Origin of the sequence: Alkalimonas amylolytica (assembly GCF_900107845.1) — a bacterium.
Taxonomy (GTDB): Bacteria; Pseudomonadota; Gammaproteobacteria; order Enterobacterales; family Alteromonadaceae; genus Alkalimonas; species Alkalimonas amylolytica.
In genome coordinates, this window is sequence record NZ_FNRM01000001.1 from 732,121 (window position 1) to 776,426 (window position 44,306).

Consider the following 44,306-nt stretch of genomic DNA (forward strand, 5'->3'; position numbering starts at 1 on the left):
CCAATAGAAAAGGCTTTGCCATTATTTGCTATTAACAAACCGACTTCAGTCAGCTCAATAACCACTTTACCGCTGACCTTTTCGGCTTTAGCCTGATCAGCAGCATTTTGCAGTAGTTCTAATATCTCGCGCCCTTCATAATCGCGGCTGGTTGCAAGTTCTCCACGATAATTGCTGATCAAATTTGACGGTTTTGCTAAATAAGATTTCTTCGTTTTTTGCTCTTCCGCCCTTAATACCTTAAACCACTGCTCGCTAGTAATTGGGATTATCGAATCGTCCATGTTCACACTTATTCCTGCTGGTTTTAAAGGGCATAATGGCGGCAAACGCCGCCATTACAGATCTCAATTATGCAAACTAATAGGAAAGATTTAAGCGCAGCTTAAACCTCGTCCTCCTCAACCAAGGCCTCTTCAACACTTTTAAACTCTTCAAGTGCAGCGGTAAGCAACTCAACAATCTCACTGGCAATAATGGCTGGTGGCTGCAGGTTGTCGCTGTCTTCCAATGACTCATCTTTTAGCCAGGAAATATCCAGGTTGGTTTTATCTCTGCTAATGATTTCATCGTAACTAAACTCGCGCCAGCGACCATCAGGGCTTGGGCCACCATCTTCTTCGCGCAGGTTCTCTTGCCAGTTTGACACACGCTTTTTTTTATCTTCGGCACAATATAACGCCACAAATTCATCAAAGTCAGCACGGGTTAATTTGTTCGCTTTTAGCGTTTTATGCACGTTAGTACGGTAGTCATAAACCCAGACGCTCTTGGTCCAGGGCTCTTTTGAAGCAGGCATAGCGTCAAAAAACAGTACATTTGCCTTTACCCCCTGAGCATAGAAAATACCGGTAGGTAAACGCAAAATAGTGTGTAAATTGAACTGGTTTAACAGTACTTTGCGGATGGTTTCCCCTGTACCACCTTCAAACAATACGTTATCAGGCAACACAACCGCCGCCTTGCCAGTGCCGACCCGCAACATATTGCCGATGTGCTGTACAAAGTTTAATTGCTTGTTCGAGGTATCCGCCCAGAAGTCAGAGCGCTCGTAAGTTAGTTTTTCTTTTTCTAACTTCCCTGATTTTTCGCTGATTACCGTAATAGAGCTTTTCTTGCCAAACGGCGGGTTGGCCAGAACCATATCGACTTTATTATCACCAACCTCTTTTGCTAGAGCGTCTGAAGTCGAAATTGGGCATTCATCGGTACCAATACCATGCAGGTACAGGTTCATTGCGCAAAGGCGCGCCACCGAATCAGAAATATCATTACCCCGAAAAGCTTCCTCTTTTAAAAAGCGCGCTTCTTTTTTTGATAACGGGCGGGCTGTGTTTTTTACAATATAGTCATGCGCAACGGTTAGAAAGCCACCAGTGCCACATGCAGGATCGGCAATGATCTGCATTGGCTGTGGCTGCATAACATCGACAATAGCTTCGATAATTGGGCGCGGCGTAAAATACTGGCCAGCACCTTTTTTCTCACTTTCAGCGCCTTTTTGCAACAAGCCTTCGTATATGGCGCCTTTTACATCAATACTAAGCGTTGACCATGATTCTTTATTGATCATGTCAATCAACCGCTCAAGCTTAGCGGGGTCTTGGATTTTATTTTGTGCTTTTCGGAAAATAGTACCAAGGGTGCCTTTTTGACCGCCCAGCATTTCAAGCGTTTTGCGGTATTCGGTTTCCAGCTCTGCGCCATCGAGCTTAATAAGCAGCTTCCAGCGCTCTGTAGCTAAGCTCTCTGCTTCTTGACCGCCAGTAGCACGCTCCGCAGCCATTTTAAGGAAAATAAGGTAAGTCAGCTGCTCGACATAATCACCATAACCTACGCCTTCATCACGAAGCACGTGGGCATAGTTCCAAACACGGTTTACAATTTCTGTTGTACTAATATTATTCATTTAGGGTCTCTAGTTTACTGCCTCAAGTAATCCTTTTTCTTTAATTACTTGAGTACAAGCTGCAGTGAACGGTTGATGTTCATTAATATAGCTAACCAATTCGTCAGATAACTGGTCACATAGTGTTTGATCTCTATTTGGTGAACTTTCGGCTGCAAGCAGCTTGTCGCACAGAACACCTACCTCATCCATCAAATCTTTCCGTTGGTAATTCCATGTTCCTTCATCCAGATGATAAAACGCTATTGATTGAACAGCTCTTTCGTTCTTCCACGGATCTTGCTGCACAGCATAAGTCGCAAGTGGCTTACCGTCGTTAGTATCAAAACAAATTAATTTACAATCACCAATAACTGTTGGATCGAGAAGAACAGGATTCTCATTCCGCTCACTCGCCTCGTCGACAGCTCTAACATCGCTGTCTTTAAGAGGAAAATATGCGCCTTTTCCGACAATTTGACCTGTCAGATAATCAGTGATTCGAACGTTGCATGTAGGGTGTGATAGACGGAAATTAGTCCAATCGAAAGCCCGCCACCAGTAACCCGAATGCAGAGCTCCGTTAAGACCGTGTGGTTTTTTCTTTGGCCTGTAGTGTTCCACGTGCCCTTGTTGAACCTGTAGCTCCGACTCAGAATACCAACATTTTAAGTTACCCAACTGCCATAAAGCTGGTTTTAGCGCTGACCAGCGAGTACCGTTGGCATCAATGAAATCGCTACGTTGATCAGGTGGTAATGCAGTAATTTGCGCTTTTGCCGAATCAATGTCTGTTAAATCGGCCAATCTACGCAGCTGACGTTTATCTATGTATCTCAAACGCCCTCCTTTTTTCTCGACAACCGTCTAGCGATATCAAAAGATATACGCTTTCTAACCTGCCAAGAAACATGGTCTGGAGTTGCATTTGCTATTGCCGGAAACTGTTTCTGAGCTTCAGTCATCGCGCGGATATATTCTAGATAAAGAGGATCACGTGCTGCGTGAGAAAAATCTAACTTCCCAAGAATTGTGTTTAATTGATCAAGTCGCTGTCTGTCTTCGTCGGTTTTATCTTCTTTCAAACCCAACTCACGTTTTTCATCGAGCAACTTCAAAGTATCTCTATCCAATGTCGAGCGTAACTTAAAGAAATCACTGGTCAGGATCGCCTGGAAGCCCATACCCTTTGGCGCTGTTGTTGGATGATAGCTATAAATTTGACCATCTGAGTTTTTGTCCACGATAACTACTTCGTGCTTGTCTAAACCTGCAAAAGTAAGTGGGCTGTGAGTGGTAATTAAAATTTGGCTATTTTTGGGGTCTACACCGTATTCTCTAAGATTCTTTAATAAATCTAAACACCAAGCAGGGTTTAGGTGTGTATCGGGTTCATCTAGCAGAAATAAGCTTTCATTTTGCTGGGTAAAGCGCATTAAGCCAATAATGGTCAAAAGCTGCTGTTCACCCTCGCTCATCTCTTTAAAAGTGATTGGGGTATCAACACCTGCTAACTTGACCCGAATTTTTAGACCTTCGCCATCAAGGCTGAGCAAGTCGCTAAAAATGGTACTTTCAAGGCGGGAGAAAAATACCTTTGCATCCAGACCATCAGCTAACGCCAAAACACTTTGCTCGCTGGGTAAAAAGCAGTAACGCGTTTCAACTATTTTAGTTTGTTTAAAGGATAATTCCTTGCGCTCACTTCCTCCCATCGGGAGCAAGGCCTCAGCAAATAGCTTGTCCAAAAAAGGATCAACGTTACCCTTTGCTCCCCAGAAACGGCGGTCTTCTTTCTGAGCTTTCAAAGCATTCTTTTTAGTCGAGGTGCTCCAATAAGGCTCTTGCAACTTGAATAGCACTGACGACAAATGCTCAATACCAAATTCATCCTTTAGAAACTTTTCAGCTTCAGCGTCTTTCTTAGCAAAAAATGACAGTAAGGAGAACTGACTGTGGTGTGGCTTCGCCAGAAACATCGTACGCAATGCTCCCTCGTCACCTACTCTCTGTGCATCATAGTAGCCACGCTCATGGTCTTCAAAAGCTTGGTTAAATCGTGCAGATATCCCCGAGTAATACCCGAATACGTAATCAGGTAATAAGCGCTTTTCAGTAAAGCATGTTTCGCCTTCACTATTTTTTATTGGTCGATTTCGTTGGTTGAACTCGCCCTCTTTTAACTCTACAAACAAAGATTCAATTTCTTCGGGAGATTTCCCTTCAATAACTCCAGCATCATCAATGATCCAGTACTTACGCCGATAACGCTGCACATTATCTTTACGAGAGCTTTTGCGATATGCCTTCTTCGACGACTCCCCCTTCGATACAATCTTCACATAGTGACTTCGGCATTTGTACTTGATGCTATATTCAAAATCAGATTCTTCAGCCAAATCGAGATCACGAAATATCCAGGCAATTGCTTCTAAAATATTTGACTTACCAACACCATTACGGCCAATGATGACCTGGCGCTCGGTGTTCAAAGAAAAATCGACTTCAAAATCCTGCAGATTTTTAAAGTTTTCTAAGCGCAACCAATCGATTTTCATGCCTAATCCTTAAGTTTTAACTGCAGACTAGCGTTTTTCTCATACGGCCAGCTCTTTAACTGCTCCTTTGCAGGCATAAATTTTTCAAGCTGTTCTGAAAGCGCAGCCAGTTCAATATAAAACTCCTCTATCTCTACAAGCGAAAACTCAGCTAACTGCATTAATTCTTCAGGAGATATGGGTTCTTTAACTGCCTTAAGTACAGACTCTAATGACTTTCGCCCAGTAGTCACTTTTTTCTCCTTTTTGGGTTTGCTTTTAGCTTTTTTCACTAGCTGCTGTTTTTCTACTTTTATTCTTTCCAAAAGCTCTGATGCAGTTTGTTGACTATCGTTTGGTACTAGTTCGCCAGCAAATGCTTTAGTCAGAATCGAACTTTTTAACTTACTAACCATATTGAGTTTTGAGGATATTTCAGCTTCTAGACGGTCTATGCTTACCTGCTTGCTATCGACAGCATTGAATATCTCACGTTGTTCTTCTATCGAAGGAATTGGGATACACACTTTTCTTATTATTCCTCCGTTTAAACCTGGACGAGTTTGACCTATAACCTGACCGAAAAACTGTTTCTTTGCATCAGCAGCGCCCCATAAGTACATATTCACGAAATCAGGTAAAGCTAATTTCTGGTCAATACTGATCCTATAAACATGTTTCGTAATTATTGCTGGCTCTATATCTGCTGGTACAACACAAGTACGCCCAACGGTAGCCATGACAGTAATCAAAACATCACCAGGCCTAGCCATATATTTCTTCAACTCTTCAAATTTCTCGTCACTAATTCTGTTATCGGAACCTTTAGAAAAGAAGCCTTCTCGGACATTATCAATACCGATAACAAGCTTGCCTTTGTCAGTAAACTCTGAGTGTTTTAAGTTACTGCCAAATGGTCCGCTTTGAATAGATCTCGGTATATCAGCTGCTAGTTGCTCTATAGTCATCCATGCCCAACCAATTGGTAGCTTCGTTAAGCCAGCCCACGATGGTTCAGTAGGCTCCCTATACTTTTCTTTCCATTTCTCGTCTTTTGGCAAGCTACCTTTTTTAGCAAAAGCTTTTAACTGTTCCCGCTCCCAGTTCTCGCGTCTTTCTGCAAGAATCCGGTCCAGCAATTTATCTGATGGCTCGAGCTTGTCAGTATTTAGTTCACGCCATTTTTCGGTTAGTTTGCCCGTTACAGCATCTTTTAATACGGACTGTCGGTATTGCTGTAACTTTGCTTTGGTTTGTTTTAAGCCTTCGACACCAGCATCAATATGAGAAAAAAGCTCTTCGATTTTAGAAACAATTAATTTTTGCTGTTCTAATGGAGCCAATGGAATCGAAACTTTCTTAACGAACTCTTTGCTAATACCACCTTGCGCGGCACCACGAAAATCTTTAAGGATTTCTTGTCGACCTACTGAAGACCAAAGAAAATAAAAAATATACTCTGCAGAAACATGCCGACTAACTTTACATCGAAATAGATGTTCATTTATGACGGCTTTCTTATAGGGAAATGAAGACCTTACTATTGACGTCTTTGCTGTTGTCGCACCATCTTTTACAATTAGTATGTCAAACGGTTGAATGTGTCCTTTATTCATCTCGTTTGCAAAATCAACTGGGACAAACTTGATATTATCAAATTTAAAGTCGCCATTATTTCCAAGGTGCTCCCCTCCCAAGCTTGGCACACCTGACTCATATCCAGACACTCCACCTCGAGGCCTTGCACCTGATTCAAGCTCAATAAGCACAGAATCTAATGTAGTGAAGCTCCATGACTCCGGAATTAATATTTCTGACAAATCAGTATCTCGTTTTATGCTATTAAATAACCATTCAGTTCATCAATCACGTTACTCAGATTTTCACCGAATAACTGCCTCGCCCTTAGGGCGCCACCTTGTTGATTAAACGGGGCGTAGTCAAAATCATCCATCATCATTTCTGCGTTCTGGGCAATTTGTTGCTTAATTAAGTTAAGCCATTCCAGCTGTGCTGGCGTAAATTTGGTACCCGAATGTTGTTGCTGCTGGGCCCAGGCATTAAACCTGCGCTCTACTACTTCAGGAAACGGCTCTAACACATCCTTTAGCCCCGTAGCGTAGGATATTAAGCTAACGATATTGGTTAACAGCGTTGCCGGTGGCAGGCCTTTTACCTTCGCCGTTTCCAACTGCTGATAAGCTTTCCACACTTCAATAGGGGCGATATTGTACGGTGGTGCCTGAATATTTTCAGCTAAAGCTTCGATTTGTTCGTAACTTAGATGCCGCTGTTGGTAGGGTTTGCTGTAAATTAACTCAATTGCGCTTAGTTCTGCTTTGTTATCGGCAATAAACTGCTTAAAACTTTTAATAATGTGCTGGGCCTTTTCAACGTCAAAACCGGCGTCTTGCAACTCGTCGGCTGAATCGTCTATAACTTGGTCGGTTTGGCGCCTTACTTTTTCAATAGTTTCCCGTACATCCGGGTTATGAAACGGCTTTACTGCAGCATCAGCAATCGGCTTGTACACTTCGTCACGTTGCTCTTGCGTTGGTGCATCGGTACCAAACTGAATTTTTGCCTGCTGCTCCAGGTATTCCTCGTTGGTTGAACGGATCAGCTCGCCTGCAACTAACGCCAGCGGTTTGCCGATTAGTTCACTTAACATAGCGCGCTGTTTTTCGTCTAAGGTGAGATCTAAACGAACCAGTCTATTGCCCAGGCTTTGCAATGTATCCGCCGAACGATCGCCCCTGGCTATTTGCTCCATCAGTTTTTCGGTTGAGACCGATGGTTTCTTTTCCATCGCTTTGCTTTCTGTTTTGTCACTTTCGGTTACGCCAACGGCATCCACCAATACAAACCGTGTTTTGGCTTTGGCATCAGGCGTCACCTGGTGTAACGAGTCGATGTCGATCACCCGGGTGCCCCGGCCTTTCATTTGCTCGTAGTAGGCCTGACTGCGCACATCGCGCATAAAAATGAGACACTCAAGCGGTTTAATATCGGTGCCGGTCGCGATCATATCTACCGTAACGGCAACGCGCAGCCTGGGGCTGGTACGAAACTCTGCTATGGTGTCTTCTGCCGCTTTTTTCCCCACGCGATAGGTGATTTTTTTGCAGAAGCTGTTGCCCTCGTTAAATACCTCGCGCACTTTATCGACGATACGATCAGCATGATCATCATCTTTAGCAAAGATCAGGGTTTTGGGTACCCAAGAGCGTTCGGAGAAACACTCCGGCAAGCAGCGTTCCTTAAAGGCCGTTAATACGGTTCGGATTTGGTTAGGGGCAATCACGCTGCGGTCTAACTGGGTTTTGCTATAGGCCTGATCTTGGTCCAGCACTTCCTGGCGTTGTTTTTTAGTCAAGCGATCACGAACCTGAACGGCTGTGCCTGCCTCGATTAAATCACCTTGTTCTGTTTTTTTCGTTTTAATACGATAGATGTCGTAACCCACATTTACTTTATCGATAACAGCTTTTTCATGGGTGTATTCAGCCACCAGGTTCTGGTTAAAAAAACCAATGGTCTTTTTGGTTGGTGTAGCAGTAAGGCCAATGATAAAAGCATCGAAGTACTCGATGACCTGCCGCCATAAGTTGTAAATTGACCGGTGACACTCGTCGATTATGACTAAATCAAAAGCTTCAATAGGGATTTCAGAGTTGTAGCTTACAGCCCGTGGTGTATTCGAAAGTGTTTCTTCTTCGATCTCGTAGCCGGAACGTTCATCAGCATCATCATCCAGCTCTACGCCGCTTAACTGAGAATATAAACGCTGAATAGTCGATATCGTGACTTTCGTGGTGTCGGCCACGCCGGTGGTACCAAGAATATTCACGTTGTAATGCGATGTGAATTTTCGGCCATCAACAGGGGTATCGTACTGTTCAAATTCCTTTTTGGCCTGACGGCCTAAATTGCCCCGATCGACTAAAAACAACACCCGCTTTGTTTTGGCATAATGGGCAAGGCGGAAGATTTGGGTAACGGCAGTAAAGGTTTTACCTGAACCTGTAGCCATTTGCAGTAAGGCACGAGGTTCATTTAGCTTTAACGACTTTTCGATGCCGGAAATGGCTTCAATCTGGCAGTCGCGCAGGCCATTCGTATTAAGCTCAGGTAGATCATGGAATCGGGCGCGAAGTGTTTTTTCTTCCTCCAGCCACTTCTTTAAAGTTTCGGGTTTATGAAAATGAAACACGGCGCGGCTTCGCGCTTTAGGGTCGCGGTAGTCGCAAAAACGAATTTCTGCGCTGGTGGCTTCATAAGTAAACGGAAGCTCATCCATCCAACGCTGAGTAAATGCGGATTTGGAAACGCTATAACGCCCGCTTTGTTCGGCGACACCGCCCAGCGAAACGCCATCTTTCTTGGCTTCGATCACGCCACAGGCTTTGCCTGCGATAAACAGCATGTAATCAACTGGCCCGGTTGTAGTATCCATTTCCCGAATGGCAACGCCGTGCACGCCCTCTTTGGCGGCGAAAAGATTCATGCGCTTTTTGTCTTGAACTAGCCAGCCTGCATCAGTTAATTTTTTATCGATCGTAACGCGAGCTAAATCTTCGGGTTTTAACGAGCTATTCATACCTAACCTTTACAAGCAAGTTATTTGTCATTGTAGGCCATCAGTCAATTAAGCAACGAACGACGTTCAATGCGTAAAGCAAAACGAATCAAGCGAGCATTTCGGCACTTGTCCGAGAAAAGAGCCCTGTTGGCAGCAACAGGGCCTTTTCGACATACTGCGCTCAAACTCAATATACTTGTAAGAGAGATATTTTAAAACCTTCGCTAAACCCTAAACAGGCACATCAGCTTTTAATGAATGAGTTCGCCTTTATCTATACGGTCTTATCATGTTCAATTAGCTTCTTATGATGTCCTATGTTAGCTCTAACCTTCCAATCTCCTCCCGCAGATACTTGAATGGGTACGGCAATACCGAATATTGTTTATGCCGGATATGTGATGGAGTTAGCAGTTCGTAAAACTTTGTCGGAACATCCGCTACATTGCCACACAGCCGGTATAAACGGCTGAAGTTGCCATAACTGGCTTTAACCGACTGCACATTAGCAGAAAAGTACATGCGATGTTCAGCGAATACCCTAAGGCCATGGTGCGCTTGCAAAAAGCCGTCCTGGCGTTTTTTGACAGATTGCCACAGTGTAATACCATAGTTCTGTAACCATTGATTTAGTTGCTCTTTTGCCTCGCTGCGCTTTAAGCTTTTATCCTCTTTAAGCACCATCTTTGCATCGGCAACCTTAATAGCACCGACTTCTGTATTTGTAGCAAGGTAATGCAGTAATAGCATACCTGCCGCATTGCCCGGGAATTGCAGACAAAACTGCTCTATTAGCGCTTTGGGTATCGCCTTACCATTACTCTGCTCTACGCTAACCAAGATCGGCAGAATCGCATTGATATCGGCTAAAGGAACAGCAGGTGTATCTGTGATAAACAGATACTCCTGCTGTTCTGGCCAATACATAAGCGGCTTTAGCTGCCAATTACTACCATTAAACATCTTGCTATGATGCGGATTAATTAATTGATTTAAAGCACCTGCTTCAACATCTGACAGCCTGCCAAAATGTAGTCTGGCATTATCGATTTGTAACGTGTAATACCTAATTTCTGCAACGCTAACACGCTGGGCAATAATGTATGTTGCGCCTAAGGCGTCAGGCATGTTGTCGATTAAAATCTGTTTTGTACTTAGCTCTAACTTTACGAACAGCTCTTTTAACAGCACTTCGTAAACATGTGAAGATAGATGCCCCTTGGCATCTATCAGGTTTTCAATTGTGCAGTTTTGAATGATAACGCCTGGGTTAGCTTGCTTAACTTGCAAATAGGGGTCTTGCCCTCTGGCATACGTATCTTTGTGGTGAGTTATCAATAAATTCAGATTATCCTGCTCGGGCTCGGCCGCACAACTTACGGAGTAACCATCAGTAATTAACTGATGCAACAAACGCTGTTCGGCCTGCTCATCGTTGGTAGTGTTTATCAAGAAAATAGGGTGTTGTAACAATCGCCCGGTTATCACTGCATAGTGTTTTTTTATCTCATTTCCCTTGGGTAACAATTCCAGATGCGACGGAAAAGATTTCAGCGCTACGCAGAACGTATCACCGTATACAGTTTTGATATCGTCAAGACACTGGCTGATAACCCCGGTTTTTGTACGCTCAAATAGCTCTAAATCCAACTCTTTTAACTCAATAGCCGCTACCCTGTTTTTAAATTTACTGGCTGCTACTTTAATGTATTCCCCTTTGACACTTTTACTAACCATCGCGGAATTTAAGTCAAGCGCGTATCTCGGTTCCATTGCATATTCGGCGTATAGCTTACCCGAAGCGTCTTGTAATTCCTCAACAGGAGTAAAAGTGACTACCTTTGCTATCAGGCAACGTGGTACTTCTCCACTATCCGTTCTTCCTGACCAATCGGCGTCAATATCGATCTCGACTGCGATGAGTTTTTTATTAGTAATTTTAGCTTTTCGGGATTTCTTGAAATTTACCAGGTAATAAAGTCCGTTCTGTTCAAACCGGCCAAGTGCGGCATTTGCCTGAGTTGATTTACGCGCCAAGGCCCGGAGTAATAACTTGTCCAAAATGTACGTCGGCGTATATTCAAAACGCACTCTTTTAACACTTACTCTTGGATCATCAAAACTGAAATTATGCTGTAGTGGCAAGAGCACGTAATATCGCTTGCTGTAGTAGTCATCGACCATTGATAAAACGCAGCCGGTTTTATACAACAAGCTTGGGATTGTCCGTTTAATCTCAGCTTTTTCTTGTTTGTCTGCAGCATGCTGATAACTGATAGAGTAAATGTCGTACTGCTTCGCCAACGCCGGCATATCAAACTGAGTTGCCGCAATATAAGTTGTGAGCACCGGAATGCCTGAAGGGGTTATTTTCGCCATTTTAGCTCTCCGTGCACTCGCTGTTTAAACACCAAAGCGTCAACGCTTTTAATGCATCACTGCAAACCACTGCAGATGCGCTATCAATAAGGCCTGAGATTTCCAGTATCTTTGCTTGCTGGCTTGAGCATTGCCTGAAATCGAGGTCGAGATAACGTATTCTGCTTTTGCCCTGCGCAAAAAGGTTGATGTAGACAAACTGATTGCAAAGCCCCTGCAGGTGTAATTCTTTAAGTTTGCCAATTGTGCGGGGAGTCGGCACTTGGTCAACAGACCAGAATTTCACATCTAAGCCAAGGCTACAGTCACCTTTTTCCAGCAACGCATCCAAACACTCAAAATAAGCTGCCGGCATCTCTTGCCAATTGAACCCTGCCCCAATGAGCACCGCCTTTACAGCTTGTTCAGCGATTGCGGGCAAATACACATTCGTGAACAGATACGGCACCATCACCCAACCTTCTTCCGGCCAATTCAGCTGGTACCCCTGCGCTAAAAAGCTCTGTCGGATATGAGTATTCAGACTCAGTACCGGCAAAGGCGTATTTTCATAACTGACGACTTTACCTGAACTAACTTCGTCAAAAAAACGATAGTTTTCCAGGTTACCATCCGGGTCACCGTCATATCTATACTGCGGAAGTGGCGAATTCTCTGGAAGCTGCAGGTATAAGGTAGGCCAAGTTGCATCTTGAACCGGTAACACCGGATGCTTTAATAGCTGCTCGCGTATAGCTTGCCAAGCGCTAACGTCTGATGGCAGTACTCGATCAGATTTAAACAAGCGAGCTAGCAAGCCTGAGATCATCAGGCCAGCATCGATATTGTTGTTCCGGGCAATATTGAGTAGCCGCTGCTCTACAAAGCTACTGGCCGAAGGCTGCGATGCCAGTTTGGCCTTTTGCACTATAGCAACATATTCATGCGATAAAAGTTCGTGCTGACGAGGGTCAGCAGACAATAGCTGTATCAGTTCAGCATCTGCATAGATGCGAATAGATTTTTGCTTAAACTCAGTACGCGCCATTCGACCAACAGCTTGCTCTATATACTTTCGACTTGCCCACTGGTAATCCTCAAGCTTGTAATATTCTTGAAGTAATCGAGGATCTTTCTCACCGCGCAACACATCATTGCAAAGTTTTTTTGTAGCGTTGTGGGATAAGTCGCCGGCGGCTTTTAACGACATAAATTGATGCAACAGTTTTAGCTGCCTTAGTTTAAAATCCACGTCAGATTCAAGCAGTCTGGTCGGCTTCTCCAGAAAAATAGTGTCAATATCTGACTTGACCTTAGCACCGTTAAGCTGCTCCAAACCAGTATATTTAAGCTTTGAAGCCAGCAGCTTATCCTCTACAAGGTAGTCTGGGTTTTTGCCTGCTCCCATTGATTTATAAGTCGAAATTACCACAACTTTATCTGCAGTTTTACTAAGTGCAGCTAAAACTTCTTCATAACGGCCTTTGTGCATGGCTGCCGCATTTACACCAAAGAATATTTGGACTTTAGTGCCTTTCTCCTTCGCAAATTTGCTGACACTGTGTTGAATAAAACTCATCAAGGCGGGGTAGGTATTTTCATCTATTGTCCGATTAAGCAAAGCGAGCATATAGCGATTATCAGGCAGTCCAACGAACTGATGAATGGCACGCAGCAGCTTTGCCACCCAACTTCTAAAATAAGCACTCCCGTCGTCAGGATCAGGCATAAGGTTATCTAAATACAACGAGCGAGCTCTGGAGTTGCTCCCCTCTGCCTCGGCTAGCAAAAAATTGTCGTCGGCATAGTTAAAGCTAACATCAACCGTGACACTCTCTCGTTGGTAATTGCGCCGGCTTTGATAGTAGTCACCAATAAATTTTCGGTGCTGTGGCTCTAAATCAATAAAATTGTGCTTTAAGCGCGCTCTTAAATATTCCATATCAAAGTTATGAATTACGGTTCTTGCCGTTGCGGTAGCACTAATACCCAGAATAACGGCCCCCTCCTCAACCATCATTGCCAGTAGCCCAGTCGGTGTTATACTCAAACCGTTTAAATAGCAACTAACCGTATCTCGCACGCCTGCATTTTGGCTGATGTCGATACTCTTAAAGCCTTTAGTGTGATAGCTGCGGCCAGATGCCAGCTTTTGTTTGTTTTTCATATTTAAGCGATGAGTGTCAAACGCATTGAAAACAGCGTCACTAAATTGGCTTAGGTTGTAATGCTCAAGAATGGATAAAACGGCATCTTGCAGCAGAGAGTTTCTAGTCGCATTGTCCTTTGTGAGTGCACCAAGGTTTTGCTGATAGCGCGAAACCGCAAGCATCATACTTTGCAAAAAGCGTTGATATATGTGGTCTGCATCATTTAAAAACTGCAATAAATCATTTGAAATTTCATCGTTTAAATCTTCCTTTGGTACAACAGATATAAGATTTTTCTGTAATACCTCATTGCGCTCCAAAGCCAGAGTATTGGTGGTATTACTGGCCAAGGCTTCGTATTCCTGCGCTTTCCGATGGAATATTGAGTGCACTGTCAGTCGGTCGGAAAATAGCCTCACCGGAGAGTCGGCTAAGGTTTTGCCCGAAGTATTAAACGCGAATTCCATTCGCCATTTTCTTTGAAACTCATTGAGTTTTTGTCTGACTTCGTCAAAAACGTCATCAACACCACGGTACCGTTCCGAGTTTTCTAATTTAAATACCTGGAAGTTGGACAACAGAGTGCGGATGACTTGCAACAGATCTTCTGCTTTGTTGTTGAGCAACTCGGAGAGAATTTCTGAGTTTTGCTTATCGACCTCATCAATGATTAGCCATTGTCGATTTAACTCTCTTAACGGCCGATACTTTCCTTTTACTGTATCGATGCCTTTCAGATACTTTTTTGTTGTCATAAACATGACATGAGCTTTACCTGACACAACTCTTTCGCCAGGTATCAACCTCTCAAGTAAGCACTGCTGGCTTTCATTGAGCCGCACTGGTGCGTCAGATTGCTGCACAGTCTGAATATACCGCACCAATTTTGAATAAAATTGCTGAGCGTATTTATTTACGCTGCTGTTTATAGCTTCGTTAGGATGATGGCCAGCCAAATCCCGCAGAGCATGAATTTCTCTCCAATCATTAAATAGCTCAGAGTTTTGCAAGTCAAAAAGCTGCAGTATTTTCTCAATGTCTGATGGTGCCGTATCAAGTAACTGATTTTTCTGACTGGGAAGATAAACGATACGATCTCGAAGAATACTCTTTTCATCTGCAGATAAACTGTTTTCAGAATCAATATGCTTATTAATTTCAGCAAAGGCACTTTTGACATTATCTATAGAGTCAGTAATGAAAATTACCGGCCGCTTTTCTGCATCTTGTTTATCTTGCCAGACCATATCCCAGAGAATTAGTTTTAGTGCTGAGTATGTCTTACCGATGCCAGTCTGAAACGGTAACGGAAAAAATGCACCCTGGTCGCACTGTTGGTCGTGCAGATAAGGTGACAACAAAAGTTCATTCACCAGAGTGCACAGTGGATTCTGATCACACAGTGATGCTTTTATCGCCTTGAAGTCCATAGTGAGTTCCTGTGATCGGTAAAGTTTTTACTTACTGCAGAATACGCTTTTTAATAAATCCCGCCAGACTGTATACCCAAACAGTGTACGGTTAACATACACATATTCATACTCAGTAATAACGCAGAATATTAAATATCTGAAAAAAATCATCTTTTATTGCTACACTTTTGCCAAAGACTCGAGAGTATCGACTTATATGCTTGCAAACAATACAGGTTTTCTGATGCCGAAACAGAATAGCAATATTGGCTGGCCAATCCGCTGGGAGCTGCTGATGCGTTACAGGCTGATTGAAATTGTCGCACTTTGGGAAGGCCGCTTAACTACGAACCATCTTTGCAACAGCTTTGGCATTGCTCGCCAACAGGCATCGAAAGATATCAATGCCTACAAACGCGATGTTGGGCCTGGTAATCTGGTGTACGATAGCAAACTAAAAGGCTACAAGCCGTCTGATAACTTTACGCCTAAAGTAACCAGCGGCCTTACAGATGAGTACCTGCATGCATTGGCTAGTATCAAAGATTTCACTCACACTTTTAGTCAGCTGGACTTAGGCTTTGCCCATACTGAAATGCTAACGCCTCCACTTCGGCAGGTGAACCCTGATATTCTTCGTGCATTGGTGCAAGCCGCACGAGATGGCAATAAAATTGACATGAGCTATGTATCACTGACTTCACCCGATGAGGAGAGCCGCATTATTGCGCCACATACGCTGGTGTGTACGCCACTTCGTTGGCATATGCGAGCATATTGCGAAAAAAACCGCGACTTTAGGGATTTTGTGTTAAGCCGTTTTCGCGGCATAAACGGCATCGAGGGTGATGCCGAGATGACAAAAGAGCAGGATGAGCGCTGGAATAACAAAGTCGATATCGTATTAGTGCCTGATTCCAGATTAAGCGCCTATCAAAAAGCCATTATTGCTGAAGATTACAATATGGTTGGCGGCAAACGGGTTATCTCGGTACGCTCTGCCCTGGTGCCTTATGCAGTACAGGCCTTAAATCTGGATCTGGCAAAAATAGAAGCGCGCCCAGAAGCTCAGCAGATCATGGTGGCAAACCTGGAAGAAGTTAAACTGCATGCGTTCTGAGCAAGAGTTTGTACTAACTTAAATTTAACCCACTGCTTTGCTTGTCTTGAATCATTGCAGTGTCCAACTCAGGTCCAACATGCAGCCGTAGACTTTTAACGATATTAAGCTGGGCTTTCTCGGCATGCCGTTGCCAGGACTTTTCGCTTGAGACATCAACCTGATGCTTAAAGCTCAGCGCCAAGTAGTAACGCTTATCCAGCGGCAAGCAGTAGTGATCTGTTCGGGTAATGCTCTCCCCCCTTCGTTCCTGATAAAACACCCAATCAAACCCATGCATCGAGATAACTTGTGCCGGCTTTAACGGTGGAAAACCGAAACTCTGAATTTGCAAGCGAGCATGCTCTTCCAACCGGTCTTTTCGGCCAGTAGCCCCGCGTGATGCGGCATCTTCCGCTTCTGCTTCCAGTTTCTTTCTTTGTTGCGTATTCCATCCCAAGCCCTGGCCGTTGCCTTCTGGGCCAATAACTTCGGAGTTGTAGTGCGCATCGTATTCATCGGTTACATGCTGCGCTAACTCATTTCTGTTTAATGCATTAACGGCATCAGGTACTTTTTTGATTTTCAGTTGCAGCCAAAGCACACCATACTCGCCGCCGTCGAACCTTATGATAGGTGCCAGATAACACCAGCCTTCGGTATGAACATGAACACCATAATGATGCCAGTCTTGCTCTGCATTTGCTTCAAACCAGCCTTGTGCCCGGAATGGAAAATTAATCTGTTTGGGTTGCTCGTACGAGGCAATGTTTGAGTAAGGCAGCATCAACTCCAGCCGGTATTCCTCCAGCCTGAGCGTGAGTTTATGCAGTTTGTTAAAATCCGGACCGCCAGCAAAACCCTGCCACCAATTTTTGAGTAACTGCATCAGCTCTTACCAACATGTTTGTTGATATAACGCTGCACCTGCGCCGCCTTTTTATGGTTGCCAAACATTCGTAATTGCTCTTTGTAAGTTTCAATACCCAGATACGGTAACGTATGTGGGCTAACACCAGGTTCAGAATCTTTGCCAAACACAAGGCCACAAAACTTTATGCTACGGCATAAGCTACTGGCCGATAAATCATTACCGCCGGCTAGGTTAGGTACTAAATCAAACGGGTTATTCCTAACAGCTACTATTTTCATCCCCAGCCCAGCGGCCAGTTGCGATAACCTTTCGACATTTGCGCCACTACCATGCAGAGCCAATTGCTGGGTCGTTAACCTGCCGCCATAGTTTGCCCGATAATGCAGTAACGCCGCATTAAAGATAATCGCGCCCTGGCTGTGTGCTACCCACTTTATGGCTTTACCACTTTTTTGAGCATGCGACAGTATCGCCGCTAGGTGCTGGGCGTTGTGCGATTTGGTTCTGCTTAGTTTATCAAACATGCATTCGGCAAGGTCTAACTTCCAGCCATCGCTTGGGTTATGAAATAGCGTGTAGCCTGCAATGCCATCTGCGCTATAAGCAGCCTGTGCATGTACGCCCATTAACCAGGCAGCTTTATTAAGCTCATTTTGCATGCCATTAACAGCGGCATGCTCAGTCTGTACATGAGGCACGGCTTCTCGGGCTATCCAAGCACCGGTAAGCGTTTTAATGCCATCGCTGGGTGTTGGGCCATTATAGTTGGCATTGCTTTCACGGCTAACGTTGTACAGTGTGGTTCTCTCATTGGCGATATTGTTTTTGGTACCCAGCACATTTCTGTCGAAGTAAATGTCATCAATAACAACCTGGCCGGCTCCGTTTGTTTTGTACTCCAACAAGTAATGATAACTGCGAAATGGATAACGCGTGCGATAGATACGGCGAAAAGGGTTCAGGCTGTGCTTTGTCGAATAAGTAGAATTGGGGAAGCGGGTGATATAGTCAATCTCTTTCATCACCTGCTGCTGATCGTAATCATTCAGGCTGGCAAGCATCAACAGTGCCTGATGCGTCAATTGCCAGTGATTGTTTAGATACTGCGACGGTAAACGGATACCGTGTTCCTGTGCTAGACTTTTATCTAAACCACTGTAATTAAAAGCCTGAACTTTGCCTGTGTGCATCCAGCTCATTTTTTGAACTCCATTTCAGCGAAACTTTTATCAAAAGAGTAACATTAAACACGAAATACACACAACACCGCAAGTATTAACCTTACTGTATTCACTACCAGCATAATGGCATGCAATGCGGTCTACAAATCACGCTCATTAATTCGTTCCAGTATCCAATTTAGTATTTCCTCTTCCACCCACGCTACCATCCGGACACCCAGTTTCACCGGCTTTGGAAAGCGCTCTTCAGCAATAAACTTATAAACGGTTGAACGCGCCAAGCCAGTACATTCCATAACGGCTTTTAATTTCCTTAGTTTCATGGTCGGATCCTCATATTAGTCTAGATCATGTGCCTATTGTGTAATTTTTAACTGTAAGCTAGTACCGGTTAATTGAGATAGCGACATTAGGGGAAGGCCGGCTAACCACTAACCATTTGTGTAATAGCTTTGGCTTTGCCCGCCAGCAGGCATCAAAGGACATTAATGCCTATTTGCGCGATGTCACGCCCGGCAACCTAATATACGACGGTAAGCTTAAGGGGTAAAACCCGCACCTGATTTTTCACCCAAGCTTACCAGCGGCCTGGCAGATGAATACCTGCATGCACTGGCAAGCATTAAAGACTTTGCCCATACCTTTAGCCAACTCGATTTAGGCTTTGCCCACACTGAAATGCTAACGCCGCCACTACGTCAGATAAACCCTGATATTCTGCGGGCACTAGTGCGGGCCGCGTGAGACGGTAAAAAGATCGATATGGGTTATGTATCGCTCACCAGCCCAGATGAAGAAAGCCGCATCATCGCCCCGAACACACTGGTTTGTACCCCACTTCGCTGGCACGTGCGTGCTTACTGTGAAAAGAACCGGGAGTATCGTGATTTTGTGCTTAGTCGGTTTCGCGGCATAAATGGCATCGAAGGCGATGCCGATATGACTATACATCAGGACGAGCGCTGGAATACCAAAATAGACATCGTGCTAATGCCAGATTCCAGGTTAAGCGACTATCAAAAAGCCATTATTGCCGAGGATTACAACATGACCGACGGTAAGCGGGTAGTACCAGTACGCTCTGCCCTAGTACCCTACGCCGTGCAGGCGCTTAACCTGGACCTGGCCAAAAAAGAAGCGCGCCCGGAGGCGCAACAGATAATGGTGGCGAATTTGGATGAGGTTATACGGCATACGTTTTATGCTTACGGTAAGTAGTTCTGAATGCTACCGGGTTGTAGCTTCCGCCAGGTTAGTAGTATTCGCCGCTCTTTACTGATTCGTTTATTCAATTACCACTAGTATCAAAATGCAGAATTCAGCCTAGAGCGAGTAACTCAATATGATAAACGTGACGCACCTGAGCTGAGCATTACGCTTATTACTGTTGTTTGTCTGAACTGTCAATCAGCCCAAAATAGGCTGTCTACAGTGCAAAATACAAAGGCTCACTTCATGAACCTTCCCGTTTAGAGTACTTTCACAGTAGGAATGCCATTACATACAACTAACTCAGCAATATGCCATTCAATGGATGTTCCACTTAGCTTCGATGGAAAATGCAACTGCATGCGTTCGGCTCCAATGACAATTTGGCAGCGCAAAGACTCGGAAGTCATCATACCAGTTCTTGAGTAATTCGTTGCTATCACCTTATAGCGGCTGAATAACCAACGGCTGATATCAATACGCTCTTTCCCTGGTCCCGTTCTCACATCACAATCAAAGCAAGAAAAAGGTGAAGCATCAACAGCACCTCTGTTCCGAAAATCAACCGTGTTTATAACCTGTCCACTTGAACTTATCATTTGCAAGGAGAGGTCCATGTCATCGAGAGTATCATCCCACTCAAGTTGTATATAACCAACAAATCCTTGACCAATTGCCTCTAAATCATTACTTAAAGTTTGAACTGGTTGTGTTTCTGCTAGATCTGACTCCGGGGAAACTCCAGGAAATAGAGCATTGCGGATTGATTCACTTACAACCTTTTCTGAGAGCTCTTTTAACGGCGTTGCGTCTCCAATGAATTTCGTACGCGCTTGAAGTTCAGGAGACAAGTTTTCTCTCAAAGTATTTTCATCTGCTGGCCCGTGATTAACAAGATGGACGATAGCTTGAGGACAACTGCGGGCGTAATCTGCTGCAGCTTGTATGAAATTCTGTTTACTAGCATTTAAGTAATGCTTGCATTCAAGCACATAAGTCGTTTGCAATCCGGAAGATTTAGAGATATCAACCTGCAATACACGAAAATCAGGCTGTATACCTTTCTTTCGTTTAGAGCTCTGGCCCACCAACGCTGAACGCAATTCAGCCCATACATCGTACTGTTTGTTGTTCCAATTAAATGTTGCTAAACGGCTCCCCCCGAAGGCGAATGAGAGCACATTATCCACAAGATGAAAACGCACATCTGAAACGACACTTCGAATTACAGCTAACATCCTTGTACCAACCCAAACTGAATAAAGCTCGTGCCGACGACGCCAAGCCGGTAGATTCAAGATGTCTAACAGCTCTTTAAATGTGTTCTCTATCCAAATATGAGACCACTCAATTTTACTTAGTTCAGTATTTAGCATGTTGAAAACATCTGCAGGTGTTAGTTCTTCGGAGTTAATCTGTGTTGATAGTACACGAGCCCCTTCTAAAACGCCGATATCCCAAAAATCGGTGGCTGCAATTAACTGACTCCTAGTTTCATCACTTAACAATTCTGAACAACCAGCCTGCCCTACTTGGCGACGTGTATCTCCATACTTCAACCAAAGCTCCCTAAAAGCGGATACCAGCTCCGTAATCGCGCGTAGTTGTGTGTCTACGTTTTGATGTCCTGTTTTCTTAATTGGACTCACTGCAGGGAAATTTTCAGGCGGCCGGCTACTAAGATAGTTCGGAATAAATTTCCTTAAAGTACCAGAAAGTGACCACATCACTTCAGATTTAGGTAATTTTGGTCGTTTTTCAAGAACACTTTGAGTGCGTTGTACAGTTTCTCGAAACTCCCCAAGCGTTGCCTTAATTGGATCATTTACCTCATCAAATTTAAATTCAACACTAAGTTGATTCGATGCCTGTAAAGCATTTGCCTCGATTAATAAATCCAAAATGTCTTGCATCATTCGTGCAAAACCGCTTTGGCTTTTCAGCACTTCGATAAGAAACGTTTCAGTACTTACTGTGGGATTAGGTAATGCAGCATCATTTCGCAACCAGGCCTCAAGTGATAGGGCATTGTCTGGGATGTTGAGGGCTAATCTCAAAGCATCTTCAATGTCAGCATCCCTACCAGGCTTCCCTTTACCAAGCTTCAACTCCAATCCAGCTTTTGAGCACAAGCATTTCCATAGTTCAGCAGGCGACGTAATCATAACAAGCTCCATTTTTAAGAAATCTATCCGTACATAAACATCTAGCTTCTCGGTGTAGATAAAGGTTAGATTATCGCCGAAGGATTTGAATTGAAATAATTTAAGCTCTAAATCTGTTAGAAATCCAACGAGTCTATTCAACTGGGAGTGACCTTTAGCTTGTCTTAGTTTGAGTTGTAGCCTGTTGTCAGTTTCTTTACTTCAAAAGTAAGCTTAATTATTTTCTGACTAGCTATCTCGAGTTAATACCTTCTCCTGTATCCACTCCTGTATTTCACTCTCCACCCACGCCACCATTCTGGCGCCGAGTTTTACCGGCTTTGGAAAGCGGTCTTCTGCGATAAATTTATAAATAGTTGAGCGAGCCAATCCGGTGCAATCCATTACAGCTTTCAATTTCATTAGTTTCATTGGTAGGTCCTCATAATCATTCAGACCATGAGCACCCTGTGTATTTCTTAACTGGGATCTCACCAACTAACCGCATCAAACTAAATCGAAAAAATATTAGGCCTATATCACCTCAATGCATACGCAGAGCTATTAAACGAGGAGATACACCATGGCACCAAAACCTACCCCAGCTGAAGTCGTCAACTGGTCTGTCGCTGCACTAACCGTTTTGGATAAGGCGGCATCACTGATAGCCAAGAAGTACGCGCGAAAAGATATGTTTACTAACCCCCAAGCCACCAAAGACTTTCTTACTTACAAAATGAACCAGCATGACCGTGAAGTATTCGCAGTGATGCTACTTGATAACCAACATCGGTTAATTGAGTTCAGAGAGCTGTTCTACGGAACAATTGATGCCGCACCGGTCTATCCCAGGGAAGTGGTAAAGCTGGTTTTGGAGAAAAATGCTGCTGCGGTTATTTTTGCCCATAACCACCCTTCGGGCGTGTCAGAACCTTCGGCCGCAGATCGGCGCATCACACAACGGTTAAAAGAAGCGTTAGCACTTGTCGATGTGAAAGTGCTGGACCACATCATCGTAGGTGAGACTCCCGTTTCGTTTGCAGAACGTGGTTTGCTCTAGCAAACGCACATCCAAACCTACTTTCTAGCGGCATAAATCCCAAGTTCCCAAATTGCTCTTTTGGGAACTTGGGTATCGCTATAAATCAATAAGTTACATCGATGCACTTGGTTGAAGTGCTCAAAACGGTGTTTTAATTTAAAAGAGGAAGTTGACGATGGCAGAAGTGCACGCAGTCAAAAGCCTGGATAAGGTGAAACTGATCAGTCACCTACTTGAGCGTAATTACAGCCAGCAAGTAGCAGATGTCTGGAATATTGGCTTAAACCTGGCTCTTCGCATATCCGATCTGTTATCAATCCGCTTTTCGGATGTCTGCGAAGATCGCCTGTTGCTGATTGAAGGCAAAACCAAAAAGGCTGCCAGTATTAAACTGAATCAAAAAGCGATTGATATCATCCACCGCATTCGGCAGGAACAGCCAACCCATACGTACCTGTTTCAATCGTACCGAAATCAGCGGGCCATGAATTTGCCGCCACAGCCATTATCCAGGCGCTTTATTTCCCGTGCCTTTGCCGATATTGGCGCTCAGGTTGGGATCCAGCTTGGTACGCACTCAATGCGCAAGACCCGAGGCTACCACTTGTACAAAGCAACCAAGGATATAGCACGAGTTATGAAGATGCTTCGGCACAGCTCGGAAGGGGTAACCTTGCGGTATATTGGCATCACACAGGAGGACATTGATAAGGACTTTGTGGAACTGGAAATTTAGACCTGTTTCGGCTCATTCGCAATCAAGCGTTCTGCGGTCAGCCAGAGCTCTGAGGGTTTGCACTTTAAAGCGGTGGCTACTTTCCAAACCGAAAGGATTGAAGCCTTAACAGCCCCTCGCTCAATCCCTGAAACAAACGAGCGGGCCAACTCAGCTTTATCAGCTAGTTCTTCTTGGCTAAAGCCAACTTCAACACGACGGAGCTTAATAGCTCTTCCAAACGCAGTTGAAATACTTGGTAACTCACTATCTACCACAACAACCCCTGCCCATTAATCTGAGTTAAGGGATTCTCACTGAACAGGGCTAGACTGGCCACGCCCTTTAAACTACATTATGACCACTATAAAGGCCAAAATAGACTTTATAGTGAATTTACGTCAGCGTAATCACGGATATAAAAAAACGCTATCGTGTGATCATCACCTCATGTTGATAGCAACAACCTGTAGGAGTACAAAAATGAACGTAGTCAAAATTATGTCAATCATCGGAATGGTGTTCTTTCCATTGTGTTTGATTTTCGCATCAGTCTTCGCCGACAGTGATGTTGAGGCAGCTGCAGGCTGGGGAGTAATTGCAGCGCTCTACGGTATAGGTTACTCAATAACCACATTCGTAAAGACTAAGAACTTAGCCAAAAGCGAATAAATTGATAATGGTGCGGCATCACCTGTGTCGCGCTATTAAAACTCAAGCACCTGCCCAGAGTGACGCCATAAACAGAGTAATACACGACGATTAGTCAAGCCACTGCGGTTTTGGAAGCTGCGATTACCATGATCACTGTAATCACAATCCATAGGAGATTTAAAATGAAAACATATATCATTGCTGCCATAGCAATTTTGCTGGCAAGTTGCGGGAAAATTGATGACCGCTCAATTTCATGCTATGAACTGCTACAAATTGACAGTACTGGAAGATCCCATGCCTCACCGATAATCATGGAGCAAGCTAAGGTGTTAGGAGAGCACCTTGGCCCTCGCAGTGATTTAGGGGTTTTTATTCTATCTAGCATACAAACGAACACCGTTTTGCAATTTGCCACCGTCCGTGACTCGTTTAATCAGTGCAAAAGAAATCCATCAATCTCTGTCCTTGAGGCAGTTCAACTGATTATTGAAGATGTACACAAAGAACATGCTCTGAGCCCAAGATGGGCTTCATGCCGCGCTGTTATGAAAGACCAAGTACCTTTTAGATCAGTGCTCGAGCAGGTTATGTCTACTGGCAACCCAGGCATGCTGCCTCCAGTTCGCAGAAGACTTGACGAAGTTGGTCATACAGATTTTGTTAAACGAATCCATGATCAATTAAGTAAGGATTGTAAGAAAGATCAAACACTTAATGCAACCAGGATCGTTCAGAGACTGATGGATATAGAAGCAAGAAGGATGCAGCAAGAACAAAAAGAAGAGATGCTGCGAGAGTGGCAAAGATTAAACCAAAGCTCATAAAATTGAGAGATTCAACTTAGCCTGCACCGACTCAATTAAGTCGGTATGGTTGGGCATTTCGAGCTGCCAGCCTAGCTGCTGGTTGTTGGCTTCGAGGCCCGCTATTGGTCTAAAAATACACTACCTATAGCAAGAGTCTCTTCATCAGGGGCCGTGCTTTATACTGTTGCGCGGACCCTGTTTGAGCTTTTCAGATATTCTTATCAGCTTTTACTCGCACCAAAAGAGCGCTGGCCAATACCAAACACTTTGGTATCAGCTTTGGCGAAATAACTGACCCGATAGAACAGCTCTTCGACTTGTTGAGTAAAGTCGGCTGAGTTGCGATGCAATCGGTACTCAGCGTTTTGGGGGAAGTGCACCAGGCGAGCAGCACTTTGTAGACTCTGATTTACTGCAATTGACCAGGCTAGTTTTATTCGAGCCGATAAGTTGCCCCCATCGTTCTTGAATGAACCCAAGGTCCGATATCGATCATGGTTCAAAATGATAAGGACGTGATAATGCGGTCTACCTTCGACACCCCACTCCCTAACCCAGCAATACCGTAACTTGTGCGGATGGACACGTTTACCAGCTTTGGTCTTTTCCATATCGGCAGCCTCCAGCAACCTTCGTAATGCGATAAAAAACCGCGTGATCACCTCGGTGTCATGAATGTCTGATCCAACTGGTACATGCAGATCGAATCTCACAGCATAAGCACGTGGCATGCTCACCAGCGTACGTTGCAGAGTTCGGCTAATAGCTTCCAAGTGATTAGTGAGAAGCGGACCTCGGTTTGTAATAATAGGCCAGCCATAGAACGTAGGCTCATTCCAGTAGCCATGAACAGGTTGGTTTAGGTGATGAAACATTGGATTGAACATGAGACTTCTCCAGTGTTGATGTCTTCAACATCATGGAAAGGCTATGTATTCATTTACCCACTTTGGTTTTGCTGAATCTCCATTCTTGGTCAGCTACTAGCGACGATTTGTGCAGTTACTAATATTAACCATATACCGACATATCTAAAAGCTCAGTGCTTTGCTGAGCCCAAGGCTACTTAGAAAAATTTGCTATCGAAGATGACTGTGATTCGTCCGTGGTTTCTGGGCCACAATTACCTCAGCAATCCTAATACGGGGATCATTGGGTATTGATTGCTCTGCATATAACTCATTATAGTGAATCAAACAACTACTCAGAAAATTTTCATTTGGAACAAGCACATTAAGCATAAAATGTGCGGCTTTGATCTTTGGCCTAGGATTTGTGGCGTGGCTGTCAGCTTGAGAGTCCTCGCCAGTATCTTCTGGCAACTTAATTTTTGCAGCAATCCGAGCGCTAGGCAAATAGCCTAGCACCTGAACTTGTACGCTATAAATATCAACTAATAATTTAAGCTGATTAGCTATATTATCAATAACCCTGACCAGCTCTGCACTCAGCTGTTTGAATAAGTAAATAGCTAAGAGTCTTCTTGATTGGGCCGAGTCAGGCTCATAGCAATTTATAGTTGAGATATCCGTCTCTAGTGCCAGTTGTTTACCATTGAAAAGAGATTCAGAAAGCCTCGCATCAACCAAACCTTTTAAATTTTCACGTATATTAGATTGATGGGTTTCATGGTGGATCTTGTTATTGTAATTTAGCTCAGCGGCATAATCTCCTGCTAATGAAAATATTATCGATTGGCACAAGTGTTGCACATAAATGAATTTTTTATTACTCCGAAAAAATCTCGACAACTGATAATAGTGCTCATCATCAAGCAAATCTGTCCGCTGAATTGGGTAGGACTGTAAATTTTTCTGCTTACTTACTTGCTTGTTCAAAGCAGCCCAATTGGGAATGAACCGTATTAAACCATCCCAGCCATCCAGCTGCAGCATGCCAACAGTGATAGTTTTTCGAAAAGCACAAGTAAAATGAACTCTATAAATGGGCAGTAATCGACCAAACACCTGTGAAGCACTGATGCCATTTGCAATAATTGAAACATCACCAGCCCTGACGAGAGCACGAAGATTAGCGCGCACCTTCGCTTCTTTCATACCTAGCAAACTGGTCAGCATTTCAAAATCGCAGCCAACAATATATCCAGCCGAGTTAGCCTGAGAGACGAATACAGATCTGACGAGTCGCATCTGCCAGCTCTGAGTGAGCGATTGTGTGGTTGGAAGTTGCTCATCATCCACTGTCATTTTGGTTAGAGAGTGGACAAACTCGTCAGGCCATGCCATTTCACTTAGTGAGCGGTTCCACAAATTCCAAGACGCAGTGGTAAGCGCATAATCAACTAGATTTGGCTTTTTTTTCCGTGGCTGCCTGACGACTCTAAGGCCAACCACTTCCTGAATATACCCTTCACGAACTAGGTAATCTAACGCAGATCTTAAATGACTCTTTGTTACTGATAAATGTGTCGCAAGCCAGTCCAAATCTCCAACCTGAACCTCCGCACCAAATTTTGAAGCCCACACCAACAACGCCAATCTGGCTTCAGGTTTTGCTTCTGTCATTGTTCCCAGTAAAAGCATAGCGTCTTCATCATAGCCTATTGTTTTACCCAACCAACTGTAGCAAAGCTAATCAGACCGTGCCATACTTTTGGACACTCACACATGTTACATTACACGTAATGAAGCATTCCAAATGGTAAAATCGACTATGGTTACTTCATTGAATTACCCTATAAAAGAGCTTGCAAAACTGTTTGATTTTTTAGACTCAGACACACCAGCCACTCAACAGTGGGTTCATGATTACTTGGTTAAGCAGGGGCTGCCTGTTAATACTGGTATTCAGCTTGGGTACAATGTACAAGTTGACACCTATAACACGGTCATTCACTACTTTCAGGATCCAGCTGTAGTGAGGATTGTTGCCAACAAAATGCGAAACGCATGGCGTGTCCGAAAGCATCGCAAACAGAAGGGATTGGTTACTCTCTCGATAAGCCTGGACAAAGATGTGTCTGACCAATTATCCAGAATGTGCAAAGGTGAAAAAAAGTCTGAAGTTATTACAATGCTGATTAATGATAACTATCGCTTGTTTTTGGAAAATAAAAAGGAGATGCAACGACAAAAAGAAGCTGATAAACGCGCACGAATGCTTCAGTGTAAGAATGAAAAATTAAAAAAGCTAATTTTGAATCCTTCCGCTGAGGCATCAAAACATGATTGCCAGTCAAACCTGGAGAATCAGCTAAAGGATGGAATTTCAAAGCTTTATGACATCATCTATTCTGCGAACGAACAAAACACCGTGATCGACCATCAGCTCCTGCTTTTAGCAACAAAAATATACTATGAAGTATTTTCAAAATAGTCATCATGAAATCAATCTACATAAAAAATACTGTTGACGATACAAGATAGAAATTCTCAAGCTGCCCGCTACCACTCTTGCAGTTTTTAGTTTAAAGCAATTGATTTTTCGGTGGGTAAAATGGTGGGCTAAACTCAAAAAATGGTCAAAAATAAACACATACCACTGATTATTAACCATTAATTTTTAAATTACCCAAGCAGATCCAGAACATTGAATAGCAGCTTGCTACTTCAATGATGTGCAGACACTTTCTATTCTACTCACACCATGAGGCGAATATCAGTACTATTCGCCTCATCAAACAAAATCACGCCATTTATAGACTGACTTCTGTGCTCAGGCATACTTCAAGGATGAAACCTTGCTGCCTGGTCACCCCCTTGCCTTCATGGTCTGACCAGTATAAGCTTGCCCGATACATTATTTGGAGTTGCAAGATGGCCATTTCCCTTCGTAAAGCCAACTGGGGCTTGAAATTCTTTGCCTGGCGGTACATTCCGCTGATTGGCTTTTGTGCGCCAAAAATTGTGCGGATGGATAGCACCACGCTGGAAGTGACCATGCCGCATAGCTGGCGCACCAAAAACCACTTGGGCAGCATTTACTTTGGTGCTCTAGCCATTGGCGCCGATTTGGCCGGGGCTTTTTTGGTCTTTACCAAGGCCAAGGCCCGGGGCGTCAATGCCAATTTTGCCTTTAAAGATGTGCAGGGCAGTTTTTTAAAGCGGCCTGAAGCCAAAGTGCATTTTACCAGCCACGATGGCGATGTGATTGATCAGATGATTGATGAGTCGCTGGCCAGCGGTGAGCGTATCAACCGCCCGGTGTCGGTGGTCGTGACCTGCCCGAGCTTGCATGGGGATGAGCCGATGGCCACTTTTACCCTGACGCTCTCGGTCAAAGCCAAACCCGCGAAAAAGTAGCGGCTCTTGTCGCGGTATTTGTCGCGGTATTTGCAGCCAGCGCTCTGGCAACGTAAAATTGCGGTTTTATGGCCGCAGGACAGACACAGATGGCAGAGGTTACCGGAAACTTATTCATCGTATCGGCCCCGAGCGGGGCTGGTAAATCCAGCCTGATCCAGGCGCTGCTGGCGCAGCATGCCGATATGCAGGTCAGCGTCTCGCACACGACGCGGGCACCACGCCCTGGTGAGCAAAACGGGGTGCATTATCATTTCGTCAAAGTAGATGATTTTAAAGCCCGTATTGCAGCCGGTGAGTTTCTGGAGTGGGCCGAGGTATTTGGCAATTACTACGGCACCTCCCGCACGACGCTTGAGCACACCCTGCAACAGGGCATCGATGTGTTTCTGGATATCGACTGGCAGGGAGCCCGCCAGATCCGCCAGCAACTGCCTGATACCATTGGTATCTTTATTCTGCCACCCAGCCTGAGTGTCCTGCAGCAACGGTTGCAAAGTCGCGGCCAGGACAGCGCCGACATCATTGCCGGACGCATGAGCAAGGCACAGGATGAAATGAGTCATGCCGATGAATACGACTATCTGATCGTGAACGATGATTTTCAGCAAGCCTTACTGGAGCTGCGATCCATCGTGCTGTGCCAGCGCAACCGCCTCATCCGGCAACAACAGCGGCAACAGGATCTGCTGGATCAACTGTTGGCGAAGTCAACGGATTAGCGTATACTAGCGGGTCTTGCACAACTTGTTGACTTGGAGTAGCGAATGGCTCGCGTAACCGTTGAAGATGCAGTGGATAAAATTGGCAACCGCTTTGACCTGATCCTGGTCGCAGCCCGCCGTGCCCGTCAGATTTCTGTCGAAGGCAAAGATCCACTGGTAGATTGGGAAAATGACAAAGCTACCGTCATTGCCCTGCGTGAAATTGAACAAGGCCTGATCACCGAGTCCATTCTGGACCAGCAGCAGCGTCAGGATCAAATGCAACAAGAAGCGACTGAAATGGCCGCTGTGGCAGCCATCATCGGCGGCGACGAATAAAACCCTCTTTTCTTCACTGCCAGCGGCGTTTTTGCTGCTGGCAACCTACTCATCACCGCCCGATTCTGATATAAATGCAGTAAGAAGCATCTTCGCTGATTTGTCCTGATGCTGTATGGGGGGTTCAGGTGTATTTGTTTGAAGGTTTAAAGCAGCAAATTCAAGCGTACTTGCCCGCCGACCAGGTGGAGCAGATCCAGCAAGCCTACTTGCTGGCCAGAGAGGCGCATGCCCCGCAAATGCGCTCCAGCGGCGAACCTTACATTACCCATCCCGTAGCCGTCACCAGCATCCTTGCCGATATGCGGATGGATCATGAAACCCTGATGGCCGCCCTGCTGCATGATGTGATTGAAGATACCCCCTTTAGCAAAGAGGATCTGGCTGAGCGCTTTGGCAATACGGTGGCCGAGTTGGTGCAGGGTGTCAGTAAGCTGGATAAAGTCAAATTCAAAGATTATCAGGAATTTGAAGTTACCAACCTGCAAAAAATGTTTATGGCGATGACGCAGGATATCCGGGTGATCCTGATCAAGCTGGCCGATCGCACGCACAATATGCGTACCATTGGTGCCCTACGCCCGGAAAAGCGTCGTCGCATCGCCCGTGAAACGCTGGAACTCTATGCCCCCATAGCCAACCGGCTGGGCATTCACAACATTAAAAATGAACTGGAAGACTCCGGCTTCAAGGCCTTATACCCGATGCGTTACCGAGCGCTGCAATCGGCAGTTCAACAAGCACGCGGCCATCGCCGTGAATTGCTGGAAAAGGTCAAAGGTGAAATCAGCAGCCGCATTGCTGATGCCGGTATTGAAGCCGAAGTGTCCGGACGCGAGAAACACCTGTACAGCATCTACCAGAAGATGAAAAATAAAGAGCGAATGTTCAATGATGTGATGGACATTTATGCCTTTCGGGTCATCGTACAGAGCATCGACAACTGTTACCGCACCTTAGGTGTGGTGCACAACCTGTACAAGCCGATTGAAATTCGCTTTAAGGACTACATCGCCATTCCAAAGCAAAATGGCTATCAGTCGCTGCATACCTCACTGATTGGTCCGCACGGCATCCCGGTGGAGATCCAGATCCGTACTTCCGAGATGGATGAAATGGCCGATAAAGGCATTGCAGCGCACTGGATGTACAAAGCCGGCAGTGAGCACAGCGGCACCACCGCGCAAATCCGGGCCAGACGCTGGATGCAAAGCCTGCTGGAGCTGCAGCAAAGTGCCGGCTCTACCCATGAGTTTGTCGAGAACGTCAAATCCGAGCTGTACCCGGACGAACTTTATGTCTTTACCCCCAAGGGTCGAATCATTGAACTGCCGATTGATGCCACTGCGGTCGATTTTGCCTACGCGGTGCATACCGATGTCGGCAATCGCTGTGTCGGCGCCCGAATCGATCGCAAGCCTTACCCGCTGAGCCGGCCGCTGGAAACAGGCCAGACGGTAGAGATCATCACCAGCCCGGGCGGTAAACCCAACGCCAACTGGCTGAACTATGTGGTGACCAGCCGCGCCATTTTGGGGATTCGTAACTATTTGAAGAAACAGCAGCTAAGTGAGGCGACCAGCTTAGGTTATCGCTTGCTGAACTCCGCACTGGGCGATGTCAAACTGGCAGATATCGCGCCCGATCGCGTCGAACAGGTACTGCAAAGCGCCCGGCAAAAATCGATGGATGAGCTGGCAGTAGAGATTGGCCTCGGTAACCAGCTGCCTATCGCCATTGCCCGTCGTTTACTGGGCGACTTTGATACACCTGATGACGCCTTGCCAGCGCAGGAGCAAAGCCACAGCAAAGCTGTGATTGTTGGCTCCGAAGGCATGTTGCTGACCTTTGCCAAATGTTGTCGCCCCATCCCTGGTGACCCCATTGTAGCCAATGCCTCACCAGGCAAAGGCCTGAACGTGCATCGTAGCGATTGCCGTAATATTAAAGGCTGGGAAAAAGATCCAGCCAAGTACTTCCCGGTTCGTTGGGATCAAACCCAGGACAAGCACTTTTTGTGCGATATCCGGGTTTATATCATCAATCGTCAGGGCGTCCTGGCGAAACTGACCGCACTGATTGCTACCCAGGATTCCAATATTCAGGATTTGGCGACCGATGATCGGGATACCGGTGAATACATCATTAACATTACCCTGTCGGTGCGCGACCGGGTGCATCTGGCCAATGTCATGCGGAAAATCCGCGTCATGCCGGATGTGCAGAAAATTTACAGAAGGAAGTAAGATGTCCAAAGTCATTATCCGAACCGATGCAGCCCCTGCGGCAATTGGCACCTACAGCCAGGCCGTCAAAATTGGCACCACTGTCTATTTATCCGGTCAGATCCCACTGGTTCCGGCTAGCATGGAGATGGTGTCCGAAGACTTTAGCGAACAAACCCATCAGGTATTTAAAAACCTACAAGCCGTGTGTGATGCAGCTGGTGGCTGCCTGAATGATATGGTCAAGGTCAATATTTTCCTGACCGACCTAAGTCAGTTCGCCACGGTTAATAGCATTATGAGCCAGTATTTTAACGAGCCCTACCCGGCCAGAGCTGCAGTCCAGGTCAGCGCCTTGCCTCGCAGTGCTCAAATTGAGATCGATGGCGTGATGGAAGTCCCTTCCACTTACTAAGCAGCTGGCAGCCCTGGCGCTGCTACCATCAAAGGTACGCCTGAAGATGACAGGAATCCGCACCACCTTTGCTTTGTTGATTGGTTTTCTACTGCCGGTGTCGCTGCAGGCAGCGCCTTCGGCTGCTGAACCCATAGAGCTTGAGTGGTGCCTGGATGATTTTCCCAACCGCCATCACTACCCCGAGCATGGTAACCCCTACGGCCCTACCGTTGATTTTATGCAAGAATTGGCTAAGCGCGCGGGTGTACAGCTACGCTTTAGCCCCAGCACGCCCTTCGCACGCTGTCTGCGCATGATGGAGCAAGGAAAAACCGATGTCATGACCAGCCTCAACGCCAGTACGGAGCGCGCGCAGTATATGCATCTGATCCCCTATGATCATGCCCGGCCTGAGGTAATATTACTGCGCCAGGAAAGCCCTGATATCTGGTCTGTCGCCGAGCTAAGTCATCTGAACCTAATGGTGATCCGTGGCTATACCTACAATGCTGATATTCTGAATATTATTGCCCGTCACCAACAAACCATCGAAGTGGACTCGCTGGATTCAGGACTCAATATGCTGCTGCTCAACCGGGCTGATGCCTTGCTGGCACCGGTACAGAGCTCACGGAACCTCATTCAAACGAACCCCCGCTATCATGGTCAGTTTAAAACGGCCAGTCTGGCGATTCAGCTGGCAGAGCCTCGTTATGTTCACATTGGTTTATCCAAAGCAAGTCCGAATGCTCGGCTGGAAAAGCAATTGCGCCTTGCCGTAGAGTCGATGATTGCCGATGATTTGGTGCATCGTTACTTTCATGCCCTACCTGGCGCACCGGCCCAATAACCACGAAGCCAGGTCATCTGCTATAGTCAAAGTATCTCAAACCAAAGTGGAGCTACTGTGCGACCAGGCACCCTACCACTTGCCGTGCTGCTCACCTGGTTCCTGATACCAGTCCCTGCAGGAGCTCAGCTGCAGCCTGACACCCCAGAAAAACCAGAGCTGGAGTGGTGCCTTGATCACCTGCCCTACCGTCATGATTACCCGGACGATGGCAAGCCTTTTGGACCTAGCGTCGACTTTATGCAAGAACTGGCACAACGTGCTGGCTTTCGCTTGCGTTTTAGCCCAAACACTCCTTTTTCGCGCTGTTTACGTCAAATGGAGCAAGGCAAAACGGACCTGATGATACGCCTGAATGACAGCCCGGACCGCCGCCGCTATATGCATTTGATCCCTTTTGACCGGGCCAGAACTGAAGTCTTACTAATACGCAAAGACAGCCCGGATGTGCAGTATTTCCATCAGTTGGCAGAGCTTAACTTACTTGTTGTGCGAGGCTATAACTACAACCACCGGGCGCTGAAGCAACTGGCTCAACAGACACGCAGCATCCCCATCGACTCTCAGGATGCCGGGCTCCAAATGCTGCTGATCGGGCGTGGCGATGCCCTGATCAGTTCCTTTGAAGTTGCACGAAATCGTATTCAAAGCAACCCGGATTACCATGGGCAGTTCAAAGTCGCCAGTCTGGATCTTGAGCCGGATGAGGCTAGCTTCGTGCATTTAGCCCTGGCCAAAGCCAGTCCATACGCACACCTTCGCCAACAGCTGGCCGAGGCCATTGAAACGATGGTAGCCGATGGCTTAATCCCTCATTACTTTCATAATTTGCCACAAACCGTTGCCTCAGACCACTGATTGAAAATTATGCAAGACTGCTTTTAGGAGGTTTTGTGCTAAGCTGAACTTTGGATTTATTCTGACATTTATGCATGCTTAGAAACCTGTTGTTCACTCTGTTGCTGTTGCTTCATGCCTTTGCCCCATCAACAGCACAATCTGCTGCGAAGCCTCAGCTTGAATGGTGCCTGGATGACCTGCCAAGTTACCACGCCTATCCAGCGGAAGGTATGCCATACGGGCCAACGGTCGACTTTATGCTGGAGCTTGCCAGGCGGGCAGGCTTTGAGTTGACGTTTAGCCCAAACACCCCCTTCGCCAGATGCTTGCGGTTAATGGAGCAAGGCGAGGTAGATCTAATGGTCCGGCTGAACACCAGCGAGCAGCGTGAAAAGGTGATGTACATGCTGCCATACGCTTTAGCACGTCCCGAGGTATTGATTATCCGTCAGCAGCAACAGGACATCACCTCCATTGCAGAGCTGAACCGGCTTCATTTGATGGTAGTCCGAGGCTACACCTACAATCATCAAACCCTTAATGTCATTGCAGGACATCCGCACAGCACGGTGATTGACTCTGTTGAGACTGGCTTAAAAATGCTCCAAATGCATCGTGCAGATGCCATGGTAACAACCGAAGAGTATGCTTTGAACTGGTTTAGCCGAATACCTGAATACCAACAGCAGTTTACACTTGCAAGCCTTACCTTTGAGTCCCGCGAACCGCTCTACATTCATGTTGCCTTGTCTAAAACCAGCGTCCATTCACACCTGGTACCTATGTTGCAGCAAGCTATTGCCGCCATGATCGCCGACGGCACCCTCGATCCCAGACTGCAAGAGCAACCCCGCCTGTATTAACCCCGCTAGTACCTGGCTCTGGCTTCATCCAGCCCGTTCAGGGTACACTGACACAATAAAGTAACACCATGGACCTATGTGTGCCAGCAACTCAACTCAACAACCTTGCCATTACCCAATTAAAGGGCGTCGGTAGCAAAATGGCCGAGCGTCTGCAAAAGCTGGGGATCCACAGTGTGCAGGATATTCTGTTTCACTTGCCGCTACGTTACGAAGACCGAACCCGGGTCTGCGCCATTGCCGACTTACTCCCTGGTATGCATACCACTATTCTGGGTACGGTACAGAGCAGTGAAATCCAGTTTGGCAAGCGACGCTCCTGGTTGCTCAAGCTGCGTGATCACAGCGGCAGTTTGACGTTACGTTTTTTTCATTTCAGTGCCGCGCAAAAAGACGCGGTCAGCCCTGGGGTGCAACTGCGCTGCTTTGGTGAAGCCAGACGTGGCTTACGAGGCCTGGAGATGATGCATCCCGAATACAAAGTCGTGCAGGGAACTGACGACATCACAGTGGCAGAAAGCTTGACCCCCATCTACCCCAGTACTGAAGGCCTGAAACAAGCCAGTTGGCGCAATCTGACCGAATTAGCACTGGGTTACCTGCAACGCTTCAGCCCACAGGAATACCTTCCCGCCAATGGCCAGCAAGGCTGGACATTGACAGATGCACTGCTTTATTTACACCGGCCGCCACCGGATGCCAGCTTAGAGCAACTGGAGCAGGGCCAGCACCCGGCACAGCAACGACTGATCTTAGAGGAGCTGACCACGCAGCAAATCAGCATGTTTCAGCTACGACAGCAATGCCAGGCGCAGCAAGGCATTGCTGTACCAGAACCGGACAGCCCGCTGATCCATCACTTTTTGCAGCAACTGGCCTTTGAGCCAACAGCAGCGCAGCAGCGCGTGGTAGCAGAGATCCACACCGATCTTGCCAAAGCGGTGCCAATGCTACGTCTGGTGCAGGGCGATGTGGGTTCAGGCAAAACCCTGGTGGCGGCTCTGGCCGCCTTGCAAGTGATTGCTGCCGGATATCAAGTGGCTTTGATGGCGCCGACCGAACTCCTGGCAGAGCAGCATGCCGAGAACTTCCGTCAATGGTTCGAACCCCTGGGGCTGACCGTAGCCTGGCTGGGAGGCAAGAGCAAAGGCAAAGCCAGGCAACAGCAGTTGCACTTGATCCAAAGCGGTGAGGCCGCCATGGTGATAGGCACTCATGCGCTGTTCCAGCAGGATGTCCATTTCCATCAGTTGGCACTGGTGATTATTGATGAGCAGCACCGCTTTGGTGTGCACCAACGCCTGGCCTTGCGTGAAAAAGGCGGTGTTGACAGCCGCGCACCGCACCAGTTGATCATGACCGCAACCCCGATTCCCCGAACGCTTGCCATGACGGCCTATGCTGATCTGGATACCTCGATTATTGATGAGCTGCCGCCGGGAAGAACACCAGTCACTACGGTGGCGATACCGGACACGCGGCGACAACAGGTGATTGACCGTGTGCAGGCATCGGTAACAGAAGAGCAGCGCCAGGTGTATTGGGTCTGCACCCTGATTGAAGAATCGGATGTACTGCAGTGCCAGGCTGCAGAGCAAAGCTGTGCCGCCTTGCAGGAGTCCTTACCGGATGTGCGTGTAGGCCTGGTGCATGGCCGCTTAAAACCTGCGGAAAAACAGCAGGTGATGCAAGCTTTCAGTCAGGGGGAGCTGGATGTACTAGTAGCCACCACGGTGATTGAGGTTGGTGTCAATGTCCCCAATGCCAGCCTGATGATTATTGAAAACCCGGAGCGGCTTGGCCTGGCGCAACTGCATCAATTGCGTGGCCGGGTTGGTCGTGGCAGTACTGCCTCACACTGCGTACTGCTGTATCACGCTCCCCTGTCGCAAACCGCTCAGGCCAGGCTAGCCGTGCTTCGAGACAGCAACGATGGTTTTGTGATTGCGCAGCGCGATCTGGAAATCCGCGGCCCTGGCGAGTTACTGGGTACCCGCCAAACCGGATTGGCTCAGCTTAAAATTGCTGATTTAGAACGGGATGAGTACCTGTTACCGGCAGCGCGTCAACTGGCCACTGAGTTGTGGCAGCACCATCCAATCGCCAGCAAGCAACTGCTAAGGCGCTGGCTACCCAATCGAGAACAATTTGCCAATGCCTAAATCAGGCGCTTAACTGTGGATTGTCTGTTGGCATGCAAGGCATCCAGGCTGTAGATCAGCAAGGCAGTCCAGATCACGGCAAAGGTTACCAGTCGCTCAGAAGCAAGCGGCTCCTGATAGAGCCAGACGCCAAACACAAACATCAAACTTGGCCCTATGTATTGGAAAAAGCCCATAGTCGATAACTGCAAGCGCCTGGCTCCGGCGATAAAGCACAGTAACGGTACCGTCGTCACCAAGGCGGCGGCCATCAGCCACAGGTTGAGCGTCCAACTGTTATGCAGCAGGTTGACGGCATAACTGTCTGCCACAAACCACCAATACCAGACGGCCAGCGGCAACAACAACAAGGACTCCAGCAACAAGCCAATGATGGCATTCACTGCCAGCTTTTTTCGCAACAAACCATAGATAGCAAACGAACCGGCCAGCGCCAGAGCTATCCAGGGAAAGGCTCCATAACTCAGCACTTGGTACAACACAGCGCAAGCAGCCAGCCCCAGGGCAAACCATTGCATGCGACGCAAACGCTCTCCCAAAAACACCATTCCTAGTAAGACATTAAGCAGTGGGTTGATGTAATAGCCCAGACTGGCATCCAGCATATGATTCTGATTCACGGCCCAGATAAACAGCCACCAGTTAAAGCCCAGCAACACAGAAGTCAGTAGCAACAGGCTAAGCAATGTGGGTTGTCTGAGCACGGCCTGCACCTGTGACCACTGCCTGATCGCCACCACAACCATCAATAGCAGCAGGCAGGACCAAACAATGCGATGCACCAGAATTTCCAGCGATGGAATCTCAGCAATTTGCTTAAAGTAAAGCGGGGCTATGCCCCAAAGGGTGTAGGCACTAATGGCCGCCAGACCACCTAGTTTTTGTTCGCGCGTCAATGACATGACTAAGCCTGTAAGGTATCAGGCCTGCATTCTAACCAAAAGCAGCACTTAGTACGACAGCATTTAGCCGACTAAATAGGTACCAGTCCCAAGCGCAATATGGACACCCGTGTCGTTGTGCAGCTCCATCCGGCACACAGCCACTTTGTTGCCACTACGAATCACGCGTGCTGTTGCAGTAAAGTGCTGCCCCCTACCTGGGCGTAGGTAATCGGTGCGAATGTCGATGGTGCTCATCTTACCCAATCGACTAAAGAGTTCATCTTGCTGGATCGCCTGCATCCGGCTCAGTGCACTGGATACCGCCATGATGCCTCCCACCACATCCAGCACTGTGGCAATCACACCGCCATGCATGATTTTTTGCATAGGGTTACCGATTAATTGCTCAGACCAGTCAAAACAGACCTCCGCTTGCTCCAGATCAAAGCGGGTGACTTTCAAACCAAGCAACTGATTAAACGGCATCTGTTCGAAGGTAGTGGCAATCAATGGCAATAAATCAGCATGTTTCATGGTCTGAGCTCTTCTGGTTGGACCTGCCAAGACTAACTGGCTTTCCCTTGCCAGGCAAGGGCAGGAATGCAGACAGCAGCGTCTGTTTTGATTACAATGCCGCTTTAGCCGGCAAATTGTGAAACCCTGTGCACGATACCCTACTCCAGCATCTGAAAACGTACTTTGGCTACAGCAGCTTTCGCCCAGGGCAACTGGAGGTTATCGATGCTGCAATGGCTGGCCGGGATAGCTTTGTTCTGATGCCAACCGGAGGTGGTAAGTCGTTGTGTTACCAACTGCCAGCTTTGTTGCTATCGCATGTCACAGTGGTCGTATCTCCTCTGATGTCACTGATGAAAGATCAGGTGGATGCGCTTAAAGCCAATGGCATTGCCGCTGAATTTATCAACAGCAGCCTAAGCCGGGAAGAAGTGCTTACCATCTTCAGTAAGCTACGACAGCAGCAGTTGAAGCTGCTGTATGTTGCGCCTGAGCGCTTGTTACAACCTCAGTTTCTGGATCGCCTGAGCGAGCTTGGCGTTAGCTTGTTTGCCATTGATGAAGCCCATTGCATCTCGCAGTGGGGCCATGATTTTCGCCCCGATTACATGGCACTAGCCCTTATCAAAGAGCGCTTTCCAACGGTGCCACTCATGGCGCTGACTGCTACTGCAGATGCCGCTACTCGTCAGGATATCGTGCAACAACTTGGTCTGCATCACCACCAGGAATACGTTGGCAGTTTTGATCGCCCGAACATCCGCTATACCATTCAGGAAAAGTTTCGTCCGCTGGAGCAGCTAGTCAGCTACTTAAAACAACAGGATGGCCAAAGTGGTGTGGTTTACTGTAACTCAAGACGTAAAGTGGATGAACTGGCCAGCCAACTACTGGAAAGGGGCTTTAGTACCGCCGCTTATCATGCCGGCATGGACTCCGAACGCCGCAACCAGGTGCAGGATGCTTTTCAACGCGATGATATTCAGGTCATCGTTGCTACCGTCGCATTCGGTATGGGCATCAATAAATCCAATATCCGCTTCGTGGTCCATTACGAGCTATCCCGCACCATCGAATCCTACTATCAGGAAACCGGACGAGCCGGCCGCGATGGCGTGGCAGCCGAAGCTCTAACGCTGTTTGATCCTGCCGATGTAGCCCGCATCTATCATTGGATCGATCAGGAAGAGAACGAACAGCGCGCCCGCGTAGCCCGGCAGCGCTTCTCTGCCATGGCTTCCTTTGCAGAAGCCCAGACCTGTCGCCGTTTAGTACTTCTCAACTACTTTGGTGAAGCCCGGCAAACGCCTTGCGGTAATTGTGATATTTGCCTGTCCCCCCCCAAGCAATTTGACGGCACCGAGCTGGCTCAAAAAGCATTGTCATGCGTGTATCGGGTTGGCCAGCGTTTTGGCATGGGCCATGTCATCGAGGTGCTGCGCGGAAGCAACAGCCAAAAAGTACAGCAATACGGCCACCATCAATTATCCACCTGGGGCCTGGGCCAAGATTACAGCCATGATTTTTGGCTTAGCATCTTACGTCAACTGGTGCATTTTGGCTTTTTACAACAAGATATCACTCAGCATGCCGCCTTAAAGTTGCAGCCTGTGGCCCGGCCGGTTTTGCGGGGAGAACAGTCTTTGCAGTTGGCGGTACCGCGTCTGCACGCCAGTAGTAGCAAAGAAAAGCGCAAACCACAGCATTACGATAAGGCGTTGTTCGCCCGCTTAAAACGGCTGCGCAAGCAATTGGCAGAACAAGAAGATATCGCGCCTTTCATGGTGTTCAGTGATGCAACCTTGATCGATATGTGCCAGTGTTTACCAGAGAATGAGCACTCCATGCTCCAAGTCAGCGGTGTCGGCCTCACCAAGCTCAGTCGCTATGGTGCCACCTTTTTAGCGGAGATTGGAGCTTATCTGGCGCATGAGCAAGACCCAGGCAAACTCTTATCATGATAAAAGTGTGATAACACTGAGCAAAGATAGACCTGAAGCCCAGATAACTTTAAGATGAGCTTGCTCAGGATTTATTCAGAGAGGGATGCTTTGATTGCACGTATTGCGGTGATTCTTTTTTGCATGCTGTTCTCTTGCATCAGCCAAGCACATTATGCCCAAAGCCAAGTAATTGATCAGCAGCTTGAGCAACTATCCCTGCGTGACACCTTGTATTTTCAAATCACCGATGACAATGTCGAGGTGGAAGACTTTCTGTTAAACCCGGCCCTTCACCATGCTTTTCAGCTCGTTAAAGATCAACAAAAGGCTCAGATTGAACCTGGTGAGGTTGTTTGGCTGTTTGTCCGGCTACGATACACCGGTGAAGGCTCGCTTAACACGATAATCCATTACGATTTTCCGCTGGCCGATCAAGTCACAAAAGTACTGTTTGACCGGCAGCAACATCGCTTATTGCAACAGTATCATACGGGTAGTGACTATCCTTTTGTCGAGCGGCTGTTGCCCTACCCAAGCTTTGCATTTCCACTGATACTTGAGCCATCTCAGGAAATTGATGTTTTCCTTAAGATCAAAGATGCAGGCTTAGTGCCACTGCAACTTAGCTTATGGCAGCAGGAGTACTTTAACGCAGCGCAAACCCAGCTCAGCCTGATCGAAGGTATTATCCAAGGTTTACTACTCGCTCTGGTTTTATACAATTGCTATTTATTACTGCGAAGACAACGTCTGCTTTACCTCTATCAAGCAGGCTGTTATCTAAGCCTTTCCCTGGTGATTGCGACCTTGAGTGGCCAGGCGTTTGCGCACCTCTGGCCCAATCAACCCGAGATAAACTCTGCCATTCTATATGTTTTGTCCGGTCTGACCCTGTTGTGCCTGAATCAATTTACCTACCTGGCACTGTCATCGTTCCAACGACTGCCTTGGCGCTGGTTATTTCTGGTCAATCAGTTGCTGAGCTTAATTTTGCTATTTAGTCCATTATTTGCCGATGGCCAATTACGCGTCCTGCTCCTGCTAGTGTGCTCTTTAACTGTACTAATCAGCAACTCATTTGTTTCATTTGCACACTTCTTACAAGGCCATGTAACTGCAAGATTTTTTGCACTGGCTTGGTTGTGTTTATTATTGTGCGGCGGCTTGCTGATGGTCTCTGGATTTGGCTTGCTGCAACTGCCATTGATGTGGAACCACGCACTTCTCGCGAGTCTGATCGTCAGTATGGCATTTATCAGTTATCATTTTGCACATCACCAAGAATCAGCCGACTATACTAAGTACGCTGGCGCTTCCCCCCTAAACCAACAAAACTTCGGCCACCTATTCTTTCAGCAATCGAATGAAGCCATTTTTGTGGCCTCAGCAAACGGCCAGCTAGTACAAGCCAACAGCCGATTTTATGATATCACCGGCCTTGCACCCACAGCGGAGCAAGCGGCTCGAGCTAGACTGCTGTTGCTGGAAACCATCTTACCGGACTGGCCATTACTTTATCCGAAGGCAATTCAGCAGGAGGATCCGGTAGTGATGCAGCTCTTTGGCGAGCATGGTGTTGGGGCTCTGGTGGCTGTCACTGCTGAGTATGTTGCCATGCAAGGAGCAGAAGAAAAGCTTATATGCGGCAAGCTAAAGCCCCTTAGCGAAGAGGCCTATGCAAAACTTCGCCAGCAACAGCTTAATGAGCTTGATAACCTAACAGGCTTGTTAAATCAATCATCATTCGTCGCACTGCTGCAACAATCACTGTCGGCAAATGAGTCCGGAGCTCTATTGCAAATTGACCTGATTGATTTCAAACGCATCAATGAGCAGTGCGAACAAGCAGCAGGGGATGCTCTGCTGCGGCAGGTGGCCGCGAAACTACAACAAGAACTAACGACTCTACCTTTAGCTCGGCTATCAGCGGATACTTTTGTTGCATATTTGCCAAATAAAGGGTCACAGGAAGCTTTTATTCAGTCCTATCGGTTACTGGATGAGTTAAGAGGGTTTCGTTTTATCTGGCAGGAACATATTTTTCGTATTCATATCAGTATTGGTGTTCTCAACATGACACCAACAGATGGCGATGCAAATCAAGCTTTACAGATGGTCGCTCAGGCCTGTCAGCAAGCTAAAAATAAGGGCTACAATCGTATCCACATGCATCAATTAGATGCCTCTGATCAAGCGTTGACGCACACGGAACATTCTCTGTGGGAAAATAAGGTACGTGAAGCACTAAATGACAATAAATTTGTGCTCAACCTGCAATATATTCAACAAGAGTCACCGTCAGAGAAAGCGCGTTACGAGATTTTATTACGCTACAAAGCAGATGCCGGTCACCTGATACCCGCTGTTAACTTTATGCCGGCTGCACGCAAAGCCAATCTTACTGAGCGTATTGACCGTTGGGTCATTGAGCATTACTTTGCTTGGCTTTATCAACATCAAGCGGAACTGAATAAAACAGCTTGCAGTCATCTGAATATTTCAGCAGCATCCATTGCTGATCCCGACTTCATCAACTTTATTTCGGACAGATTGCGACATTACCAGCTCAATGCAAACACTATATGTTTTGAAATCGATGAATACGTCGCTGTCGAGTTCTTATCAGGTACAGTAAGCTTTATCAACCAAGCGCGTGAGCTGGGCTGCCTTATTTGCCTCGATAATTTTGGCAGCGGCCTATCCACTTTCAGTTTATTAAAACATTTACCACTCGACCACCTAAAAATAGATGCCAATATCATGCGCAAGTTAACCAGTGAGCCATTGAATATGGCAATCGTGCGGTGCATTGTTGATATGGCAAAAAGCATGGGCATCGAGCCGATAGCGCCATATATTGAAACAGAGGAAACATATCAGTTAATGAAGGACTATGGTGTTCGTTTTTTCCAGGGATACCACTTAAGTAAACCATGTCTGTTGACTGAGGCATATCAACAACTTGGCTAGTCCATTAATGCTCGCACGCTATCTCATGTCACAACTCTTAAACCCCTTGCAAAAGGGGGCTGCGTCCACAGTCGCTTCAGGCTGAAACATTCCTTCAGGCTCGCCACAACAACTACTCCGGGCATCCTGCCCTGCGCCCTTCGGGCCAGCTAAAGCTGTTCAAATGTGCTCCCGGTACATTTGTCGCTAACGCTCAAACATGTTGATGTCGATCTGAACGAGGCCTCAGCTTTCGCGGCTAGTTTGTTGATGCACCGAGCCAGCATGGCGACTGTCATGCGTGTGGAGTACTGCGCGCAGCGCATAAAGCAAAAAGCCCACTCGAATGAGTGGGCTCTTGGCTTTATAAGGTGCCTGGCGGTGTACTACTCTCGCATGGCGAATGCCACACTACCATCGTCGCAGCTGCGTTTCACTTCTGAGTTCGGAATGGAGTCAGGTGGTTCCACAGCGCTATTGCCACCAGGCGTAAACTGGTTTTGTCTGTCTTTAACTAGCAAGCTGATTTCGATAGCGTGCATACAAGCCACTTGGGCGTTGTATGGTTAAGCCTCTCGGGCAATTAGTACAGGTTAGCTTAACGTGTCGCCACGCTTCCACACCCTGCCTATCAACGTTGTGGTCTCCAACGACCCTTTAGCAGACTTAAAGTCTGAGGGATAACTCATCTTGTGGCCGGCTTCCCGCTTAGATGCTT

35 protein-coding genes, 2 rRNA genes and 1 pseudogene (1 of these 38 running past the window's edge) are annotated in these 44,306 nt (G+C 46.6%); 18 read left to right on the top strand and 20 right to left on the bottom strand.

From position 1 onward, the window contains the following. The 8 genes from BLW37_RS03330 to BLW37_RS03365 form a co-directional block, all read right to left on the bottom strand. On the bottom strand, positions 1–284 hold the 5' portion of the coding sequence (locus BLW37_RS03330; RefSeq protein ID WP_091339367.1) for a protein NO VEIN domain-containing protein. 3,943 nt of this gene lie to the left of the window's left edge; 284 of the gene's 4,227 nt are visible here — the first part of the coding sequence; it begins with the start codon at positions 282–284; its stop codon lies off the left edge, out of view. Between the two features lie 101 nt (positions 285–385). Then, positions 386–1,909: a class I SAM-dependent DNA methyltransferase gene (locus tag BLW37_RS03335; RefSeq protein WP_091339370.1), complete on the bottom strand. Its 1,524-nt coding sequence runs from the start codon at positions 1,907–1,909 to the stop codon at positions 386–388. 9 nt (positions 1,910–1,918) lie between these two features. Further along, the gene (locus tag BLW37_RS03340) at positions 1,919–2,728 is read right to left on the bottom strand and encodes a hypothetical protein (protein ID WP_091339371.1); all 810 of its coding nucleotides are present in this window, start codon (positions 2,726–2,728) and stop codon (positions 1,919–1,921) included. Then, on the bottom strand, positions 2,725–4,446 hold the full coding sequence (locus BLW37_RS03345) for an AAA family ATPase (RefSeq protein WP_091339374.1): 1,722 nt from the start codon (positions 4,444–4,446) through the stop codon (positions 2,725–2,727). Before BLW37_RS03345 ends, BLW37_RS03340 begins: the two co-directional genes overlap by 4 nt. Before the next feature lie 2 nt (positions 4,447–4,448). Continuing rightward, positions 4,449–6,245: a restriction endonuclease subunit S gene (locus BLW37_RS03350; protein WP_091339376.1), complete on the bottom strand. Its 1,797-nt coding sequence runs from the start codon at positions 6,243–6,245 to the stop codon at positions 4,449–4,451. Positions 6,246–6,259: 14 nt separating this feature from the next. Continuing rightward, a complete protein-coding gene (locus BLW37_RS03355; protein WP_091339380.1) occupies positions 6,260–9,025 on the bottom strand; it encodes a type I restriction endonuclease subunit R in 2,766 nt (921 codons plus the stop codon). Between the two features lie 297 nt (positions 9,026–9,322). Continuing rightward, positions 9,323–11,386, bottom strand: coding sequence for a hypothetical protein (locus BLW37_RS03360; protein WP_091339383.1), 2,064 nt, complete (start codon positions 11,384–11,386; stop codon positions 9,323–9,325). 1 nt (position 11,387) lies between these two features. Next, positions 11,388–14,945: a hypothetical protein gene (locus tag BLW37_RS03365; RefSeq protein ID WP_091339386.1), complete on the bottom strand. Its 3,558-nt coding sequence runs from the start codon at positions 14,943–14,945 to the stop codon at positions 11,388–11,390. A 226-nt stretch (positions 14,946–15,171) separates the two neighbouring features. Between BLW37_RS03365 and BLW37_RS03370 the strand changes: the two genes are divergently transcribed. Then, positions 15,172–16,047 carry a helix-turn-helix transcriptional regulator gene (locus tag BLW37_RS03370; protein ID WP_091339389.1) on the top strand — a complete coding sequence of 292 codons (876 nt, stop codon included), beginning with the start codon at positions 15,172–15,174 and terminating at the stop codon, positions 16,045–16,047. Positions 16,048–16,060: 13 nt separating this feature from the next. On the opposite strand, the gene BLW37_RS03375 is transcribed toward BLW37_RS03370, so the two are convergent. From BLW37_RS03375 to BLW37_RS03385, 3 genes are all read right to left on the bottom strand, one after another. Continuing rightward, positions 16,061–16,915 (bottom strand): hypothetical protein, encoded by an 855-nt coding sequence (locus tag BLW37_RS03375; protein WP_091339392.1) that lies wholly within the window; start codon positions 16,913–16,915, stop codon positions 16,061–16,063. Further along, positions 16,915–17,922: a Rossmann-fold NAD(P)-binding domain-containing protein gene (locus BLW37_RS03380; protein ID WP_245785591.1), complete on the bottom strand. Its 1,008-nt coding sequence runs from the start codon at positions 17,920–17,922 to the stop codon at positions 16,915–16,917. The genes BLW37_RS03375 and BLW37_RS03380 overlap by 1 nt, the downstream gene beginning before the upstream one ends. 299 nt (positions 17,923–18,221) lie before the next feature. Continuing rightward, positions 18,222–18,404, bottom strand: a complete 183-nt coding sequence (locus BLW37_RS03385) for an AlpA family phage regulatory protein (RefSeq protein ID WP_091339397.1) — start codon at positions 18,402–18,404, stop codon at positions 18,222–18,224. Between the two features lie 71 nt (positions 18,405–18,475). Here BLW37_RS03385 and BLW37_RS03390 point away from each other — a divergent pair. Continuing rightward, a pseudogene (locus BLW37_RS03390) lies at positions 18,476–19,299 on the top strand (BrxR family transcriptional regulator). A 251-nt stretch (positions 19,300–19,550) separates the two neighbouring features. On the opposite strand, the gene BLW37_RS03395 reads toward BLW37_RS03390, so the two are convergent. Both BLW37_RS03395 and BLW37_RS03400 read right to left on the bottom strand, forming a co-directional pair. Further along, a complete protein-coding gene (locus tag BLW37_RS03395; RefSeq protein WP_091339401.1) occupies positions 19,551–21,596 on the bottom strand; it encodes a hypothetical protein in 2,046 nt (681 codons plus the stop codon). Positions 21,597–21,683: 87 nt separating this feature from the next. Next, on the bottom strand, positions 21,684–21,866 hold the full coding sequence (locus BLW37_RS03400) for an AlpA family transcriptional regulator (RefSeq protein WP_091339404.1): 183 nt from the start codon (positions 21,864–21,866) through the stop codon (positions 21,684–21,686). 151 nt (positions 21,867–22,017) lie between these two features. Between BLW37_RS03400 and radC the strand changes: the two genes are divergently transcribed. Beyond that, positions 22,018–22,494, top strand: a complete 477-nt coding sequence (radC, locus tag BLW37_RS03405) for a RadC family protein (protein ID WP_091339406.1) — start codon at positions 22,018–22,020, stop codon at positions 22,492–22,494. Between the two features lie 157 nt (positions 22,495–22,651). Beyond that, positions 22,652–23,212 carry a tyrosine-type recombinase/integrase gene (locus BLW37_RS03410; RefSeq protein ID WP_091339410.1) on the top strand — a complete coding sequence of 187 codons (561 nt, stop codon included), beginning with the start codon at positions 22,652–22,654 and terminating at the stop codon, positions 23,210–23,212. Here the strand turns inward: BLW37_RS03410 and BLW37_RS03415 are convergent. After that, positions 23,209–23,469 (bottom strand): helix-turn-helix domain-containing protein, encoded by a 261-nt coding sequence (locus BLW37_RS03415; protein WP_091339412.1) that lies wholly within the window; start codon positions 23,467–23,469, stop codon positions 23,209–23,211. The genes BLW37_RS03410 and BLW37_RS03415 overlap by 4 nt on opposite strands. Before the next feature lie 205 nt (positions 23,470–23,674). On the opposite strand from BLW37_RS03415, the gene BLW37_RS03420 reads away from it, so the two are divergent. Beyond that, entirely contained in the window at positions 23,675–23,863 is a 189-nt protein-coding gene (locus BLW37_RS03420) for a hypothetical protein (protein ID WP_091339416.1), read from the top strand. A 164-nt stretch (positions 23,864–24,027) separates the two neighbouring features. Then, positions 24,028–24,672, top strand: coding sequence for a hypothetical protein (locus tag BLW37_RS03425; protein ID WP_091339419.1), 645 nt, complete (start codon positions 24,028–24,030; stop codon positions 24,670–24,672). A gap of 203 nt (positions 24,673–24,875) precedes the next feature. Here BLW37_RS03425 and BLW37_RS03430 read toward each other — a convergent pair whose 3' ends face one another. Then, the gene (locus BLW37_RS03430) at positions 24,876–25,541 is read right to left on the bottom strand and encodes an inovirus Gp2 family protein (protein WP_091339422.1); all 666 of its coding nucleotides are present in this window, start codon (positions 25,539–25,541) and stop codon (positions 24,876–24,878) included. A 192-nt stretch (positions 25,542–25,733) separates the two neighbouring features. After that, positions 25,734–27,197, bottom strand: a complete 1,464-nt coding sequence (locus BLW37_RS03435; RefSeq protein WP_091339424.1) for a hypothetical protein — start codon at positions 27,195–27,197, stop codon at positions 25,734–25,736. A 115-nt stretch (positions 27,198–27,312) separates the two neighbouring features. Between BLW37_RS03435 and BLW37_RS03440 the strand changes: the two genes are divergently transcribed. From BLW37_RS03440 to recG, 10 genes are all read left to right on the top strand, one after another. Then, on the top strand, positions 27,313–27,990 hold the full coding sequence (locus tag BLW37_RS03440; protein WP_091339427.1) for a hypothetical protein: 678 nt from the start codon (positions 27,313–27,315) through the stop codon (positions 27,988–27,990). 440 nt (positions 27,991–28,430) lie between these two features. After that, complete coding sequence (locus BLW37_RS03445; protein ID WP_091339430.1) at positions 28,431–28,916, top strand: DUF4442 domain-containing protein; 486 nt, start codon at positions 28,431–28,433, stop codon at positions 28,914–28,916. An 89-nt stretch (positions 28,917–29,005) separates the two neighbouring features. After that, complete coding sequence (gene gmk / locus BLW37_RS03450; protein WP_091339433.1) at positions 29,006–29,638, top strand: guanylate kinase; 633 nt, start codon at positions 29,006–29,008, stop codon at positions 29,636–29,638. 45 nt (positions 29,639–29,683) lie between these two features. Further along, entirely contained in the window at positions 29,684–29,959 is a 276-nt protein-coding gene (rpoZ, locus tag BLW37_RS03455; protein ID WP_091339436.1) for a DNA-directed RNA polymerase subunit omega, read from the top strand. A gap of 128 nt (positions 29,960–30,087) precedes the next feature. Continuing rightward, positions 30,088–32,205, top strand: coding sequence for a bifunctional GTP diphosphokinase/guanosine-3',5'-bis pyrophosphate 3'-pyrophosphohydrolase (spoT, locus tag BLW37_RS03460; RefSeq protein WP_091339439.1), 2,118 nt, complete (start codon positions 30,088–30,090; stop codon positions 32,203–32,205). Between the two features lies 1 nt (position 32,206). After that, positions 32,207–32,599: a RidA family protein gene (locus tag BLW37_RS03465; protein WP_091339441.1), complete on the top strand. Its 393-nt coding sequence runs from the start codon at positions 32,207–32,209 to the stop codon at positions 32,597–32,599. 46 nt (positions 32,600–32,645) lie between these two features. Then, positions 32,646–33,431: a substrate-binding periplasmic protein gene (locus BLW37_RS03470; RefSeq protein WP_091339444.1), complete on the top strand. Its 786-nt coding sequence runs from the start codon at positions 32,646–32,648 to the stop codon at positions 33,429–33,431. A 57-nt stretch (positions 33,432–33,488) separates the two neighbouring features. Beyond that, positions 33,489–34,289 (top strand): substrate-binding periplasmic protein, encoded by an 801-nt coding sequence (locus BLW37_RS03475; RefSeq protein ID WP_091339447.1) that lies wholly within the window; start codon positions 33,489–33,491, stop codon positions 34,287–34,289. A gap of 74 nt (positions 34,290–34,363) precedes the next feature. Beyond that, entirely contained in the window at positions 34,364–35,134 is a 771-nt protein-coding gene (locus BLW37_RS03480; RefSeq protein ID WP_091339448.1) for a substrate-binding periplasmic protein, read from the top strand. Between the two features lie 80 nt (positions 35,135–35,214). Beyond that, complete coding sequence (gene recG / locus BLW37_RS03485; protein WP_091339451.1) at positions 35,215–37,296, top strand: ATP-dependent DNA helicase RecG; 2,082 nt, start codon at positions 35,215–35,217, stop codon at positions 37,294–37,296. Here recG and rarD read toward each other — a convergent pair. Continuing rightward, a complete protein-coding gene (gene rarD, locus BLW37_RS03490) occupies positions 37,293–38,198 on the bottom strand; it encodes an EamA family transporter RarD (RefSeq protein WP_091339454.1) in 906 nt (301 codons plus the stop codon). The genes recG and rarD overlap by 4 nt on opposite strands. A gap of 63 nt (positions 38,199–38,261) precedes the next feature. Beyond that, positions 38,262–38,714, bottom strand: coding sequence for a thioesterase family protein (locus tag BLW37_RS03495; protein WP_091339457.1), 453 nt, complete (start codon positions 38,712–38,714; stop codon positions 38,262–38,264). Positions 38,715–38,842: 128 nt separating this feature from the next. On the opposite strand from BLW37_RS03495, the gene recQ reads away from it, so the two are divergent. Continuing rightward, the gene (gene recQ / locus BLW37_RS03500) at positions 38,843–40,657 is read left to right on the top strand and encodes a DNA helicase RecQ (RefSeq protein WP_091339460.1); all 1,815 of its coding nucleotides are present in this window, start codon (positions 38,843–38,845) and stop codon (positions 40,655–40,657) included. 90 nt (positions 40,658–40,747) lie between these two features. Then, positions 40,748–43,609, top strand: a complete 2,862-nt coding sequence (locus tag BLW37_RS03505) for an EAL domain-containing protein (protein ID WP_171907529.1) — start codon at positions 40,748–40,750, stop codon at positions 43,607–43,609. Positions 43,610–43,961: 352 nt separating this feature from the next. Here the strand turns inward: BLW37_RS03505 and rrf are convergent. Both rrf and BLW37_RS03515 read right to left on the bottom strand, forming a co-directional pair. Further along, positions 43,962–44,076: ribosomal RNA gene (rrf, locus tag BLW37_RS03510) — 5S ribosomal RNA — on the bottom strand. 74 nt (positions 44,077–44,150) lie between these two features. Next, positions 44,151–44,306 (bottom strand): 23S ribosomal RNA (locus BLW37_RS03515); the annotation flags it as partial.

Excerpts from the sequence above, each read along its gene's own strand:
- BLW37_RS03335 (WP_091339370.1), bottom strand. The coding sequence starts at position 1,909 with ATGAATAATATTAGTACAACAGAAATTGTAAACCGTGTTTGGAACTAT.
- BLW37_RS03345 (WP_091339374.1), bottom strand. The coding sequence starts at position 4,446 with ATGAAAATCGATTGGTTGCGCTTAGAAAACTTTAAAAATCTGCAGGAT.
- BLW37_RS03355 (WP_091339380.1), bottom strand. The coding sequence starts at position 9,025 with ATGAATAGCTCGTTAAAACCCGAAGATTTAGCTCGCGTTACGATCGAT.
- BLW37_RS03360 (WP_091339383.1), bottom strand. The coding sequence starts at position 11,386 with ATGGCGAAAATAACCCCTTCAGGCATTCCGGTGCTCACAACTTATATT.
- BLW37_RS03365 (WP_091339386.1), bottom strand. The coding sequence starts at position 14,945 with ATGGACTTCAAGGCGATAAAAGCATCACTGTGTGATCAGAATCCACTG.
- BLW37_RS03370 (WP_091339389.1), top strand. The coding sequence starts at position 15,172 with ATGCCGAAACAGAATAGCAATATTGGCTGGCCAATCCGCTGGGAGCTG.
- BLW37_RS03375 (WP_091339392.1), bottom strand. The coding sequence starts at position 16,915 with ATGCAGTTACTCAAAAATTGGTGGCAGGGTTTTGCTGGCGGTCCGGAT.
- BLW37_RS03380 (WP_245785591.1), bottom strand. The coding sequence starts at position 17,922 with ATGAAAGAGATTGACTATATCACCCGCTTCCCCAATTCTACTTATTCG.
- BLW37_RS03385 (WP_091339397.1), bottom strand. The coding sequence starts at position 18,404 with ATGAAACTAAGGAAATTAAAAGCCGTTATGGAATGTACTGGCTTGGCG.
- BLW37_RS03400 (WP_091339404.1), bottom strand. The coding sequence starts at position 21,866 with ATGAAACTAATGAAATTGAAAGCTGTAATGGATTGCACCGGATTGGCT.
- radC (WP_091339406.1), top strand. The coding sequence starts at position 22,018 with ATGGCACCAAAACCTACCCCAGCTGAAGTCGTCAACTGGTCTGTCGCT.
- BLW37_RS03410 (WP_091339410.1), top strand. The coding sequence starts at position 22,652 with ATGGCAGAAGTGCACGCAGTCAAAAGCCTGGATAAGGTGAAACTGATC.
- BLW37_RS03420 (WP_091339416.1), top strand. The coding sequence starts at position 23,675 with ATGAACGTAGTCAAAATTATGTCAATCATCGGAATGGTGTTCTTTCCA.
- BLW37_RS03425 (WP_091339419.1), top strand. The coding sequence starts at position 24,028 with ATGAAAACATATATCATTGCTGCCATAGCAATTTTGCTGGCAAGTTGC.
- BLW37_RS03430 (WP_091339422.1), bottom strand. The coding sequence starts at position 25,541 with ATGTTCAATCCAATGTTTCATCACCTAAACCAACCTGTTCATGGCTAC.
- BLW37_RS03435 (WP_091339424.1), bottom strand. The coding sequence starts at position 27,197 with ATGCTTTTACTGGGAACAATGACAGAAGCAAAACCTGAAGCCAGATTG.
- BLW37_RS03440 (WP_091339427.1), top strand. The coding sequence starts at position 27,313 with ATGGTAAAATCGACTATGGTTACTTCATTGAATTACCCTATAAAAGAG.
- BLW37_RS03445 (WP_091339430.1), top strand. The coding sequence starts at position 28,431 with ATGGCCATTTCCCTTCGTAAAGCCAACTGGGGCTTGAAATTCTTTGCC.
- gmk (WP_091339433.1), top strand. The coding sequence starts at position 29,006 with ATGGCAGAGGTTACCGGAAACTTATTCATCGTATCGGCCCCGAGCGGG.
- rpoZ (WP_091339436.1), top strand. The coding sequence starts at position 29,684 with ATGGCTCGCGTAACCGTTGAAGATGCAGTGGATAAAATTGGCAACCGC.
- BLW37_RS03465 (WP_091339441.1), top strand. The coding sequence starts at position 32,207 with ATGTCCAAAGTCATTATCCGAACCGATGCAGCCCCTGCGGCAATTGGC.
- BLW37_RS03470 (WP_091339444.1), top strand. The coding sequence starts at position 32,646 with ATGACAGGAATCCGCACCACCTTTGCTTTGTTGATTGGTTTTCTACTG.
- BLW37_RS03480 (WP_091339448.1), top strand. The coding sequence starts at position 34,364 with ATGCTTAGAAACCTGTTGTTCACTCTGTTGCTGTTGCTTCATGCCTTT.
- rarD (WP_091339454.1), bottom strand. The coding sequence starts at position 38,198 with ATGTCATTGACGCGCGAACAAAAACTAGGTGGTCTGGCGGCCATTAGT.
- BLW37_RS03495 (WP_091339457.1), bottom strand. The coding sequence starts at position 38,714 with ATGAAACATGCTGATTTATTGCCATTGATTGCCACTACCTTCGAACAG.